We start from the raw sequence: 57,671 nt of genomic DNA, 5'->3' as shown, positions 1-57,671 counted from the left end.
AGACCAGGGTCGAACAGACCGAGTTGGCCGGCACGCCCGCAGGCGAGTCCGAGCGCTTCAATGTCTATGCCTGCCTGCCCGGTGTGACGCCGGAGATTGTCTTCTCAACGCATATGGACACCGTTCCGCCCTTCTTCCCCTCCACGGAGGATGAGGAGAATGTCTACGGTCGCGGAGCGTGCGATGCCAAAGGCATTATTGCCTGCCAGGTTGCGGCGGCGGAGCTGCTGCGTGCCGAGGGGGTAAACGTGGGTCTGCTGTTCGTCGTTGGCGAAGAGCGTGACTCGGCCGGCGCGAAGCTGGCAAACAAGAGCCCCAAGGGATCGCGCTTCCTGATCAACGGCGAGCCGACGGACAACTATCTGGCTACGGCCACCAAGGGTGCCCTGCGCATTGAGCTGCGTGCGAAGGGGAAGATGGCGCACTCGGCGTATCCGGAGCTGGGTGATTCGGCCATTGAAAAACTTCTCGATGTGCTGGCTGACGTTCGCGCACTAGAGCTGCCGGTAGAGCCGGAGATTGGTCCTGCTACCTTGAACATCGGTCTGATCACCGGCGGCCGTGCGCCGAATGTGATTCCGGACGCAGCGGAAGCGCATATTCTTGTCCGTCTTGTCGGTCCGGCGGAAGAGGTTGAGAGCCTGGTCAACGCAGCCGTTGGCGATCGCTGCGACGTGAAGTACACGCTGCACCTTCCCTTTGTGAAGATGCGCAAGCTGGAATGCGATCTGCCGATGAAGGTGGTCAAGTACGCGACCGATATTCCGCAGCTCACTCACTGGGGCGAGCCCTTCCTGCTGGGGCCGGGATCGATTCACGTGGCCCATACGCCGAACGAGAAGATCAACAAGAAGGAGCTGCTGGAGTGCGTGCAGCTTTATGTGAAGCTGACGAAGCAGTTGCTGGCTTAGCGCTCCGCTGCCATCAGGACATTCATCGCAATGGTCGTATCGACCTCTACAGGCTCTCCATTGAGAAGGTAGGGGCGATACTGCCATTGCTGTACGGCCTCCAGGTAGGACGGACGCAGGACCTCCGGGCCTGAGATAACGTCGGCCTCGATCACGGAGCCATCCTTTCCGATCACAACATGCAGGACGACGGTTCCGTTCACGTTCTGCCGGGTCGCATCTGGTGGCCACACCGGCATCACCTTCTTCTCAAGCAGTGCTGCCATGACACCGGCGGAGACGCGCACGCGTGCTGGAGGCGGGGGCGGTGAGGTGGCTTCCATCTTGTAATTAACTGCGATGACCGTGTTCACTTCGACGGGTTCCCCGTTCAGCAGGTAGGGCTGGTACGTCCACTGACGCACGGCTTCGACGGCTGAGTCGCGCAGCATCTCCGGCCCGCTCTCTACCGTCAGGTTTCGAATTGTGCCGTCTTTGCCAATGATGGCGTGCATCACGACGGTGCCTTCCACATGCGCTGCACGGGCCTCGGGCGGATAGACAGGATTGGCTTTCTGAACGATGTGACCCGCCATCATGCCGGCAGCGATGCGTACCGGGCTACCCGTCACGGAAGGCGGAGCCTCTTTGGCGATCTCGTAATGTACGGTGACGGTGGTCTGCACCACCATCGGCTTTCCATTTTTCAGGAAGGGTTGATACGTCCATTGCAACACGGCATCGACAGCGGAACGGCGCAGCATCGCAGGGCCGCTGATAGCCTCTGCATCGACGACGCTGCCATCGGTCCCGATAAGAGCCCTGACGACAACGTCGCCCTGCACATGCGCAGCGCGTGCAATGGGAGGATAGAGTGGCGGGGTTTTGCTGATGGACTGAGCTGCCATCACCTCCGGAGCAACCTGCAGCGCGTCCGACGGCTGTTGAGCCTCGCAGGACAATGTGAACGCCAGGACGGCTATGGCTATGGTGCGCATGCGGCTCCTTCTTGCAGCACCATGTTACAAGCAGCTTTCGCGGCAGACAGCAGAAATTCTTGTACACGCTTCATGCCCCTGTAACGGCGCTCCCGGATGCTTTCTGCATGCGTATGCGATTTGCTCTCCTGCTTCTTGCGGCAGCTTTGCCTGCCACTGCCCAGACGGTTCTTGTACACGCCCATCGCGGAGGCCGCTCCGCGCGGCCGGAGAATACGATCCCGGCCTTCCAGTACGCCATCGATACAGGTGCGGATGTTCTGGAACTTGATCTTGCCGTGACGAAGGATAACGTCCTGGTCGTCTCGCACTCGCCTTACCTGGTACAGCCCGAAGGGACGGATGCTTTTATGAAGGCCGTGCTCGCGAATGAACGTCACTGTAAAGGACCCGAGCGGCCGGCGGGAACCCTGATTCATTCGCTGACGCTGGCCGAGGTGAAGGCGTATGACTGTGGCGCGACCACGCTTGCCGCTTTTCCGCAGCAGAAGGCTGTGCCGGGAACGCCTATTCCCACCTTTGACGAAGTGCTGGCGCTGGCACCGCAGGGAAAGTTCGAGTTCAACGTGGAGACGAAGATCTCGGCCGCTCACCCGGAGCTGACACCTTCGCCCGAAATCTTTGTGCAGATGATTGATGACGCCGTGCGGAAACATCATCTTGAGTCGCGCGTTATCCTGCAGAGCTTTGACTTCCGCACCCTGCTCGCCATGAAGAAGATTGATCCGAAGATCCGTCTGTCGGCCCTGTTTGGGCAGGCGAAATACGACATCTTTATGGGGATTACGGACAAGGACAAGAGCTTTGCGCATATCGCAGAGGTTTCGGGTGCGACGATCCTGAGCCCGGATGAAAGCCTTGTCACTTTGGAAGAAGTTGCCGCGGCGCACAAGGCAGGACTGCAGGTGGTTCCCTACACTTCGAATACAGCGGAAGGCTGGAAGAAGCTGACTGAGGCGAAAGTCGACGGCATCATTACCGACGATCCTGCGGGGCTGCTCACATGGCTCCGCTCGCAGAAGCCTGCGCTGCATAAATAAAAAGAATGGGCACGGTGTAAGCCGTGCCCATTCTTACATCTGTTGTCGGACTACGGCTGGATCACGATTTTCATCGAGTCCGGCTGCGGATTCGATGCCAGGTGAATTCCCTGCACGGCTTCTTCCAGCGTGAAGCGATGCGAGATAAGCTGTGTCAGGTCAAAGCCATCGTTGTAGCCATTGAGAACAAGCTGAGCGCCTTCATCCTGAATGGCGACCGAGGCGGAGTAGCTGCCCATCAGTGTTTTCTCATCCATGCAGACCGCGGCGGGATCAAAGACGGCCTCGCCATGCTGCGTGGACGCGAAGAGCATGACGCGGCCACCGGGGCGTGTTGCATCCATAGCCAGCGGAATCAGCTTGTCGCTGCCAACGGCAACCAGGGTTACATCCGCACCCCGGCCTTCGGTGGCGGAACGCGCGGCGGCTACGACATCTCCTTTTGCATCGATGGGATGCTTCAGGCCAAACTTTGCTGCAACGGCATGGCGCTCCGCAAACATATCGCTTGTGAGAACGGTGGCCCCGGTGCGCGCGGCGAGAGCCGCCAGAAGAACGCCAATGGAGCCCTGGCCTATGACAAGCACTGTCTCATCAGGCTTCAGATCAAGCATCTTGATGGCCTTGAAGCAGGTGTTCACTGGCTCAATGAATGCAGCCTGTTCAAATGGAACGCCGTCGGGGATCTTCACCAGACCGCGCTTCACGATCCAGTCCATCACGCGGATGTACTCGGCGAAGCCTCCACCTGAAGGCGCAAAGCCAGCTGTGGTGCCAACCTTCTTATATGTCTCGCACTGGGCGAAGGTGTGCTTGCGGCAGTAGTAGCACTCGCCGCAGGGAATGTGATGGAAGGCCATCACGCGATCGCCTACGGAGAAGTCTTCAATACCCTCTCCGACCTTGACGACCGTACCACTCATTTCGTGACCGAAGACGCGCGGAGCCGAGTGCGAACCGGTGTGGATCTTCTTCAGGTCTGTACCGCAGATGCCGCAGGTGTGAATCTTGACCAGGACCTCTCCCGCGCCGATCTCCGGTACAGGTACGGTTTCAATACGCACATCTTCCACGCCGCGATACACGGCTGCCCGCATCGTCGCGGGGACTTCCAATTGACTCATAGATTCAGGTCCTTCTTTACAGCGACAGCGAGGTTCTCCGCAGCGATCTTTGCATTCTTGCCGAAGCGTGCGAGCGCGGCCCAGTACCAGGGACGTACCATCACGCTGGCAACGAACGGAGCTGTTGCGAACTTGCCGTCCTTGGTGATGTAGGGGTTCATGTCCGGCAGCTCTTCATTGGCGCCGTCAGAGACCGCCTTGATGCAACGGAACTTGCAGCCTCGCGCAAAGGAGAGACCGGCAACCGTTGCGGCTTCCATGTCGACAAGCGCAGCGTTCGAATATGCCAGGGCGAGGCGATACTTCTCGCCACGATCAGCCACCTTATCGGCGGAGATCAGCAGCATGCTGCTGTCCAGATGCAGCGGGTAATGTTCTTCCGCTTCACTGTCGACGATCTGCGAGGGATAGTGCACCGAGCCTACAGGCAGACGCGGATCGATCGACCCTGCCCAGCCGATAGAGAGCACTGTTGTGGGTTCGCAGAGGTTGGTCAGCTGTGCGAAGGCCTGCCTGGCACGCTCAGCACCCATGCCTGCGCATACGGCGTAGACCGGGCGCGATGGATGCTTCCAGGCATTCACCCCGTTGACTGTTTCCAACTGCTGCCAACCACTGACAAGAGGCTTCAGCTCTCCAGGAAGAGCTGCAATGATTCCGAAGCATTCCTCCATCAGGCGCGCTTCCCTTCGTACGACGGTGCATAGCTGTTGTCAACGAACCAGTCGATGGCTGAACGAAGCGCCTTGTAAACCGGGAGCACCTTGAAGCCCAGTTCCCGCTCCGCCTTTGCTGAAGATGCAAACATCTTCTTCCTGCCCATGCGCACAGCCTCCACGGTTGCACGCGGTTCTTTGCCGCGCAGCTTGCCTGTAAACGTTTCGTCGAAAAACGCAAAGACCATGGCTACCGAATGAGGAACTTTCATGGTGGGGGACGGCAGCCCGGTAATTGCAGACATGCGGTCGAGAATCTGCTTCAGTGTCAGGTTTTCACCTCCGAGGATATACCGTTCGCCCGGCCTTCCCGCATCAAGTGCTGCAAGGTGCATGCGTGCGACCTCGACGACGTCCACCAGGTTCAGACCGGTATCGACATACGCCGGAAACTTGCGATTCAGGAAGTCCACCACAATGCGGCCGGTGGGTGTCGGCTTCACATCACGTGAGCCGATGGGCGTGGTCGGATTAAGAATCATCACACGCTGGCCGAGCTGGGCTGCGCTGATGGCTTCCTGCTCGGCAAGAAACTTGGAGCGCTTGTAATGGCCCATCATGTCGGCAATCGACACAGGCGTGGTCTCATCCACAATGGTGCCATCGGTCTTAAAGCCCATGGTCGCGACGCTGGAGGTATAGATGAAGTGCGGCACCTTCTCTTCACGTGCGATACGCAGAAGCTCACGAGTGCCGGTCACATTGGACGCATACATTTCGTCCGGATTGCGGACCCAGAGGCGGTAGTCAGCGGCAACGTGGACGACAGCATCGCAACCGCGGATCGCGGTGCGCAGGTCTTCCGGGCGCAGCAGATCGCCGGTGATGATCTCCGCCGGAATGCCTTCCAGTTGTACATTGTTGGTGCCGCGCGTCAGCAGGCGCAGATTTGCGCCCTGGCCCGCATAACAGCGCGCGACATGGTTCCCGACGAACCCGGTCGCTCCGGTGAGAAAGACGTTCATGCCCTCACACTAAAAATGACGATGCCGGCGAATCGTGCCGGCATCCGGTAGAAAGTTTAGTCCAGCTTTTCGGCTTCGATGCCAATATTCTTTTCGCCCGCTGCCTTCTTCTCCCAGTACTTCTTTACCCAGGCTTCAAAGGTCTTTCCAGCTGCGGTGTCGCGGCCCGTAAAGGCCAGAGCGGCGATGTCGCCATAAGCGACATTCACCTTGCCGCGGTCGCCCTTGGAAGGAAGAATGCGGATAAAGGAATCGGTGAGCGAGGTGCCGGAACGGCGGTCGAAGACATAGCCTTCCACCACAGTTCCGTCCTTCAGGGTGACGGTTACATCACCACGGTAGTCAAAAGCTTTTTCCAGAGCTTCGCGAACTTCGTCTGCGGTGGCGAGCTCCGGGATCCAGCCCTCAAGGTTTTCGCGTTCGCGACCAGCCACGTGCTCCAGTTCGTCAAACGACTGGTGCTTCAACTGCTCGATCTTTGCGGATTCCTGCTGCAGTGTCGACATGGATTAGTCTCCTGAGACCAGCTCGGTCTGCTGTGCCGCGGGGGCGGCAATCTGTACCAGCTGGCCACGGTGCTCCGGCTGCCACTCGTTGAGAATCTTCTGTGCGCCAGCGTCCTGGTAGGAACCGGAGAGGAATGCCTTGGCCGTATCGATGAAACCCTTCAGGGAGCCGAAGCCGTAGTCAACGGCGGAGGCCTCGTGGCCGGAGTGGACCATGCAGTTAGCGCAGCGCGGGTTGCCGCTCTTGGCGCCGTAGTTGGCCCACTCGGTGGCTTCCATCAGCTCCTGGAAGGTGTCGGCGTAGCCGTCCTGCAGCAGGTAGCAGGGTTTCTGCCAGCCGAAGATGTTGTAGGTCGGCATGCCCCAGGGCGTGCACTCGAAGTTGCGCTTGCCCATCAGGAACTCGGCGAAGAGCGGATGCGTGTTGAACTGCCAGTTCTTCTTGCGGTTCGACAGGATGGCGCGGAACAGGCGGCGCGACTTGGCCTTGCCAAGGAAGTGGTTCTGGTCCGGCGCCTTGTCATAGGTGTAACCCGGAGACACCATCATGCTCTCAACACCGGCAGCCATCAGCTCATCAAAGTGCGCACGCACAGAGTTCGGATCGGCACCATCGAAGAGCGTGGTGTTGGTCGTGACGCGGAAGCCGCGCTTCACGGCCTCGCGGACACCCTCCATCGCCTGGTCGTGGCCACCCTCGCGGCATACGGAGAAGTCATGGTGTTCCTTCTGGCCGTCGACGTGGACGGAGAAGGAGAGGTACTTGCTCGGCGTAAACAGGTGCAGCTTCTCCTTCAGCAGGAGAGCGTTGGTGCACATGTAGACGTACTTCTTGCGAGCCACCAGGCCGGCGACGATCTCCGGCATCTGCGGATGCAGCAGGGGCTCTCCGCCGGGGATGGAGACCATCGGCGTGCCGCACTCTTCCACCGCGGCAAAGCACTGCTCGGGCGTCAGATCGGTCTTCAGAATATGAGCCGGGTACTGGATCTTGCCGCAGCCGGCACACGCCAGGTTGCAGCGGAACAACGGCTCCAGCATCAGCACCAGCGGATACCGCTTGCGGCCCTTGATCTTCTGCTTCAGAACATAGCTCGCAACAGTGAACATCTGTGAGATTGGCACTGCCATCGACTCACGCTCCTTGGGGTAAAAACTTGGTTATTGCAATGCGCCGGAGACTTCTGTCTCGCGCGCCTTGATATAAGTCGTCAATGCCAGCAGCGGGAAATACTGCTTGTACAGGTGGTAGCCAAGGTAAAAGACGCGCGGGAAGCCCGTTCCGGTGTAATAGCTTTCCCCATTACGTCCCGGCACCAGCTCATCCCAACTGCCGTCTTCATGCTGATGGTCAATCAGCCAGCGAACGCCCTTCGCTACGGAATCCGAACGGACATCTCCACCGGCCAGTAGCGCCAGCAATGCCCAGGCTGTCTGGGACGGTGTGCTGGGGCCAATGCCCTTCTTCAGCGGATCGTCGTATGTGCCACAGCTTTCGCCCCATCCGCCATCGGAGTTCTGCACCATGCGCACCCATTCGGTTGCCTGTAGAACGCATGGCTCGTGGCTCCACATGCCCATGGACTGCAGACCACGCAGAACCAGGAAGGTGCCGTAGAGATAGTTCACGCCCCAGCGGCCAAACCAGCTGCCATCGCTCTCCTGTTCGGAGAGGATGAACTGCACCGCCTTCTCGACACGCTTGTCGGAGCGGTCATAGCCATAAAGCGCGAGCATCTCCAGCATGCGGCCGGTAATGTCGACCGTCGGCGGGTCCAGCATGGCATTGTGATCGGCAAACGGAATCTGCTCGAAGATGGTCTTCGTGTTGTCTTTGTCGAAGGCCGCCCATCCGCCGTTCTTGCACTGCATGGCCCAGATCCAGTTCAGGGCACGCTGGCAAACCTCGTCCTGGTAGCGCTCGCGGGGATTCTCCACACTCTTCAGTGCAAGCAGAACCTGTCCGGTATCATCGACATCCGGGTAAAATTCATTGTTGAACTCGAAGTACCATCCACCTGGTTCGACATTTTTGACCTTTTCGGCCCAGTCGCCCTTGAAGCGGACTTCCTTGCTCAGAATCCAGTCTGCGGCCTTCAGCAGGCGCGGATCTTCCTTGGAGACTCCGGCTTCGCCCAGCGCATAGATGGCCTGTGCCGTATCCCATACCGGGGGCAGGCAGGGCTGCATACGGAAGGTCGGCGTCGGGTAGTCCGGTGTGCCTTCCGGGCAATCGATGCCCAGCTTTTCAAACTCGTCCATGGCGCGAATCAGGACGGGGTCGTCCATGGAGAAGCCGAGGCAGCGCAGAGCGACGATGGCGTTCAGCATGGCCGGATAAATTGCGCCCAGGCCGTCGGACTTCTCAAAGCGCTCCAGCATCCACTTCTCGGCCTTCTTCAAAGCCATGGAGCGAAGCGGGCGGATATGCACGCGCTCCGCCCAATGGGCCACGCGGTCACACAGAAGAAAGAAGTTGCGCCAGCTGACGGGGCGCTTCTTGTCCCAGCGGAGATGAAGGTTCGCGTTGGCGCGGCCACCCACGAAGAGCTCGTCGATCTCCTCTTCCGGAGCCAGCTTCTTGAAAGGCTTCTTCGCGTAGATGATCGACAGTGGCACCAGAATGCCGCGCGACCACGAAGAAATCTCGTAGATGTTGAAGTAGAACCAGTTGGGAAAGAGGATGATCTCCGGCGGAATAGCCGGTACGGCATCGTAATCGTAGGCACCCAGAGCGCAGAGATAGAGCTTGGTGAAGGTATTGCACTCCACCACGCCGCCCAGCGAAAGCACGTTCTCACGCGCCTTGACCATCAACGGATGATCAGCCTTCCAACCCATCAGCTTCAGCGCCAGGTAGGCTTTCACGCCGTAGTTCACATTCGAGGGGCCACCGGGATAGAGGCTCCATCCGCCGTCCTCATTCTGGTGGCGGAGAATCTCGTTGACCGCGCGCTCCATCCGGCCGCGCTCGCCCGTCCCCAGCAGAGTATGAACGAAGACGTAATCCGCTTCGAGCATGACATCTGCTTCCAGTTCGCCACACCAGTAACCGTCCTCATGCTGCTGACCGAAAAGCCACTCGGTCGCACGCCTGATTCCGGAAGAGACCTTCTCCAGTTCGAGGTCCATGCGTCCAAAGCGAGGCTGTGAGCCTGCCTGAGACGATGCCGTCGATTTACCTGCGTCCATTGCCATGCGTTCGAAAACCCTCTGTTGAAACGCGACGACTAAGCGCCAACGGTCGCGGCGCCAGGAGCCGGCTTGATGGCCTGCACAATCTCCGGCGGAAGACCGAAACGAACATTCTCCGGCATTACTTCCACTTCATCCACCGAACCGTAGCCCTTGGTCTGCAGGTAGCCAACAACTTCCTGCACCAGCACTTCAGGTGCGGAGGCGCCGGCGGTGATGGCAACATTCGAGACGCCGTCCAGCCACTCGGGCTGGATGTCGTCGGCCTTGTCGATCAGGTAGCTCTTCGTGCCCAGATTCTGCGACACCTCGACCAGGCGGTTGGAGTTCGAACTGTTCTTCGACCCAACAACCAGCACAAGATCGGCACCGCTGGCCACGTTCTTTACGGCCGTCTGGCGGTTCTCGGTCGCATAGCAGATGTCCTGCGCATGCGGTCCGACGATGTTCGGGAACTTGATCTTCAGCGCCTGGATCATGTCACGCGCTTCGTCCAGCGAGAGCGTGGTCTGCGTCAGGTACGCGACCTTATCGGGATCAGGAACCACCAGGTTCTGCACTTCCTCGACGGTCGAGACAACCTGCGTCACATCCGGGGCCTCGCCCTGCGTGCCTTCCACTTCCTCGTGCTCACGGTGACCGACGAGAACGAGCGAGTAGCCCTGCTTGGCGAACTTGATGGCCTCAACGTGAACCTTGGTGACCAGCGGGCAGGTCGCGTCAATCACCTTCAGGCCGCGGGCCTTGGCATCGGCGCGGACCGCCGGCGAAACGCCGTGGGCCGAGTAAATCACGCGAGCGCCCTCGGGCACTTCATCCAGTTCATTGACGAAGATGGCGCCCTTCTTGGCCAGGTCATTGACGACATAGCTGTTGTGGACGATCTCTTTGCGGACGTAGATGGGAGCGCCGAAGGTGTCCAGCGCGATCTTCACAATGTCAACGGCACGGACAACGCCGGCACAGAAGCCGCGGGGCTTGAGCAACAGGACACGCTTGGTGGCCTCATCCGTGGTGGAGAGGTCGTTCACTCGGGGTTCAAATGCGGTGGTGGTCACAGTAGTAAGTATACCGTTAACACCCTTCAAGTCATGCACAAATGAACCCTGAAGAGTGCATACCAAGACACCGCCCGGGCAAGAGGTGGAACCATGATTTGAAATGGGTTACGCTCCAAGAAGGCCCAGCAGAGACTCCACCAGCGGCATAGCGGAAGACTCCGGGCCGGCCGGCACCAGCGCAGAGATCATGGCAATGGAGTCCGCGCCCGCGTCCAGCACTTCCCTGGCCCTCTGCGGCGTGATGCCGCCAATCGCGACAATGGGCTTGCTGGTCAGCCTTCGAGTCTGCCGCAGCAGCTCCAGCCCGGTTACGGGGTCAGGGTTCTGCTTGGTGGTGGTGGCATATATCGGGCCAATCGCAAGGTAGTCGGCCTCCGTCTCCATCGCTGCTTCAAACTGCGACAGATTGTGCGTGGAGACACCGATGATCTTCCCGGGCCCAAGGATGGTGCGGGCGTCGTTGGGGTGCAGGTCTGTCTGCCCGACGTGTACGCCGTCGCATCCACCCAACCGCGCCAGGTCGGGGCGGTCATTGAGCAGGAGCGTTACGCCGGGGGCGACCTCGCGGATGAGTTTCAGGTTGGCGAGGATGGTTTGTGGGGGTGCAGACTTGTCGCGGTACTGCAGCAGTGTGACTCCGGCAGCGGCAAGATCGCGCACAAACTGTTCGATCGGAATATGACGCGCGGACAGCAGTCCAGCGTCGAGAATGGGGTAGAGGCGAGGAATCAGCATCATCATCCCTTACTGTACGGAAGCCAGAATCTGCCGTGCGTCATTCAGTCCGGCAGGACCGCCCGTAAGGCCAACCTGCCAATCTGTTCCTGGAGCCACGCATTCATAGAGTGCCCAGGGCTCCCGTGATTCTTCGCGAACGCAGAGAAAGCTGATGCCGTGTGCGCGGATATTTTCTGTGACGAAGCGGCTCTCTTCCACGCCCTGGCGGTAGGTGGCAAGCATCTGCTTCTGGAAGGCCTCAGCCTGTTGCTGGTTGCGCACACCGCCGATGGCGTGGTCGAGGTTCAATTGCACGCGGCTGGAGAGCCGAAGGATCTCGCCGCGATTTGGGTCAATGCTGCGCCACAGCAGTGGAACGCGGAAGCTGTGCCCCGCAAACCGGACATGGTTGCCATGCCGCGCATGCCATAACAGAGCTTTGACAGGGTCGCCGATGGTTCCCCAGCCCAGGATGCCGAAGTAGATGAGGGGAAAAGGAATCAGCCAGACCGCGGTAGAACTCATCAGGCCGCGCAGGGTCCACTTGCGGTGGTCTGCGGGCCTGAGAGCGTCTTCCATGGCGGTTACTCTGCCTTTGCCTTTTCGCGTTCGAAGAAGCGTTCCATGAACTTGGTGTCGAAGTTGCCGGAGCGGAACTCCTCATCCGCGAAGATCTTCTTGTGCAGCGGAATTGTGGTGTGAATGCCCTGCACGATGAACTGATCCAGAGCGCGCTGCATCTTGTTCATGGCCTCTTCGCGGTTCTTGCCGTGAACGATGAGCTTGCCGATCAGTGAGTCGTAGTAGGGCGGTACAACGCCTTCAGCGTACTGCGCCGTATCGACACGGACACCGTTGCCTCCGGGCAGGTTGAAGGCCGTGATCTTGCCGGCGGAGGGCGTGAACTTTTCAGGATGCTCGGCGTTGATGCGGCACTCGATGGCATGGCCGTTGATGACGATAGGACCGGGTACGATCTCGGACAGCTTCTCGCCCGCTGCGATGCGCAGCTGCGCCTTCACCAGGTCGACTCCAGTGATCATCTCGGTGACCGGATGCTCCACCTGGATGCGCGTGTTCATCTCGATGAAGTAGATCTTGCCGTCCTCGTCCATCAGGAACTCGATGGTGCCGGCGTTCCAGTAGCCGATGTCCTTAAGCGAGTTGCGGATGACCTTCCCCAGGTCTTCACGCTGCTTCTGCGTGACCTGCAGTGACGGAGCTTCTTCAATCAGCTTCTGATGACGGCGCTGGATGGAGCACTCGCGTTCGTTGAGCGACATGACGTTGCCGTGCTCGTCGGCCAGCACCTGGAACTCGATGTGGCGCGGGCGCTCAATGAACTTCTCCATGTACAGATCGCCGTTACCGAAGGCGTTCAGGGCTTCGGTGGATGCCTGGTTGTAGAGGTCGGGCAGTTCCTGCGGGCTGCGGCAGATACGCATACCGCGTCCGCCGCCACCGGCAACAGCCTTCAGAATGACTGGATAGCCAACGGACTTTGCCCACTCAAGCGCCTCGTCGACAGAGCCGATCACGCCGTCCGAGCCGGGAAGAATCGGCACCTTGGCTTTTTTCATGGTCTGGCGCGCGGTGGACTTCTCGCCCATCATGCGCGTGACCTCGGGCGGAGGCCCAATAAACTTGATGTTGCTGGCACGACAGACTTCGGCGAAGTTGGCGTTTTCCGAGAGCAGGCCATAGCCGGGATGGATCGCGTCGACGTCAGCGATCTCTGCGGCGGAGATGACGGCCGGCACGTTCAGATAGCTCTCAGCTGAGCGGGGTGGCCCGATGCAGATGGCTTCGTCGGCAAAGCGGACATGCAGAGAGTTACGGTCTGCCGTGGAATAGACCGCGACGGTGCGAATGCCCATTTCCTTGCAGGCATTGATGACGCGGAGCGCGATTTCGCCACGGTTGGCGATGAGGACTTTACGAAACATCCTTGAAAACCTCAGGGGCTGAAGCCCCTTACTTCTTATGGTGAAACGGCAGGGCTAAAGCCCTGCCCCTTCGGATTCGACTGTTGCCTTTCTTCGTAGAGGCTGCAAAATGACCTGAACGAGAACTGGCAACTCGCAACTGCTTTTAGCGTGGCTTGATGGCAAACAGCGGCTGGCCGTACTCTACCGGCTGTCCGTTGGCAGCGATGCGGCGAACGACTTCGCCGGCAACGTCGGACTCGATTTCGTTCATCAGCTTCATCGCTTCCACGATGCAGATCACCTGGCCGACCTCAACCTGGTCGCCGGGCTTGACGAACGGCGCGGCGCCGGGAGCCGAGGACTCATAGAACGTCCCGACGATCGGCGACTTGACCTCGTGCACGTTCTCTGCCGGAGCTTCCGCTGCAGGCGCGGCCGCTGCGGAAGGAGCCGAGGCAACAGGTGTTGTGGCGGCAGCCTGCTGCGGAAGCAGCGAGGCAAGCTGGCTGTAGTCAATGGCTGCGGGTGCGGGAGCGCCAGTAAATTTAATGCGGACCTTGAGGTCGCCGCGCTCCAGATCGAACTCGGCAATCTTGTTGTCTTTCAGAAACTCAACGAGTTCGCGAAGGTCCTTCAGTTCATTTGCTTCCATAGTTATCTCTTCTTCCGGAGTTCGCTGGGATGCGATCGCTGACCGCAAGCCCAGTCCTTGTTATAACTCGATCCAGGCTTTGGGCGACGTCGTTATGATCTCGCACCCGCTGCGGTTAATGACGACAGTGTCTTCAATGCGGATTCCGAAGCGGCCAGGAAGGTAGATGCCGGGCTCAATGGTAACGACCATGCCTGCGGCGAGCGGCTGCTTCTGATTGGCGGCAATTCGTGGTCCCTCATGGATCTCCAGGCCAACACCGTGGCCGGTGGAGTGCGTGAAATACTTTGCCAGCCCTGCGCGCTTCAGCACGCTACGGGCTGCTTCATCCACTTCGCCGCAGGTAACGCCATGCTTTGCGGCTGCCACGGCCGACTCCTGCGCTTCCAGGACTGCGGCATAGGCCTGTTCTTCGCCGGCGGAGGCGCGTCCCATGTGCACGGTACGCGTCATGTCCGAGCAATACCCGTTGAGGATAACACCGAAGTCCAACGTGATGAACCCTTTGCGGGGAATCCTGGAGCCGCTGGCGCGGCCATGCGGAAGTGCCGAGCGGGAGCCGGAGGCGACGATGGTCTCAAAGGACATGCCCTCCGCGCCCAGCAGCCGGGCCCGGTGCTCGAGTTCAGCGGCAACGGAGGATTCCGTGATTCCGGGTTCCAGGAAACCGAGGATGTGATCAAACAGCTTCGAGCCAAGTTCTGCGGCCTGTCGCATGCGGCGGATCTCGGCGGCATCTTTTATTTCTCTTTGCGCGGAAGCAATTGGAGTTTCGATGGGCTGAAAAAATCCACGCCGCAGTTTGCCGCTGACAGCTTTGCGAAGATGCTCAAGCAGGGAGATCGTCGTGTGTGCTCCGTCAATGCCGCAGCGTTTGATTCCCTGCTGCTCCAGCCACTCGGCGGCTCCGGTCTGTGCCGACTTCTTCTTCGGAATGACGACGCGGGCGCCGTCGACCTCATCTTTGGCCTGCACCGTGTAGCGGCCATCGGTAAACAGCACCGCGCTGCGCCCTGTGATGGAAAGCGCGGCGTTTGAGCCGGTGAAGCCGGTAAGGTAGCGGACATCCGGCAGATTGGTCACGAGCAGAGCTTCCAGCTTCTGTTCCGCCATGATCTCGCGTGTCTTTTTGATTCTTGACTGCATCCCTTCTATTTTATGTTCCCTGCACGGATCAAGGCCATAGCGCCGGGTATCATCAGGAAATATGGCGGATGGCTCGTGGCTCACACGGCGTAATTTTCTCAAGATGGGATTGGCCACGACGGCTGGATTGGCTCTGTATTCCGGTGAAATCGCACGGCACGAGTTGGAGGTGCTCAATGTGACCATCAAGCTGCAGAACCTTCCTGAAGCATTCCACGGTTTCCGCATCGTGCAGATCAGCGATCTGCATTTTCATGAGTTCACGGAAGAGTTTTTCCTGCGCCGCGTGCTTCGCCGTGTGAACAAGCTGCGCCCGGATGCGGTTCTGATGACCGGCGACTATATCAGCACCAGTCACACGAATCATGTTTATCCCATTGAACAGGCCTATATCTGCGGCGACATCCTGCGCATGGTTGAATGCCCTCTGAAATACGGAGTTTTGGGAAACCACGACAGCAACGCCGGCGAAGAGCAGGTGACGCGAGCAATGTCTTCGCAGGGACTGCCTATTCTGCTGAATGAAAATGTGCCCATCGAGCGTGGGAACAGCCGCATCTGGATAGCGGGACTACGTGATATGGCCGATGGTAGAACCGATCCGGAAGCTGCCATTCCGCAGAAGATTCGCAGCGCGAAAGAGCCGGTCATCCTGATGATGCATCAGCCGGATTATGCGGACAGGCTCTTGAGAACACCGGCCAGCCAGTATGTCAGCCTGATGCTTTCCGGGCATTCGCACGGAGGGCAGGTGAGGATGCCGTTCGTACCACCGATCAAGTCACTTCTGCCGCCGGAAGGTCGAAAATACGTGGAGGGGCTGTTCCAGCTGAACAACCTGCAACTCTATGTCAATCGAGGGATCGGAACGACGGGAGTCCCCTTCCGTCTGAACTGTCCGCCGGAGATCACGTTGCTGAAGCTGGAACGGGCTTAGCGAGCGCGGCGAACGGGTTTCTTCTGGGTGGCTTTGACCTTGACGGTCGTTGCTGCGGGCTTCCGTACACCGGACTGTTCATCCATCCAGGCATCCAGCAAAGAGCGCTTGAAGCGCCAGCGGTTGCCGAGCTTGAATGCGGGCACAAAACCTTCGGAAGCGTAACGGTAGAGGGTATCTCCGCTGATGCCGAGATAGTCGGCGGCCTGGCGGATATCCATGACCTCTCGAAGCGCGATCTGGGCAGCGGACGGCATAAGCAGGTTTGCAGGTGGAGTTCCCCGGCTCTCTGTTTTTACCCCGATTTCTCCTGAAGTACAAGAAGATTCTGGGGTTTACGGAGGGGTTATCAACCGTCTGGTCAACCTCCTGCTGTCAGTAGTTCCGTCACCGTGCGTTGTGCCGCAGCCGATGGTTGGCGCCACCAGTCGCTCTGCATCGGCATGCCCTGGAACTCTGTCGGGGAGCCAGGCCTCGGCATCCACAGCTCAATCCCCATCTGGGGCGCGAGCTGAAGTAGCCTCTCGGAGGGCTCACGCCACTCATGCAACGCGAGGTCGAATAGCCCCCAGTGGATGGGAAACAAAACTTTGCCTCGCAGCGCCCGGTGCGCTTCCGCGGCGCGATCCGGCCCAAGATGAATGGACTCCCACATCGGATTCGAGGCACCAATCTCCAGCATGGTCAGGTCAAACGGGCCGTACTCGGCGCCAATCTCGGCAAATCCGGGCCAATAGCCGGAGTCGGCACCGAAATAGAGGTTTCGCTGGGCATTCCGCAGTACAAACGACGCCCACAGTGTTCCAAAGCGATTGAACAGGCTGCGTCCTGAAAAGTGCCGCGATGGGAGCGAGATGAGTTCCAGCTCCGCCCCGGTGCGCGTGCTGGTCAACTTCAGGCGATCACACCAGTCCATCTCCTGGATGCGTTCTGCCGGGACGCCGAAACGGCGAAGATACTTCCCTACGCCCAGTGATGTTACCCAGCGGACGTTCCGGTCAGCGAGGCCGCGTACGGCGGTTTCATCCAGGTGGTCATAGTGGTCATGGGAGACAAGAACGGCATCCAGCGGAGGCAGATCACTCAGCGCAATGGTTGGCGGAAAAAATCGCTCAGGGCCGGCGAACTGAATCGGAGAAGCACGGTGCGACCAGACCGGGTCGAGCAGCAGACGGAAGCCATCAATCTCCATCAGCAGTGAAGAATGGCCGAACCAGGTGATGCGCATGCCAGATTCGGGAGGCTGGTTATACCAATGCTTCTCCGTGCGGAAGTGAGGCAGCGGCGGCTGCGGTTCTCGCTTGCGGCGGCCAAAGAGGAACTCCGGGAGAAGACGGAGCATGTCGCGTCCGCTGGTAAAGTGGGTCGGGACGGGGTTAAGAAATTTGCCGTTCTGGCGTTGGGCCGCTTTCAGGTAACTCACACAGAATACGATGCCTGGCAATCGAACCCCGGCGCAGAAAAAAGGAGAGACAGGTCATGAAGAAGGCATATTGGGTAGTTACCTACCGCGCAATTCATCATCCGGAGGCCCTGGCGGCCTATGGTCAGCTGGCCGTGGCGGCGATTGCGGCAGGCGGTGGTACAGCCCTGGTTCGCGGTATTCCCGTTGAGGTCAAAGACCTGGGAATCAAGGAGCGGACGGTAGTTTGCGAGTTTCCCAGCCTGCAGGCGGCTCTGGACACGTACAACAGCGACGCGTACAAGAAGGCTCTGGAAGCTCTTGGCAATGCGGTTGACCGCGACTTCCGCGTTCTGGAAGGCGTGTAACTAATTCCAGCCTTCGTCCAGAAGGTTGGAGACGTGAGCGACGGCCTTGGTGAGCTTGGCCTGGCGAGGCTGCCGGGCCATCTCCGGGTTGTCCTCGGTGGCAAAGATGTACTCGATGCGTTCCACGCGGTAGGGGCCGGCCCCGGCCTCCAGCCCATCGCCCGGCAGCAGGACAACATCTCCTGGCTTGGGCACGGTGTGAAGCTGCTCCAGCAGAACCAGGTTGACGAAGTCGCCGGTGTCGGAGACAAACTCCAGGCAATCCTGGCTGAAGATCAGGTCGCGGCGCGTTGCCTCAGCGATGCGCCGGGCCTTCACCGCCTGCAGGTAGGTGGCCACGATGGTGGGCAGGCCAAGAAAGAAGCCAAGAATACACAGCAAATCGGACAAAGAGCTCATTGAGATGGGAAACAACGCCACTGCTCCTGTGAAGCTGACGGAAGACTCGCCTTTCCCATAGCTTACTGCGATATCATCGCCTCTAACTATGGCCTCGTCCGAGACAACGCGCGCTGCGGAACACACCCACGAGTTCGAGGGTGACTACCGTCCGTCCGATAGCGCGTCTGCCCCCCCTCCACGGGTGCATATCGAGCCGCTGCAGATCGACTTTCTGACCCAGTTGGCCGACGCGCTGAACAATACTTTGGATCTGCAGACGACCATGCAGCGCGTGGCGGACCTGGTCCGGGCCGTCATCGACTACAAAATTTTCGCCATTCTGCTGATCAACGACCGTACGCAGGATTTCTGGATGCGATTCCAGATCGGTCACACGCCGGAGTCAGAGCGTATGCGGGTCAAGAGCGGCAAAGGTGTGATCGGCCGCGCGGCAGAACTGCGGCGTCCCGTCCTGGTGGAGGATGTGACCAAGAAGGAGTACTACATCCCGGCAAACCCGGATGTACAGTCCGAACTAGCCATCCCGCTGATCACTAAGAATAAGGTGATTGGCGTACTCGATATTGAATCCACGCAGATTGGCTACTTCACGCAGGAGCACCAACGGCTGCTGGAGTTGGTCGCCTCCCGTATTGCAATCGCCATTGAGAACGCACGCCTCTACACGCGTGTTTCGCGCCAGGCGCAGACGCTGACCGTTCTGAGTGAAATCTCGAAGGAATTGACCAGCATTCTGGATCTGGACGACCTGCTGGAGCGTGTGGGACAACTCCTCAAACGGGTCGTCGATTTTCAGATGTTCAGCATCCTGCTCTGGAACCCGAAGTCCAAGCAGTTTGAGCATCGCTTTTCTACAAAGTTCGGGGAGCGTGTACAGCGCCAGCATGTTGTGGAGCCTGGCCAGGGCATTATTGGAACCGCTGCGCAGGAACGTATGCCCATCCTGGTGCCGGATGTCCGCAAGGATCCGCGCTACATCGCCTACCATCCGGAAACCCGTTCGGAACTGGCCGTGCCGCTGGTTTACAAGGACCAGATCATCGGAGTTCTTGACGTGGAGCACACGCGCTCCAACTACTACAACGAGGACCACCAGCGCACCTTCACCACGCTGGCCGGCCAGGTGGCCATTGCCATTGAAAACGCGCGGTTGTACGAGCGCATTCTTGAAGAAGAACAGCGCATGGAGCGCGATCTGGCCATGGCGCGCCAGGTGCAGCTTCGCCTGCTGCCCTCCACGCCGCCCTCGCACCCGCATGCGGATTTCTTTGCGAAATTTCTGCCGGCGCGCTCGATCGGTGGAGATGTCTACGACTTTTTGGACTATGGACAGGGACGCACGCTGATCGTGATGGGCGATGTCTCCGGTAAGGCCGCGCCGGCTGCGCTGTATGCCGCCCTGGTCTCCGGTATTCTGCGTTCGCTGGGAGCCCAGCAACTCTCCCCTGCGCAGATGCTGGCGGCCCTGAATGACCAGCTACAGGAACGTAAGCTGGACGCGCAGTACGTCACCATGCTGATTGCTCTGTGGGATGACACCGAGCAGACGCTCCGCATCGCGAATGCGGGGTCTGTGCAGCCGTTGTTTGTCACCGGCGGCGAAGTGCGCACCATCCAGGCGGAGGGCTTCCCGCTGGGTCTCTTTCCTCATGCGGTCTATGAAGAGTTAACGCTGGCGACGCAGCCAGGAGACCAGATCGTCTTCTTTTCTGATGGCATTACCGATGCGGAGAATGCCGCGCAGGAGATGTTTGGCAACGAGCGGCTGGTCGAGGTATTGCGCAAGTTGAAAGACCCGACTGCGCAGATTACGGGCGATGCGATTCTGAAGTCGGTCGGCCGCTTCCAGTCCCAGACAGAACACTTTGACGACGAGACGGTCGTGATTCTGCACGTTCGCTGAAACTTTCCACTATCGCCGTCACGGTACAATCAGGAGAAAGTTCAACGGAAGTAGAAGCTCATTCCAGGTGCCGTTTGTGTGTACGCCTGTCTATGAGCATCTCCCTCCAGGATTCCCCTCTACGGCACACCGCTGCCGCATGGCTACCCGGAAGAAGCAAAGATGCAGACCATCAGTACGACGCAGATTATCCGTCCCGCGAAGAACCTTAGCGGTTCTTTCCGCGTCCCAGGCGACAAGTCCATTTCGCACCGTTATGCCATGTTGGCCGGCCTGGCCAAGGGCACCTCGAAGCTCTACAACTTTTCGACCGGCGCTGACCCGCACTCCACCCTTGGCTGCATGGCCACGCTTGGCGCCAAGGTCAACAAGCTGGAGGACGGCACCATTGAGGTAACCGGCGTTGGCGGCGCATTTGAGCGCCCGGTCGGCAACCTGGACTGCGGCAACTCCGGTTCGACGATGCGCATGCTCTCCGGTCTGATCGCGTCGCATCCGCATGTGTTTACGCTGATCGGCGACGACTCGCTGACCAAGCGTCCGATGGAGCGCATTCGCAAGCCGCTGACCCAGATGGGCGCACGCATTGACCTGACCGAAGGCCATGCGCCAGTCACCATCTTCGGCACGCCGCTGAAAGCCATTGATTTTGCCACACCGATTCCCAGTGCCCAGGTTAAGACAGCCATCCTTTTTGCGGGCCTGCAGGCAGAGGGTGTGACCTCCATCTCCGAGACGGTGCGCACACGCGACCACTCTGAGCACGCTCTGCGCGCCTTTGGTGCTGAACTCACGCGGACCGCTGACAGCATTTCGATCGCCGGTGGCCAAAAGCTGACCGCGATTGATGTTGCCGTCCCCGGCGATATCTCTTCGGCCGCCTTCTTCCTCTGCGCCGCGCTGCTCTTCCCGGATTCGAATCTCATCTTCGACGGCCTGGGCATGAATCCCACGCGCGCTGCGCTGCTGGATGTGCTCTCGGGTATCGGCCTGAAGGTGAAGGTCCTGAATCTGGAAGAGAAGCATGGCGAGATGGTCGGTACCATCCAGGTCAACCGCGCTCCTGGCGGACTGAAAGGCGCAGACATCAGCGGCGCTCTGACGGCGCAGTTGATTGACGAGCTGCCGGTCATTGCAGCTATCGCTCCGTATACCAGCGAAGGCATCCGCATCCGCGATGCGCAGGAGCTGCGTGTGAAGGAGAGCGACCGCATTGCGCTGGTCGCCAAGAACCTGAAGGCGATGGGCGCCGAGTTTGAGGAGTTCGAAGACGGTCTCCACATCCCCGGCAACCAGAAGCTGCACGGTGCCCGCATTGAGACCGGCCACGATCACCGGATCGCCATGGCCTTCTCCATCGCTGCCCTGCGAGCCGAGGGTGAAACGACGATTCAGAACGCCGAAGTTGCCAGCATCAGCTTCCCGGAGTTCTACACGCTGCTGGACAGCCTGTCCGAGCGCTAAAAGGAAAGGGCGCCGAACGAACGCATGCGAGTTATCCAGACGGTCTTCGGCGTCTTCCATCATTTTGATTTAGCCACGGAGCTGCAAAAACGCGGTCACCTGGAGCGCGTGTATTCCACGTGGCCATGGGCCCGCCTGAAGCGCGAAGGCCTGCCTAAAGAGCGCGTCGAGAGCTTTCCCTGGGTGCATACCCCGGCTTATTTTTACGGTCGCTCCAAGCTGTATCGCGTACCAGTGGCGCAGCAGCTTCAACTGATCAACACTGCCCTGTTCGACAGCTGGACCAGCGGCCGCCTGCGCGCCCTGGAGCGTAAAGGCACGAAGGTGGATGCGCTGATCGCCATCTCCGGATCGGGGACAAACACCGGCCGGCTTCTGCAACAGCAGGGCGGTGTCTTCATCTGCGATCGCGGTTCGTCGCATCATCGCTACCAGCGCAACATCATTGCGGAGGAAGACCGCATCTGGGGCGTGGAACGGGAGCCTACCTCCGACCCTCGCGTCACGGCAATTGAAGAAAAGCAGTACGAACTCGCGGATGCCATCAGCGTGCCCTCGAGCTTTGCCGTGCGCTCCTTTGTGGAGATGGGCGTTCCGCGCGAGAAGCTCCGGCTGATTCCCTACGGCGTGCGCCTGGAACGCTTCCATCCTGTAGCCGAACCGTCAAAGGACTCCTTTGATGTTCTGTTCGCAGGGCAGGTCAGCCTGCGCAAAGGAATCCCCTATCTGCTGCAGGCCTTCGACAAACTGAAGCATCCCAATAAGCGTCTTCGCATCGCCGGTTCAATCGATCGAGCGGTCAAACACGTCTTTGATCGGCTGCCAAATGCATCCGTCGAATGGCTGGGCTCCGTACCCCAGAGCGAACTGGTCAACCTGATGTCGAAGAGCCATGTCCTGGTGCTTCCCAGTATCGAGGAAGGCCTGGCGCTGGTACAGGCACAGGCAATGGCCTGCGGATGCCCTGTCATCGCATCGCTCAATACGGGTAGCGAAGACCTCTATACGGATGGTGTCGAAGGTTTCATCGTCCCCATTCGTGACGCTGACGCTCTTGCCACACGCATGCAGCAGGTAGCTGATGACCCTGCACTACAGGAGCGCATGCGCGAAGCATCGCTGAACCGTGTACGTCATCTTGGCGGATGGTCAGAGTATGGAGCGAAGTGGGAAAAGGTTCTTGAAGAGCTGATCGCCGGGAAGCGATAGCCATCTACATCTTGTAGCGACCCATCTCGTCGTCGTTCAGACCTTCCAGCCACTGGCGCATCTGGTCAGCAGAGATGTTCTGCGCGTCCGCGGTTGTCAGCCGCGCATTTTTCAGGACATCGCGATGAACAAAGATGGGGGCATCGGCCCGCAGAGCCAGCGCCAACGCGTCTGACGGACGAGCATCGATGGTAACCGTCTCGCCTTCCTGCTGCATCCAGATCACGGCGTAGAAGGTATCTTCCTTCAGTTCATGTACGACGATCTTGTCCACCTGCGCATTGAGACCGCGCACGAGATCACGCAGCAGGTCATGGGTCATCGGACGTGGAGTCGCGGTCTTCTCAATCTCGAGCGCAATGGCGTTCGCTTCGAAGATGCCAACCCAGATCGGCAGTACCGTGTCGCTGGCAACGTCCTTCAGGACGACGATGGGCATGTTCGTAACAGGGTCCATCATCAGGCCGCGGATCTTCATTTCTACTTCCTGCGGTGTTTCATCGTCGTGCTGAAGTCCGGGAAAGTTCATTGCAACACCACTAAACCTACGGGCTGAGCCTGCTTCAGAACGGCCGCGGGCACTTCTGCCACGCCGGCCTGCTCCCCTACAAGGCTGTTTGGAAGCGACTTGGTGACAAGCACCGGCACATAGCTGCCAATCTGCGGCAACACGGGTTCGGGTGTTGTGAAGTTCAGGGTCTTGTTCTGTGAGGTCCGGCCAATCACCTGGGCGCGCTGCTGGTTGTAGCCCTCGACCATCACCTCAATCACCGTGCCCTCGTGGCGTTGGTAACTGTTGCGCTGAATCTCGCGCTGACGGTCGAGCAGGATACGCAGACGTTCGCTCTTCACCTCTTCGGAAACCGTCTCATCCATCGAGATCGCAGGTGTGTTCGGACGCGGCGAGTACTTGAAGGCGAAGACGCCGTCGTATTGCACCTCGGCGCACATCGTCACCGTGTCTTCAAAGTCCGCATCGGTCTCGCCCGGAAAGCCAACGATGATGTCGGTCGTCATCGAGATGTCACGCCTGGCGGCCTTAATCCAGGAAATCCGCTCCAGGTACCAATCGCGCGTGTACTCGCGTTGCATTGCTTTCAGCACGGCGCTCGATCCACTCTGTACAGGCAGATGGATGTGGTCGCAGAGCGTGGGGATGGCGTCGATTGCTTCGACAATCTGTTTGGTAAAGTGGCGCGGATGCGAGGTGGTAAAGCGCACGCGGCGGATACCCGGAACCTCTCCAACCGCAGCGAGAACCTCGGCAAAGTTCATCTTGCCGACCGGGTCAATGTAGGAGTTCACGTTCTGCCCGAGCAGCTGGATGTCAGTAAATCCGGCGTCCGCCATGCGGCGGGCTTCGGTCAGCACAGATTCCGAAGTGCGGCTGCGCTCCTTGCCGCGCGTGTACGGAACGACGCAGTAGCTGCAGAACTTGTCGCAGCCTTCCGTAATCGTGATGTAGCCGCGGTGCGGGTTAGAGCGCGCGGTGAATTCGGTGTCGAAGGTCTCGTCGGTCTGACGGTCATCCAACCCGGTGATGCGAGTCTCCCCCGCCTCAAGGCGGCGGATCATCTGCGGCAGGTTGCGGTATGAGGCTGAACCGCTGACCATGGAAACAAACGGAGCCTTCTCGAAGATCTTCTCGCCTTCCTGTTGAGCGACGCAGCCCAGCACGCCAAAGCGCTTGCCTTCACCCTGCATGCGCTTGTACTCGTTCAGGCGATGAAAGACCTTTTGTTCCGCCTTATCGCGGATCGAACAGGTGTTGTACAGAATCAGGTCGGCGGACTCCTCGTCTGTCACCTGGGTGTAGCCCTCGTGCTGCAGCGTGCCAATGACCTTTTCCGAGTCATGGGCATTCATCTGGCAGCCGAAGGTTTCGATATAGAACGTCTTAGCCACGTTCATCAAGTATACCGCCGGACCTGCGCCGTCCGACGGTACCATTCCCCCCTGCTTTACCGCGGAGCGCTCACCGTCACCGGCCCAATCAATCCATGCGGTTGCACGGAATTTCGTTTCTTGACGTCTGGAGCGAGTGCAGAGACCTGGTTGTTCAGACCCGGATTTTCAGGTCGTTGCTGCCCGCGTGCGTACTGAAGCTGATCTCTGCCACACCGCTTATCTGGTTGACTGGAATCTCGTGCCCGTTTACCCGCGCGGTAAAAGAGTCCCTCACTTCGCCCAGACTACTGCCCCGGCTTCCACCATCCCACACCTCGCAAGGACGCGCATTCAAAAGTGGGAGAAGTGAAGACGAGAGGAGGAAGCCCAGTCAATCCATAAGAGAACCTATTCCAGAATAGAAACATTCGGTGAACGAACTCGATTAAGAGCAGGGTTCTTAAAGCAAACAACCCGCCGGAAGCGGGTCAGAATCACTGGATTTGCTTTGGTAGCGCCAACGGGGATCGAACCCGTACTCTTCGCCTTGAGAGGGCGACGTGTTAACCAATTACACCATGGCGCCGAAGCGTAGGAGTGGATGGAAAGAACTCTCAACCACTTTTGTAAGTATAACAGCGATGAAGGGTTTTGGGCGGGCTAGATGCCGAGTTTCTTCACTTCATCGTTGTAGTACTTGCGGTACAGAATGTCCCATTCCTGAGTGCCTTCGAGGATGATCTTCCGCTGCGAGGTGATCTTGTGACGGGCCGCCAGGTCGATCTTGGTTTCCTCCAGCAGGAGCTTCTCCAGGATCTTGCGTGCCTCCTGGCGAATCGTATTGCGATCCTCCAGGAACTCCGCCTCGTCGATATCCGCCAGGGTGTCAGCGACGACGTGGGCAAGCTTGTTGAGTTTGTCGCGCGAGATTCTCACAGCACCGCCTTGTATTTGCGCACAAGCTCGTTCTTCACCTTCTTGAACATCTCGGGGTAGCTTGCGCCGGTCTTTCGCATGTCATCCTGGAAGGCCTCCAGAATGACGCGGACCTCGTCATTGATCCGGTCCTCGAGCGAAAGCTCGTCGAGCAGGCCGTTATTGACACGCTCATTCAGAGCCGCCGGCTTGTCCGAGCGAATCATCTTCGCGTCGATCAGCTGCTGCACGGTCTGCTTCGCCAGATAGGTGACGTAGTCCTTGGAAAAAATCATGTCTCTTCGAAGTCATTTATATCACGCAGTTAGCACCACTCTTGCTGACTAAAGGAAGAGATCCAGTAAAGGAACCGCCGAGCCTGAGTTATGACCGCCAACGATCAGCACTTCTCCACTCTCCAGCTTCACTGCCAGGGCTCCGGAACGGAACTCACGCATCTCTGGCCCTGTTTTCACCGTCTTTGTCTGAGGATCGAGGATTTCTGTCGTGTACATGGGTTGTCCACTGTTCTTATATCCGCCGGCTATCAGCAACCGGCCGTCATGCAGCTCCGCCAGTGCGTGGAAGCCGCGTCCTTCCTGTAGATGCGCGAAGGTGGAGAAGTTCCCTGTCGCGGGATCATAGATCTCGACCTCGCGAACCTGGTCGGTTTCACCAAGGTCTTCGGTGGATTCCCCTCCGATGATCAGCACCCGGCCGTCCTGCAGCAAGTGTGCGGAATGGCCGTAGCGGCTGATGTGCATCGAGCCGGTAGCGCTCCATGTGCCTGTCGCCGGATTGTAGATCTCAGCCGTGCGCAGGCCATCCTGCGGGCAGCCTACCTGGCAGTTGTTTGGCCGGCCTCCTGTCACCAGCACGCGGCCGTCCTTAAGGCGTGTCGCACTGTGCAGCCAGCGCGGGTCGTTCATCCTTCCTGTCGTCACAAACCGGTTGTCGGCAGGAGAATAGATCTCCGTCTGCGGATTGGCGGAAAAGCCATGCCCATGCAAGGAGATACCACCCACCACCAGGACGCGGCCATCCGCCAGCGGCGTCATGGTGTGCTTTCGCCGTGCGAAGTTCATTTGTGGGCCTGCAAGAAAGGTGTTCGTCGCAGGATCGTAAATCTCCGTACTCGCGAAGACAGGATCAAAGAAGTTCGTCGGGGTCAGGGACGCAAATCCTCCCGAAAGCAGGACGCGTCCGTTCGGCAAAACCACCGAGGCGTGCTGCTGCCGCGGGAGAATCAACCGGGCCGCCGTTCGTACTCCACTCTGCCCCGGAATATATCGATCTGCATACGTATGCAACCCCGAGCTACCATAGCCACCCGCAATCAGTACGCTGCCATCCGTCAGCAGGTTGGCAGTGTGCTCGTAGTATCCGTCCACCGTCCTGCCAGCGTCGCTTACCCTTTCCTGGTAGCCATTCACCCGGATCAGGGCGGTCGCGTATTTCGAGGGATCGGCTACGCTCCAGGCGCGGATCCAGTAGTCTCCGCTGCGTTGCGGCGCGGTATATACGCCATCCGTGGTGGTACTGCCGCCGCCGGTGACTTCGAACTCAACCCGCGTATCGGTCGTCCCCGTGACCGTTGCCCTAAAGCTCTGCTTGCCCAGCAAAAACAGCGTCGCGGAGAGCGGCGCTATGGCCACAGAGACTTGCGGTTTCGAAGGAGCGGAAGAACCGCCCCCACCGCATCCAATTGAGATAAAGGAAAATGCCGCGGCAAATGCGGCGGAAAAAAGACGTACAGACGAACGCATCGAACAAGCTCCCTCGCCTTCTTACGGGAAGAAGTTTGGAAAAGTTCGGTGTAAATCTCGAAATTATGTCCTGTGAGGGCACTGCGCGGTGTTCAGGCAGCTATCGGCCAGTCGCAGACGCTCCACCGGGCGACCGTTCACCAGGTGCTCGGTGACGATCTCCTGGACGTCCTCCAGATTCACAAAGCCGTACCAGACGGCCTCCGGGTAGACCACCATCACCGGGCCGTGCTCGCACTGGTCCAGGCAGCCGGCGTCATTCACGCGCACAGAGTTCTTCAGACCCGCGGCCCGGGCGGCCTCCTTCATGGCGTCTTTTAGCTGCTTTCCGCCGCGGGGGCGGCAGCTGGGACGTGCAGCGCTCTCCAGGCGCTCATTGCTGCATACAAATACGTGACGATCAAACTTTGCCATGCTTCCAGAGTATTACCGTGCGTCCGCTACTGCTTTTTTGAGACAATACGTTTCGTTGCAATGCAGACAGATAACCTGATTTCGCTTAAAGACGACATGATTGCCTTCATCGCGGGCCACGGTATGCACCGGATGAACGCTTACGTGCACGAAGACATCCCGACCGTCGTCTTCGAAGAAGAAAACTCCGACTCCTGGAAAGACTTTGTCGAACACGGAAAGGCCGCCGGCGCTTCGTTTCTGACGATGAGCGAGGTCACGCTGGAGAAGCGTGACATTGAGATCCTCATCGAACAGTTGCGCGCGCACGCTTTTCCCGATTCCGACGACACGCCGGACATCGACGAAGCCCAATACCTGGTGAACTATGTCGGAAAGACCGGCTATTTGCAGCTTGGCTTTGCCTACAACGGCATCATGTTCATCTACGAGACCTCGACCGAGTGGTATGAGCGCTTCCAGCAGTTGATGGAAAGCGTCTCGGACTTCGACTCAATCATCGTGGACGACTCCGACAACGACGACTAGTGCCCGCTGACCCGCTTTATCGCTGGACGCATCCGGAAGTCTCCTTTGAGGAGGCCGAGGCCTTTGCGCGCGAACTGCGCCTGCCGCAGGTCATCGCGGAGTTGCTGCTGAGCCGCGGTTTTGATACCCCGGAGACGGTCGACCTGTTTCTGAACCCGGCGATTGAGCAACTGCACTCCCCTTTCGAGATGCTGGGCATGGCAACGGCGGTTGAGCGCATCCAGCAGGCCATCGCACGGCGCGAACCCATCCTGATCTACGGCGATTACGACGTGGATGGAACTGTTGCCACGGTACTGCTCAAGACGGCCATCGACCGCATTGCAGGGGGCGAATCGATCGTCCGCTACCATATTCCGCATCGCATCCGCGAAGGCTACGGCATGCAGGCAGGGGTACTGGCGGACGCTGCCGGGCTTGGCGTCAAGCTGGTGATTTCGGTCGATACGGGGATTCGAGCCTTCGCCGCCGCAGAAGAGGCCGAAAAGCTGGGGCTTGATCTTGTGGTCACCGATCATCACCTGCCGGACGAGATCGGCGGTCTGCCACCGGCGCAGGCAGTCATCAACCCCAACCAGACGGGTTGTCCTTACCCGAACAAAGACCTCTGCGGAGCGGGGGTCGCCTTCAAGCTGGCACAGGCGCTGCTCGAAGGCTCGACCATCGCCCCGGAGACCGTCCAGACCAAGCTGCTGCCCAGCTTTCTGAAGCTGCTGGCCGTGGCCACCGTGGCCGACGCTGTCGCTCTAACGGGCGAGAACCGCGTCATCGTCTCCATTGGCCTGCGGGAGCTGGCAAAGCCCGTACAGCCCGGCCTGCGCTGCCTGATGGAACTGGCCAAACTGACCGGCGACCAGCCATTGACGGCCACCTCGGTCGCTTTCCGGCTTGCACCGCGCATCAATGCCGCTGGGCGTATGGATATCGCCTCCGACGTGGTGGAGATGTTTCTCACGCGTTCGCCCGAACGCGGCCGGGAGATCGCCGAGAAGCTGCACCGGCTGAACGATGAACGCCGAGCCACCGAACAGGCGGCCCTGGACGAGATTGAAGCTCTTCTGGCTGCTGACCCATCGCGGTCCGAGGAAGGCGCCATCGTGATGGACGGCCATGGCTGGCATCGGGGCGTCATCGGCATCCTGGCATCCCGGGTCGTGGACCGTACACACCGTCCGGCGCTGGTTCTGGCGCATGAAGATGGCGAAGCCTACGGCTCCGGCCGCTCGATCCCCGGTTTCCACCTGCTGGACGCTCTTACCGCCATCCACTCGATTGCCCCACTCTTCACGCGTTTCGGCGGACACGCCCACGCAGTAGGGTTCTCGCTTCCCTCGGACCGTGTGCCGGAACTGCGCCAGAGTCTCGGTATCTATGCCCGTTCGGCCATGCCGGCCGAGGCCATGCTCCCTGCCCTGCATTGCGATGCTTCCCTGCCGCTGGAACGCATTACGCCCGCCCTGCTGGACCAGCTTCGCCGCTTTGAGCCCTTCGGTCATTCCAATCCGGAGCCGGTCTTCTGTACTGGTCCGGTGCGCATCCTCGACATCCGTGTCCTCAAGGACAAACACCTGCGTCTGAGGCTGGAACAAGGCAACGCCTCCATTGCCTGCCTTGCCTGGTCGCGCCGCATGCACTGGCCTACCCGCCTTCAGGAACTGGGTCTGGCCGTTGATTCCCTGGTGGAGCTGGCGTTCCGCATCCGGGAAAACTCGAACCCTAATTTCGGCACGGCAATTGAGCTGGAGCTGTGCGATCTACGGCCTTTTGACCCGGCACAATAACTTTTTGTGCCGCAACTCGTTCCATCTGCGTCAGATATACTGACGCTTCGTTTGCCCTATGGCCCAGAAAGAATCTAGTTCCACTCGCACACTCGTCGTCGCTCTGCTTGTCCTGGCGGTTTTGGTTGCCGTTGGGTTCGGTCTGCGCTCCGTTTTGCGCAGCAAGGTCAGCATTCATGCCGCGCAGGTTGGCTTTGAAAATCTGACCAGCACGGTTTCCACCAACGGCAAGGTACAGCCGGTGGAGCCGTTTGACGCCCATGCTCCCATGGCCGGAACCGTCGAGGAGATTTATGTCAATGCCGGCGACAAGGTGAAGGCCGGTCAGTTGCTGATCCACCTGAATGATTCCGAGGCCCGAAGCCGTCTTGCGACGGCGCAATCCGCGCTGGCTGGAGCACAGGCTTCTATGCATGACCTGGAGGCAGGCGGCACCACCGACGAACGCATCGGCATGAGCTCAGACCTGTCCAAGGCACGGCTTCAGGAGCAGCAGGCCCAGCGCGACGTGACCGCCCTGCAGCTTTTACAGCAGAAGGGTGCCGCTTCCGGCAGCGAAGTACTGGCCGCGCAGCAGCGGCTTGAGAACGCCCGCTCCTCCCGTATCGCCATCGAGCAGCGCTTCTCTTCCGCGACGCGTTACAGCACGCAGGATCGAACCCGCGTCAAGGCGCAGGAGAGTGACGCTTCGGCCGCTGTCGCTTCCGCCCGCAAGCTGTATGGCGAGCTGAATGTCCGTGCTCCCTTCGAGGGAACGGTCTATTCGATTCCGGTCCAGGAGTCTGACTTTGTTCCCGCAGGAGAGACCCTGTTCTCCCTGGCCAACCTTGATCGTATCCAGGTTACGGCGTACTTTGACGAGCCCGAGGTCGGCAAGCTGGCCGTCAACCAGGCTGTCACGATTGTGTGGGATGCCAAGCCCGGCAAGGTATGGCACGGGCACGTTGTACAGGTGCCTACCACCATCATCAACTACGGCACGCGAAACGTCGGCGAGTGCATCATCAGCGTGGATGACGCCCATGGCGACCTGTTGCCGAATACCAACGTCACGGTGACCGTGACCACCCTGCAGCATCCGCACGCCATGTCTATTCCGCGTGAGGCGCTGCACACGCAGGGTGCTGACAGCTATGTTCTGCGCATTGTGGATGGCAAACTGGTGCGCACTCCCGTGAAGGTAGGCGCTGCTTTGACGCCGACCCGGATTGAGATCGCCAGCGGCCTGTCTATTACCGACAAAGTCGCGGTTAACTCGACGGACAACAGCGAACTGACTGACGGTTTGCTGGTGAATGTTGTCGAATAAGGCGTCGATGATGCATCGCCTGAACCCGGTTTTCCTGCTGTTGCTGCTGACGATCCCGCTCTCACTGCGGGCTATGGACGTCTCCGAGGCGCGTGCTGCCCTGATGGCTGGCCGCGTCGACGAGCTTTCCTCTGCTCTGGAGCCGGCGGTTAAGGCAAATCCGCACGACGCGGTTTCGCACCATCTGCTTTGCCGCGCCTACTACGCCCAGGAGCTTCCGGATCGCGCCGTTCCCCACTGCGAGGCAGCTGTCGCCAATGATTCCGACAACGCGGTCTACCTGCTCTGGCTGGGCCGAGCCTACGGCCAGAAGGCTGATAAATCCGGACCGTTTACCGGCTTCAGCATGGCCAAGCGCAGTGTGGCTTCGTTTGAGCGCGCCTACCAGCTTGCTCCGAAAGACCTGGAAGCGATCAACGACCTCGGTGAGTTCTATGCCCGCGCCCCTTCCATCGTGGGTGGCGGGACGGACAAGGCTCGCCAGCTGGCGGAGAAGATTCAGCCCCTCTCTGCCGTCAAGTACCACCGCATCCTCTCCATCGTTGCCGAGAAGGAAAAGAACTACGTCGCCGCAGAGAGCGAACTGAAACGCGAGCTTGAAAGCAGGCGTAACGCAGAGAACCTGATGGACCTGGTTGCGTTTTACGATCGCCGGAAGCGTGTCGACGACGCGGTTGGAGTGGTGAAAGAAGTATTTGCCACGGACCGCCAGCGTACCAGCGCCAGTTTTGATGCAGCGACCTTTCTGGTCGAGCAGAACCGTGAATCTGCGCTGGCCGAGAAGGTCCTGAAGGAGTATCTCGCCTCGCCCGCGAAATCTGATTCCGGCCCTGCCTTCCGTGCTCACCTGATGCTTGGCAAGATTCTGGAGCGCCAGGGAGACAAGGATGGTGCTCAGGCGGAATACCGCACATCGCTTTCCCTTGCCAAAGATTACGCGCCGACCCGCAAAGCGCTTGGCATGTGATGCCGCTCACTGCATAATGCTGTCGCGCCGGAGCTAGAATAGAGCCGTGGCTACAGCAGCGGTACAGTTCGCTCCCTCGCAAGCCCTCACCCCAAACGTGCGGCGTCTGGCATGGTTGACGCTTGGATGGAACATCCTCGTGGTGCTGTGGGGCGCGGTCGTCCGCGCAACCGGCTCCGGTGCGGGCTGCGGCAACCACTGGCCTTTGTGCAACGGCCAGGTCATTCCCCATTCCCCCCGTGTCGACACGATTGTCGAGTTCACCCATCGCATGATGACGGGCGGCGCAACACTGTTGACCGTTGCCTTGCTTATCGCAGTCTTCGCTGCAACGGCAAAGTACCATCCGGCGCGCAAAGCGATTGTCGCAGCAACCATTTTGCTGGTAAATGAGGCAATTCTCGGAGCGGTACTGGTCAAGCTCGGCTATGTGACCGGCAACCGGTCAGTGGGCCGCGTGATCCTGCTCTCGATCCATCTGTCGAATACGCTCCTGTTGCTGGGTGCGTACACCTTGTCGGTGTACTTCCTGGAGCGGCCGTGGCGGTTCACCGTTTCGCGACGCAATCTCTGGTTCAGCATTGTTGGAATAGTCAGCACGCTTGTTGTTGGCGTGAGCGGCTCGCTGGCGGCGCTCGGCGATACGCTCTTCCCCTCGACTTCTCTGCGTGCGGCCTTCGTCCAGGATTTCTCCAGCTCCGCCCCCATGATCCTTCGCCTGCGCAGCGTGCATCCGCTGAGCGCCATTCTTGCAACCATCTTTGTCGTATGGCTGCTGAAGCGCGCCTGGGGATCGCCGCTCGCGAACCTGGTGCTCGCTCTGCTTGCATTTCAGATTGCGCTGGGCCTGGCGGACCTGCTGCTGCTGGCTCCAACGTGGATGCAGGTCGTTCATCTGCTGGGCGCTGACCTATACTGGTCTGCGTTGCTCTGGCTTTCCGCCAGGCAGACATTCCCACTTGCGAAGGAACTGAATGCGTAAGCTGCTGTTCGCCCTGCTGATCAGTGCCACCACGGCGCTCTCCGCCCAGTCTGTCCCCATGGACGGCTTTGCCCACGTTGCGATCCGCGTCAAGGATGTGCCTGCGGCGCGCGCTTTCTACGAGAAGATTGGTTACATCCAGGCCTTCACGCTGGAAAATAAAGGTGTTCTGGATCGTTCGTTCATGAAGATCAACGATGACCAGTTCATTGAGCTTTACCCGGTAACGGAGAAGCAGCCCGAAGTTGGCTTCCTCCACCTGTGCTTTTATGGCAGCGATCTCGATTCCCTGCACAAGCAGTATGTGAAGGATGAACTGAAGCCGAACGAACTACGCAAGGCCGGCGCCGGCAACCTGTTGTTCACCATGGAAGGGCCGGAGAAGCAGAACATTGAGTACACGCAGTACATGCCCGGCTCGCTGCACTCCAACGATCATGGCAAGCACCTTGGAACGCCGGTCTCCGGCAAGCTGGTCAGTGTCTCGCTGGCCATGAAGGATGTGCCCGCGGCGCGCGCTTTCTACACGGAGAAGCTCCGCTTCCCGGTAACGAAGACGCAAAGCTTTGCCATCCCCGGTACATCGGGCGAAACCGTCATGATCGAGGATGACCAGATCGGCGCACGCATGCACGTCGCCTTCCAGGTGAAGAGCCTGAAACAGGCGGCTGCCAGCCTGAAGAAGCGTGGTGTCGCGTTCAAGTCCGCAAAGGGCTCGCTCTCCACGACAGACCCGGATGGGAATATCGTGGAGTTCCGCGAGCGGGCAATGTAGTTCGCAACCAGCTACTTCGTCTTCGGATCGCCGTCAACTTTGTTGACGGCTTTCTTCGTTCCGGCCTTGGTCTTGTCGTAAGCCTTCACGGTGCCCTTCTTGGTCGCGTCCCAGCCGTCTTCGGTCTTATCAGCTACTTCGCTTCCGGCTTTCTTGGTTCCTTTTTGGGTGGCATTCCAGCCCTCCTCGGTCTTGTCGGCGACCTCGCTGCCGGCCTTCTTGGTTCCGGCCTTGGTTTTGTCGTAGGCCTTCACGGTGCCCTTCTTCACGCCGCTGCCGGTGCTCTTGGCAGCCTGCTTGGTTTCGTGGCCGGCATCCTTCATGTCCTGCGAGGCGGTTTGGGCGGTAAGCATGACTGGCAGCCCCGCGAGTACACAGGTTGCCAGAAAACGAGTCGTACGGTTCATGGGAAAATCTCCTGTATAGAAACAGATGTTCCAACGGTTGCTTTGGTTAGCCAATATCTTTTCAGGTCGTCTACTCAAGATTCATCATCGCGCATCTAACCTGCTGGTAGGCTGATAATTCGTATGCCTCGTAGATCGTCCCCCGCGCGGGTTCCTCACCGTTTTTTCAATCGCGACGAAAGCTGGCTGCGCTTCAACTGGCGAGTGCTGGAAGAGGCCCAGGATGCTCGCAACCCCCTGCTCGAACGCGTCAAGTTCCTGGCCATCACCGCCAGCAATCTGGACGAGTTTGTCGAGATTCGCGTCGCTGGCATTCTGCAGCGTCTGGAAGACGGTTACGTAACGCCCGCCACCGAAGCCGACGACGGCATGAGCGAACAGAACCGCCTGGAAGAGCTGAACCGCCTGATGCACGCCTTCGTGCATGACCAATACCGGTGCTGGAACGAGCAGCTTCTGCCGGCTCTTGAAAAGGCGGGCATCCGCGTTCTGGAATGGTCACAACTGGACGATACCGCACGCGAGCACGCCGAGCAGTACTACAACGACGAAGTTGACCCCCTGCTGACACCGGTCACCATCGACCCCGCGCATCCCTTTCCTCGCGTTCTGAACAAGGCGCTATGCATTGCCCTGCTGCTCCGCCGCAAGCGGAAGGGCTCCGCTCCGGCGCAGCCTGTCCTTGGCGTCATCACCGTGCCCCGCTCCTTGCCCCGGCTGGTCAAACTGCCCTGCAGCAGCGGATGCACCGAGTTCATCTTCCTGCATGACCTGATCGAAGCACAGGCGGAGCGCCTGTACCGCGGCTACGAGGTACTGGCCAAGACCGCCTTCCGCGTGACGCGCAACTCGAACCTCTACCTGCAGGAAGAAGAGACCCGCTCCCTGCTGGAGAGCGTGCGAAGCGAACTCCACAATCGCCGGAAGGGGGATGCTGTCCGCCTGGAGGTCAGCGAAGATGCAGATCCGGAGATCGTCGAACGGCTGCGCGCCAACTTTGAACTGGACGAGCGCCAGGTCTTCATGACAGACGGCCCCGTGAACCTCTCGCGCCTGATGAACCTGTACTCCGGCGTCGATAACGATGGACTGAAGTTCCCGCCCTTCCACGGCCGCGAGTACCGCCTTGACCGCAAGTCCGCCGACCTGTGGGAAGAGCTGCGCTCGAACGACATTCTGCTGCATCACCCCTTTGACACCTACAGCCTGGTGGAAGAGTTCATTGAAGCCGCTGCCGAAGACCCGGCCGTGGTCAGCATGAAGCAGACGCTGTACCGCACCAGCGCCGACTCGCCCATGTTTGCTGCCCTCGTCGACGCCGCGCAGTTGAAGGATGTTACGGTCGTTGTTGAGCTGATGGCCCGCTTTGACGAGGCCTCGAATATCCGCTGGGCGCGCACGCTGGAGGACGCCGGCGTGCAGGTCTTTCACGGAATCTTCGGCCTGAAGACACACTGCAAATTGGCGCTCATGGTTCGCCGCGATCCAGATGGTGTCGTGCGCCGTTACGCGCACCTTGGCACTGGCAATTACAACCCCGTTACAGCGCGTTTCTACTCTGACATCAGCCTTCTTACGGCAAATCCTGAGATCACGCACGGTGTTCAGGCCGTCTTCAACTACCTGACAGCCGAGGCCGAGGGCGAACTCTACCGTCCGTTGATGGTTGCCCCGCTGACGCTGGCGGACGACATGGAACGGCTGATCGAGCGTGAGATTGAGCACGCAAAGGCAGGCAGACCCGCACACATGATCGCCAAGATGAACGGCCTGCTGGACCGCCGGCTGATCGAGGCCATGTATCGTGCCAGCCAGGCCGGTGTGGAGATTGATCTCATTATTCGCGGCATGTGCGCCCTGCGTCCCGGAGTTCCCGGCCTCAGCGATCGGATCCGCGTGCGCTCCATCGTCGGCCGTTTTCTCGAGCACAGCCGCATCTTCTGGTTCCTGAACGATGGGAAGGACGAGGTCTACTGTGGCAGTGCCGACTGGATGCCACGCAACCTGTACGAACGTTGCGAGGCCGTTTTCCCGATCTACGCTCCGGAGATGCTGCGCCGTCTGCGCGACGATATTCTCGGCAGCTATCTACGTGACGATGCCAAGGCCCGCCTGCTGACGCCTGACGGCCACTACGTGCGCCCGTCGCAGGTCAGCAAACCCTTCAGCGCCCAGGATTACCTGATGCAGCTCTCAGAAGGTGCGAGCCCCCAGATACCGCAGGCTGAGGCGCCTGCGCCCCAGCCTGCAAGGCCGGTCCGCAGTATGAAGAAGAGCTAGTTCACTGTGAGCGAGAGCGTTGCTGTCTGCGTAATGGCTCCGCTGGTGCCCGTTATGGTCACGGTGTAGGTGCCCACAGGCGTCCCGGGAGTTCCGGTTGAAGCCGTACCGCCACCACCGCAGCCGTTCATGGCTCCGGCCGCGCCAAGTAGCAGCAACAAGCCCAGCAGAGGCATCATCCGACGGCGGCGAGGCCGCAGAAGGAATAACAGCCCGGCAAAGGCTACGCCTCCGAAAGCTGCGGGCTTCCAGTGTGCAAAGCTGCCCGTGCGGGATGAGCCACGAACCGTAGTGATATTCAACACGGAGACGACTCCCGGTGTCACGGTGGACGGAGACAAGCCGCAGACCGCTCCCGTAGGAGATCCGGAAATGCTGCAAGCCAGGGCCACGGAAGAGCTGAAACCGTTCACCGCAGTGACTGAGATATTCGCTGTGCCAGGAACTCCACGCGTTACCGTGAGCGACGCAGGAGAGGCACCTAACGTAAAGGTCGGTGCAGGAGTTACGGTCAGCGTTGCGGGTGCTGAGACCGAATTCTGATACGAACTATTGGAGGACGTGAAGACGGCATAGACCGTATGCGCGGCCGCGCTCAGCGAAGAGGTTGGTAAGGCATACGTTCCGCTCAGGGTTGTCGTGCTTCCAGCATTTACCCCATCCACGGTGAAGTTCACCGTGCCCGCTATGGTTCCCGGCGTCGTGCTGGTTACACCGTAGGTGGCGGTAACGTTGGTTGTGCCGATTGCAATCGACGACGGAGAAAGGCTCAGCGTGGTGGTGCTTACAGCAGGCAGGTAGATCGTCGTTGCCCCGGATGTTGATCCCAGATAGTTATTGTCGCCGCTGTACTGCACCGTGATGCTGTTCGGCCCGGTCGTCAACTGGCTGGCATTCAACGTGTAGGTTGCAGTCGCGTAGTTCAGTCCAGTTGCTGTGGAATAAGTTCCGGTGACAGCCACTGTGCCCAGCACGGTACTTCCATTCAGGATCGATACCGTGCCTGTCTGCAGAATATTTCCATAACTGGAACTTGGCACGGTGATATTAAGAACTGCCGTTTGCCCCGCTGACAGCGTGCTGGCGCCAGCCGTAAAGCTGGTATTTGTGGGGGACTTGGAGACGGTAAATCCGCCGCTGTTCGAGGTGCTTGCGTTGAAGCTGGCATCGCCGCTGTACGCTCCGGCAAAGCTGTAGCTTCCTGGCGTCAGGTCGATGGTCTGGATCTCTGCAACACCTTCGCTATTCAGTTTGTAGTTGCCCGTGCCATACGCAGCGCCATTGTTCTGCACTGCAATCGTTCCGGTCGGCGTGCCGTTGCACGGTGTGATCCCTGAACAGCTTGCAGCGGCAACGGTGAATTTAATCAGTGCGAGATACTGCCCATAGGACATGCTGCTCGCCGTACTGACGGCACCTGTAGTGACGTTATAAAACAGCGGTTGCAGTGCTGTTTTGCTGTTTTCCGGAGTTACGGTGAGGCTGACAGCATTTGAGTCCGAGGCGCCACGCGTCTGATCGCCTCCATAGTGCGCCGTTACCAGGTACGTGCCACCGGGGAAGTTATTGAAGTTGTGCGAATAGTTCCCTGCCGTCAGCGTCCCCTGGCCGACAGAACCATTGGTTGTATTGCCATTGATCGACACATCGCCGGTTGGCGTGCCGGAGCCGGAGGTGACCGTCACCGTTGCTGCCACCGGTGTTCCATGGGTGATCGTAGTCGGCGAAAGCGACAGCGTCGTGGCCGTGGCTGCGTATGTGACCGTTGACCAGTTATTCGCCAGGTTTGCGGCGTTTACTGTGCCAAGTCCCGTGGTCAGATCGAAGCCGGAGGTTGAACTGAAGCCGGAGAGAATGCCATAGGTATCCGCGCTATTTGTTAGCGAGCAGTTCGCCGATCCCTTGACGCAGGGAACGCTGTTGGTACCTGTCGTCACATCGTTAAAGTTACAGGCCGCATTTGGTGTCAAGCTGGAGTTACAGCCCGTACCCGCCGTGACCTGCCTGTTGAACAACGCATACAGGTTGTAGTTCGCGTTGCCCAGTCGTCCTCCACCATTCTTCTGCGCCACCAAGGCCATAATGCCTGCCATGGCCGGTGATCCCACGGAGGTTCCGCCTACGCCTAGCAGGTCGCTGTAGGGCGCCGCGATATTGCATCCGGCGCCGCTGGAAATCGCGTCCGCCTGGCAGATGATGTAGAACGCTCCTGAAAACCCGTTCGAGGCAAAGAGAGAGACATCCGGGAGATCCCGGACGTTGTCCGAAGGAACGCCACTGCCGGTCTGCCACGATGGCTTGGCATAACCACCCGTGCAGGTGGAAAGCGTATTGCCGGTCAGGCTAATGCAGTTGCTGCGTCCACCACCGCCACCGGTTGTGGTCAACAGTCCGTATCGTGTCTGCGCCAGAGAGTTGTTGCAGATGGTCTCCGCCGAACTTCCGGGAAACAGGCTGCTCAGCCCAAGTTGCTCATTCGTGCAGGTATTGTTCCAGGTCGTCTCCGGGATGTAGGCGGAGATGGACTGCTTGGTTGTAGTGTTGTTCCCCGAACCGAACTGGCCGTTGTCATCGAAGAAGGTCTGGAAGTCCGTACCGCCCACGGCTGTGCTGTAGGGGGTGGATGCAATCGCATTGACGGTCAGGCCGTAGCTGGCATAGCTCTTGTTCTGGTCGCAGGTGCCGGAGCCTGCGTCGCCTGCGGCCACCATGATGGTAATCCCCTGTGCCGCCGCCTGCTGCCACAGGCTGCTGTAAAAGCTATTGCCGTCTGTACCGGCAAAGAACTCGCAGATACCCCAGCTTTCGCTGATGATCGGCGCAAGGTTATTGTCGATGATGTAGAGCGCCGAGAGATCGATGCCCGCCGTTGTTTCTGTGCCCAGCGAAGAAACATAATCGATGGTTGCACCAGGAGCTGCCGCGCCCGACCATTGCACATCGATGTCGCCCTCAATTTCGTCGTCCAGGAAGCCTGGATTCGGGCCGTTGTGAAGGATATTCAGATATTGCGTTCCTGTTGGCCCGGAGGTATTGCCCAGCGGCAGACCAAACAGGGTGCGGAAGTTCACAAAATCCTGCGGATCAAGGTCAGATTGCCCCACGATGGCGATCGTCTGCCCGGTTCCGTCCACCGAGGTATTCCATAGTGGCTTCAGGTTGTAAAGCGTTGCGAAATCATACGGAGTCAGTCCCAGATACCGGGACCCACCCGAGGTAAACACATACTGCGAGGAAGGCCCGTTCCCGGTAGGCTGCAGTTTCCCGGTCTTCGCATCGCGGCGATACGCTCCGTAGTTCTGGCTGAAGGTGTGTCTCGGAAAGTTATTCAACGAGCTGAAGCCAGCCACCAGTGGAGCCAGCGCCGCTGGAATCAGCGGATCGGTCACGTTTGCCGTGCGCTGCTTGCCCAGGTACGAGAAGCGGTGCATGGAGAGACCAAAAGCCTGCCGTGCTGTTCCGGCAGATCCGGAAAACTCCACCGTCGTACGTCCCTTGCTGACGGAAACATTGCTGAAGCCGTGTGAGGTAAGCCAGCTTGTCAGCGTTGAGATGTCGGAATCTGATGCCCCGAAGCGCGCTCCAAACTCGTCTGGCGTCAGCCAGCGGTGGTAGTTGGCCGAGGTCTTGTCCTGCTGCTGATCGATCAACTGCTTCAGTTCGGTTTCCTGGTCTTCGCTGCGGCGCAGCGTCATCAGCATCCTGTCCAGGGACACAGCATCCCCTACGGAACCCTGGTCACTGGCGGAGTGCACCAGCGGATGAATGGTGCCACGCAGCGCAACACGGCGCGCATCGTTGACCGGCTGGGTGATCAGAGGCTTGGCACGGTTGGGGATCTGTGCGGATGCGGAGATGGAAACAAGGGCCAGAAAAGAAGCTGCAAAGCAGCGAAAGTTCAACATAAAAAGGCCTTTAGAGACGGATACAGCGACGGACGCGCACCGGGGGGATAACTGCGAATGCCATGATTTTCCGGCTACCCAAAGACTCTGTCAATCGCCGCAAATCGCCAGTGCCCAATTGCAGTCTTGAAATGGAACAAGGGCAGCCGAAGCCACCCTCGTCGCCAGCACGCGTCTTGCCTGCTTGCCTAATTCACAACAAACGTGACCTGCGAACTGTGGGAAGTCACCGTGGAGCTGGTTGAACTGCTGGTTGCCGTCACTGTAATGGTGTAGGTGCCCTTGGTGGTATTCGTCGTTCCAGAGGAGCCGGAACTGGAGCTTGAGCTGGCGGTATTGTTCGTGCATCCCGACATCCCCATCGTCAGCACAGCGCTGAAGCCGATCATCAGCAGTACAGGCAGACGGCGCTTGCGCGGCAGCAGGAAGCAAAGCAGACCCGCCACCATCACAGCACCTCCGGCGGCCAGTTCCCCACCCCGTGTCAACTTCGCCTGCTGGCTTGCGATGCGCGTCAGACCGTTGGTAGATCTGGCGCTCGACGAATAGGCGTAAAGAGTCAGCGAGGTTGTCGCGCTTCCCCCGCTGGTCAGAGTAACCGGAGAGGCGGAGAAGGTGTACTGTGCCGCCAGGTTGCTGGAAGTAGTTGAAGCACTAAAGCTGATAGAACCCGCAAACCCATTCACGGACGCTACCGTAAAGGTCACCGGGCTGGCCGTGCTGCCGGAGGCGACCGTGACCGTTGTGCTGGCAGGCGTCAGAGTAAAGTCTGCCGTGCTCGTGGAAACCACATCGATTGTGGCCGAACCGAGCGATCCGGTATACGTCGTGTCTCCGGTGTAGGAAGCCGTGATCGTGTGATTGCCAGAGGACAAGGAAGCAGTCGCGACAGTTGTCGAAGCCGTTCCTGAGCTAAGTGTCAGCGCCGAGCCGGTCGCCGTGCCATCCACCAGGATCTGCACCGTGCCGGTGGGAGTTGTTGTAACGCCCGACGTGCCAGAGGCAACCGAAACCGTGACCGTCACCGTGTTTCCGGCCGTCACATTGGTGGGCGTGGTACTCACCGTCGTTGTGGAGGTGCTGGAACCGCCCGAGGAGAGTGGGGATACCGCACTCCAGTTTGTGACAAGGCTTGAGACATCCACCGATCCCCAGCCTGTTGCCAGATCGTAGCCCGTGGTTGCGCTGTAGCCGATGCTGGTCGTACCGGCTGGGCAATCCGTCGTACCGCTCTGGCACGGCATTTTGTTATCGCCGGTCGTAATGTCGTGGAAGGTCGCGCTGGAATAAGCGCTATTGGCCAGCGCATAGATCGTCGGGTTGGCATTACCGATTCGTGAACCTGTCTTCTGCTCGATGAGAGCAAGAATGCCGGCAAAGATCGGTGTGGAAACCGAGGTTCCTCCATATGAGGCCAGGTTGCTGTTCGCATCCCGATATCCGTTGACGCAGTAGGTTGTGAGGCACACCAGATATCCGTCATGGCTGGCGGCTGCATTCAACGAGAGATCCGGAATGTCGCGTACGTAATCTGCGGGCACGCCCGTGCCGGTTTGCCATGTTGGTTTGGCAAAGTAGTCGCTCTTGCCTCCGCCTCCGCCTGACAGGCCATACGTCGTGGTGTATTCGTTCCACACCGCCTCAGGAATGTAGCTCAGGGCGGAACCCTGGTTGGTGCCGTTCGATGCGCTCCAGTAGGTGGTGGCGCCGGTCGTGCTGCCTTCGTTGAACATCGTTCCGCCCATCGCAGTCACGTAGGGCGACGAGGCCGGAAAGTCCACTGCAAGGCCGTATTGCGCCTGGGTCACAACGGTTGAACCGCCGTTGTAATCGCAGTCCGTTGCACCGGAATCCCCTGTCGGTCCAACGATGGTCTGACCCTGCGCATTCGCCTGGCGGAAGAGTGCGTTGTAGGTGTTCAGTGCGCTCTGGCCCCATCCCGACTCGCACAGGCCGTAACTGATGCTGATGATCGGAGCCAGGTTGTTATTGATGGTCTGCGTCAGCGAAGTGCCCACGACATCCTGCGAGTAGACATACAGGATGCTCGCCGAAGGCGCCGCTGCTCCGGACCACTCCACGTCGAGCATGGCTTCTCCCAGATCGTCGGTCACGGTGCCGGGGGAGGTGCCGTATAACCGCAGTGTGGGCGCGTTGGTCGACAGCCCAGCAAGGCTGCGGAAGGTCGCTACCTGAGTGGTATCAATCGCGGTCTGGCCCATCACGGCCACGGTGACACCGGAGCCATTCGTCCCGCCCGTCACCAGTGAATTCATGTTGTAGATGGTGTACAGGTCACCGGGAGCGATGAAGTGGCTCCCGGAAATAGACGAGGTATAGCGGGGCCGTGCATGTGGCTTCAACCGAAAGTTATCCAAACCGGTAATCCCCGAAACGACCGCCTGCAGGCTGGCCGGAAGCGCGGGCTCGGTCACATTCGCAAACCGGGTCTCGGTACCAACCTTCATCGTATGAATGGAGGTCTGAAAGGCGCTCTCCATGGCAGTTACGGAGCCGCTGACCGTAATGAAGTTTTTCCCTCGCGCAACCTCGGTGACGGTCAACCCCTTCGACGTGAGCCAGGTTGTTGCCTGGTCAAGGTCGCTCTGCGACATGCCAAACTGTGCACCATACTGCTCCGGCGTAAGCCACTGGTGATATCGCGGCGAGTTCGGGTTCTGCTGGTCCTGCAGAAGCTGCGTCAGCGCAGTCTCCTGCGCCGCGGTCATGCTGAACCGCAGTGTCACCTGCTCAAGCTGCTGATTGCCGGCCATCTCGCCAAGGTCGGCCGCGCTGCGTACCCGCGGCGAGACGTTTCCCGACAGAGAAACGCGCTGACCATCGTTGATGGAGGCGATGCGGCGCGTTGGCTGGGCTGCAAATAACGCCGCGCTTTGTGCAAGAAACAGGGCCGCTAACGAAAGAGCGATGGAACGTACCGAAGGCAATTGGGGTGATCGCATACACCAGTCCATTTCACCCCGCGCACGGCAACGACGGACATGCAGGAGCGCACATTTGCGTGCGGCCAGTGAACAACGGGTCGCCTCGTACAGACGGGAAATCTCAAAAAAGGTTTCGGTTGGTCTGGTAAATCCTTTTCAGCTACTGAACTGTCACCTGGTAGGTCGAGTTATGCCGGGTCTGGCTAACTCCATCCGTGCCAGAGAGTGTGATCGTCAGTAACTGGGAGCCATACGGTGTTCCGTTGTTAGAGGATCCACCCCCGTCGACGCCATCCGAAGACACCGTGGCGCATCCACTGGCAGTGATGGTCATCAGTACCGCGCACATCACCAGCAACAGGCTGATTCTGCGGCGGCGGCCCGGCATGGCAAACCACAGAACTGCCGCCAGCACGGAACCTCCCGCTGGAACACGCCACGGCATGCCGTGGTTCATGGCTGTTGCCGTGTTCGCCGTCGTTGTTACAGTCAGCGTGCTGGTGCCGCTCCCGCTCAACGTGGCCGGGGCGAAGGAACAGGTCATCAATGCGCCTGGGGGCGGAGTGCAACCCAGGGTCACTGTTCCACTGAAGCCACCTGTGCTGGTGACCGTGGCAATTGCCTGGCCGGATTTCCCCTGCGTTACCGTCAGCGTCGCAGGATTGAAGGTGACCGCGAAGTCGCCGACCGTCACCGTCAGAGTGTTCGATGTAGAGGTCTTATAGTTCGTGTCTCCGGCGTAGATGGCATAAAGACTATTTGTCCCAGCCTTCAGCCCTGTCGTCGAAATGGTTGCAATCGACTGCGTGGTTCCATTTGCAGTCAACGTCGCCGTGCCCAGCGTCACCACTGTTGTTCCCACCGTGCTGTAGAAGGTCACCGTTCCGGTTGGTGGCGCCAGGGTCGAGGAGGCATTCGTTCCGCTCGCCGTTGCCGTGAAGATCACATTGGTTCCGTTGACCACCGTCGTGCTGGATGCGGAAAGCACAAGCTGAGAGTCGACCTTTGTGGTCACAATCGCCGTCGATGCCGAGGTGCTGCCAAACCAGTTGGTGTCACCGGAATAGACCGCAGTGATGGCATGCGTGCCGGAGCCCGTTAGTGATACCGTCGCTGTCGCTCCGTTTGAGGCTACCGGAGCCGTGGCCAGGGTCTTCGTGCCATCGAGGAAGGTCACCGTGCCTGTGAAGCTATAGGTTCCCGTCGCATTGCCCTGGTTGGCGATGGCGGCCGTCAGCGTAATGCTGTCGCCGGCCATCGCCGAACTTGTGCTCGCGGTTACTGTGGTCGTGGTCGATCCCTTGGTTGCGGTAAACGACAGCGTCACGGTATTGCTGCAGGTAAAGGAGTTTGTCGCGGGGCAGGAAACCACGATGGAGTACCGGCCTGGCTTCGGCACATTCACCGTGATGGTGCCGGTGCCGGTGGTGACGGTGCCTGTATAGGTTGTGCCGTCCAGGACCGCCTGCACCGTACCATTCGCAGCCCCCGAGGTCACAGCAACGGTTGCCGTGATGGTCGCCGTGTAGCCATAGGCTCCGGTCGTCGGAGAAATGGAAGCGGTCAGCGTGCCGGTCTGAGGAGAGATCGTGACCACAATCGCCGAACTGCTGGACGCAGCGAAGTTCGTATCGCCGCTATAGGTGGCGGTGATGTTATGGGTGCCAGAGGTCAGCGTCGCGCTGGAAATGTTGACCGTTCCATCCGTACCGATAGTGCCTGTACCAATAACGCCGTCCTTCGACGAGGTCAGCGTAACCGTTCCGGTCGGCGTGCTGGTGGATGTGGTGGACGACTTCACCGTCGAGGTGAAGGTGATGTTGGTTCCACCGGTGACCGCATAGCTCGATGCCACCAGGGCTGTTGTTGTCGCGGTTGTGCCAGTGGTCGCCTGTACGGTGATCGCAGAAGAGGTTGCAGAGGCATAGGTTCCGTTGCCGGAGTAAACCGCCGATACGCTATGTGCCGTTCCGGCTGCCAGGATCGTCGTATACGTCGCTACACCGTTGGTCAGCGTACCTGTACCGATCGCTGTGCCGTTATCCAGGAACTGGACCGTTCCGGTGGGTGTGACCGTTGCCTGCGGTTGAGCTCCACGGGCAGAACTCGTCACCGAGCTGACCGTCGCGGTAAAGGTTACGGACTGGCCGGCTACCGGCGGGTTGGGGGTGGCAGAAAGCGTGATCGTGCTGGTCGTTGTGCCTGCAGATGTCGATAGGGAGCCCGACGTGCTGTTGTTGTAGACGGTATCACCGGAATAGGACGCCGTAATGACATGCACGCTGCCGCTTGCCAGCGTGGTCGAGAACGTAGCCTTTCCGCCGGATAGTGTCCCCGTTCCGATGATCGTTCCGTTATCCAGAAAGTCTACGGAGCCAGTGGGCGTTGTCGTCACGGAAGCACTGCCTGAGGCGACCGTTGCGGTAAAGGTCGTAACGGAGCCTGTGACCGGAGGATTTGGCGAAGAGGTCAGCACGGTTGCGCTGGCGGTCTTGGTTGCTCCGGGAGTAATCGAGAGCGTGTATGGGTTCGGGCAGGTAAAACTGCTATCTCCGCTGATGCAGGAGACCAGCACCGTAAAGGTGTTCTTCTCGCTCACCGGATATGTGACCGAAGCCGTGGATCTGGTCGTCGTGCTTCCAGCGGCCGTCAGCGCTGCCGAATATGCCTTCTGATCGGTTGTTCCCTGCCCCTGTACGGTCACGGTTCCCGTAGGATTCCCGACACCCGAGGTACCCGCAACCGTGACGGTAATCGTGGCATTGGAACCATACGCAGCAGTCCCGTTCAGAACCGCAGTCACACTCGCTGACTCTGGCTGAACAGAGACGGTCGCCGGTGCCGGGGTGGTGGAGGTCGCGAAATTGATGTCACCGGCATAGGTTGCGTTGAAGCTGTACTGCCCGCCGGCCAACTGCTTGGTGGTGTAGGTCGCCTTACCGGAAGAATCCAGCGTCGCGGTGCCAATTGTGCCCGTTGAGGAACTTGAGAAGGTCACCGTTCCGGTCGGAGTCAGCGTACTGGCTCCGGAGGTCACCGTTGCCGTCAGCGTGAAGCTCTGACCATGCGTCGGAACGAAGGTGGACGATGTGATCGATGTATTGGAGGTAACGTTGCCGTTTGAAGGCGTCATCGTCATCGAGGCGGGCGAAGTGCAGGAATAATTGCTGCTGGCCGGCGTGCAGGAGACAAGGATCGTAAACGGAGAGGTCTCGTCCCTTCGCATGGGAAAGCTGATGGTCGCGGTCGATTGCCCGTTCGTGCTGGAAGCCGTCAGCGTGCCGGTATAGGTGTTGGTATCGGAAACACCCTGCGCCTGGGCGCTGACAGTTCCCAAGGCATGCCCCGTGCCGCTGGTCGTAGTTACGGTGACATTGATGGTCGCATTGCTTCCGATCACCGCAGATCCGCTCTGGCTTGCGGTTACGATCAGCCCCTGCGGAACCACCGTATTGCCCGATGTCCCCGACGAGGCTGCGTACGTGGAATCCCCGGCATAGCTTGCTGTGAACGTGTGGTATGCAGCATCCAGCGTGCTGATGGTGTACACCGCTTTGCCGGTTGTATCCAGGCTTGCATTGCCCAGAGTCCCTGCCTTGTCACTGATGAAGGTTACGGCGCCGGTCGGTGTACCGCCCGTGCCTGTCACGGTCGCGGTCAGGGTCAGTGTGGAGCCATAGGTCACTGGGATGGGGGATGTGATCAGGGTCGTCGAAGAGGTGGAGACGCCCAGTGGCCACACCTTCAGAAGCTCGTCTGTATTGACCGTGCCCAGGCCCGCAAGCGCCGTCCATGTCCCGGTCGCAACACCCTCCGGCTCGGTAAAGACCTTCGGAAGTACCGACAACTGGTAGAGCGTCGCATTGATATTCCCCAGCCGTCCGCCGCTGCGGCTGACCAGTTGCTGGACCGTGGTGCTGAAGTCCGTAGTAGCGATAAAGTCCGGCACGGCGCGCAGGCCGTCCCCCGGTAGCCCAGGGGCTACCTGCCAATCCGGCCTGGTCTGCGATGCCGTCAGAGCATCGCTCAACTGGGCGGACGCAATCACGGTCACCTCTGCGTAATCAGCCGAGGTATCCGACAGCACGGTGATGCCCTGCGCATTCGCCTGCTGCAACAGCAGTTTCCAGTCCTGCTGGCCTGCCTGAATACTTTGTACCGCGAGCACAGCCGAAGCATTGCTGTCGACCTTAGCCTCTGCCGTTGCCAAAGGCGAGCTATCCAGATCATCCAGCCCCGAAACAGCGCCAATCACCTGCGGCGCGGTTTCCGGCAGAGAAAGATCGCCGACGGTGACAACATGCAAACTGCCCGCAACCTGCGCCTGGCGAAGGTCTGCGGCAAAGAGATTCCTCGCGATGGCCACGGTAGAAGTGGCCTGCAGCAACGTGTGTGCGGCGTTCGTGCCGGTTATATGCACACCCTGGGACTCAAGCCATGCAGTCGCCTGGCTCACCTCGGCATCGGTCGCACCAAAGCGCGTGGCAAATTCGGCGGGCGTAAGCCAGTGGTGATAACTGTCGGAACCGGTTCGGGTCAGGTCCGTCAAATACTGCGCAAGCGCGCTTTGCCGTGCGTCGTCCGTGGTCAGCGCAATCGAAATATGACCAAGCGGCGCTGAAGCGGCAGCAGAGCCCAGCGTCGCCGTCCCAGTGGGCAGCAGCGTCGTGGCGGAAGGCAGGGTGCGACGCACTTGCTGCGCCTGCAAACCTGCGGAAAGAACACACACCAACGCACAAACCTTCGCGCACTGGCGGACAAGAGCCTGAATTTTCACTGCCATAGGGACCGCCTTGATTCTCGCCGGTTGAAACGGGAAAGGCAATAACACTTCCCGGGTTACCTGGAGGTGACTAAAGTGGGAGCCGTGGTACGCTTTCCGCGTGTCGACTTATCTGGAAGAGTCCTTCGCGCAACTGAAAGTTTTTGAGAATGTCGTCCGCTGGATGTACCAGGACACGGTGGGCAAGGTCACCGTCGGCGCAGGCCTGATGCTGCCGGATGCCCAGACAGCCGCGCACCTGCCCTTCCAGTACGACAATCGCCCCGCGACAACACAGGAGATTGCCGTCGACTTCCGCCGCGTCGCCTCCATGGTGAAGGGCAAGGCCTCCGGATACTACCGCAGCGCCATGTCGGTCCTGCTGACGCTGGAGGAGATCGACGCCCAGCTCCGCGCAGCCGTCATGACCCTGGACCAGCAGCTGCGCAAGAATATTTCCACATGGGATGCCCTGCCCCAACCCGCCAAGCTGGCCCTGCTTGATATGGCCTATAACCTGGGTCTGACAGGGCTGCTGAAGGGCTACCCGAAGATGCTGAAAGCCGTAGTCAGTGGCGACTGGCAGACAGCTGCGGCCGAAAGCCATCGTAATGGCCCCCCTGCTGCCCGCAATGACTGGACCAGCAAACAATTCCTGGCCAGCATCACCGTTCCTTCCATCACCGCGGAAGCCGCCCTTCCAGCCTCAGCCAAGTCTGCTCCGGTCATCCTGCCGATCGAACCGGTTATGGAGACCAGTCATGCTGCCGGAAAGACAGCGAAGAAGGCTGTGGCCAGGAAAGCGGCTAAAAAAGCTGCCAGCAAGACACCCAGCAAGGCCGCAAAGAAAGCAGCCGCCAAACCGGCAAAGAAAGCTGCACGCAAATCTGCAAAAAAGCGGGTCTAACCTTCGACCCTGGCTAACCGTCCCACGCCCATATCCACTATCGTTGCAGTATTGAAGAGGTTGGAGGTTCCATGTTGCATCGCATGAAAGCCGCGCTTGCGGCCGTTGTCCTTTTTGCCGGAGTTGCCGCGGCGCAGGATCTGGCGAGCTTTGAGAAGCGCACCACGGTCAAAGTGCTGCCCAACGGCATGACCCTGATTGTTTGTGAGCGCCCTGAAGCGCCGGTCTTCAGCTTCTACACGCTGGTAGACGCCGGCTCGGCGGATGATCCCCAGGGAGCCTCCGGTCTGGCGCACATGTTTGAGCACATGGCTTTCAAGGGTACCAGCGAGATTGGCACCACCAACATCACTGCCGAGAAGGCCGCGCTGGCCAGGGTGGAGGCCGCCTACTCCGCCTACAACCTGGAACAGCGCAAGCTGGTCGGCCAGGATCCGAAGAAGCTTGCGCAACTGAAGGATGCCTTCGACGCAGCCACGAAAGACGCGCAGCAGTACGTCATTCCGAACCAGTTCTCTGAGATCGCAGAGCAGAGCGGAGCCGTTGGCCTGAACGCCTCTACTGGCGAGGACAAGACCGACTACTTCTGGTCGATGCCCTCCAACCGCCTGGAGCTCTGGGCCTACCTCGAAAGCAGCCGCATCGCCGACCCCGTCCTGCGCGAGTTCTACAAGGAGCGCGACGTCGTGCAGGAAGAACGCCGCATGCGTATTGACTCCGCTCCCATTGGCCGCATGGTGGAGCAGTTCCTCGCCGCCGCTTATACCGCGCATCCCTACGGCCGCAGCGGCGTCGGCTGGCCCAGCGAGATAAGCCAGGTGACCGCGACCGAGGCCGAGGAGTTCCACAAGAAGTATTACGTGCCTGCCAACATGGTTGTGGCTGTCGTAGGTGACGTGAAGAGCGCCGAAGCCATGCCGATCCTCGAGAAGTATTTCGGACGCATTCCCGCCGGCCCCAAACCGCCGGAGATGACTACGGTCGAACCGAAGCAATTCGCCGAACGCACCGTCACCATCCGCGAGGCCACGCAGCCTTTCTACCTTGAGGGCTACCACCGTCCTGACTACCGCGACAAAGATGATGCCGTGTACGACGCCATCACCGACCTTTTCTCGAACGGCCGCACGGCGCGACTCTATCGCTCGCTGGTTCGCGACCAGAAGATTGCTGCCGCAGCAGCCGGATTCAGTGGCTTCCCCGGCGAAAAGTATCCCGGCCTGTTCGCGGTGTACGCTGTTCCCGTCCCGGGCAAGACACCCGCACAGCTTCGCGACGCCATCCACAAAGAACTTGACCGTCTGAAGACGGAAGATGTTTCCGACGCCGAGCTGGCTATGTTCAAGACACGCGCCCGTGCCGATCTGCTGCGCGGCCTTGCCAGCAACCAGGGGCTCGCGTCGCAGCTGGCCGAGTACCAGACCCGCTATGGTGACTGGCGCGAGCTCTTCCGCCAGTTGGATGCTTATGACAAGGTAACCAAGGCGGACATTCGCCGTGTCGCCAACCAGTTGTTTGTCGAATCCAACCGTACCAGCACCACCATTGAGTTCACACGGCCCAGCAAGCCCACACCCGCCGCTGCTGCTCAGGGAGGTGCGCAGTGAAAACCATCCTCCGCGTAGCTCTTACTCTTTCTCTTGCTGTACCAGCTCTTCCTGCGCAGACCGCCCAGCCATGGGCCAAAATCCCCACGCCGCCGCTGCATGAGTTCAAACCCGTACAGCCAAAACGGATCGACCTGAAGAACGGCGTCATCATCTTTCTGCAGGAAGACCATGAACTTCCCTTCATCGACGGCAGCATCAACGTCCGCGGCGGATCGCGTGAAGAGCCTGCCGCCAAGACCGGCATGCTGGATATGTACGGTGATGTATGGCGTACCAGCGGCACCGCCACACTCGACGGTGACGCCATGGACGACATGCTGGAAGCAAAGGCCGCCAAGATCGAGACCAGCTCTGACCTGGACTCCACTGGTCTTTCCTGGAGCAGTCTGAAGACCGATTTCGACACCGTCTTCCCACAGGCAGTCGACCTGTTACTGCACCCTGCCTTCAAGGCCGACAAACTGGAGCTTGCCCAGCAGCAGATGGCTACCGGCATCGCCCGCCGCAATGACGATGCCAGCGGCATCCTTGCACGCGAGGTGGCCAAGGTGGTCTACGGCGGCAGCAGCCCCTACGCCCGTCAGGCCGAGTTCTCCACGGTACTGGCCGTCACCGTCGATGACATGAAGCAGTGGCACGACAGGACCGTTGTCGGCAGTAACTTGATGGTCTCGGTCATTGGCGACTTCGACTCCGCCACCATTGAGAAGAAGCTGCGCGATGTCTTCGAGAAGCTGCCCAAGGGCGAGCCCACGAAGTCCTACAAGGGCGATTTCCCAGGCCCCAAGCCCGGCGTCTACTTCATCAACAAGGACGATGTGAACCAGTCCAACATCTCCATCGCCGGCCTTGGCACCCTGCGCAACAACCCGGACGTTTACGCGCTCAGTGTCATGAACGAGATCTTCTCCGGTGGTTTCGGATCGCGGATCGTGCAGTCCGTCCGAACGAAGCTTGGCCTGGCCTACTCGGTTGGAGGAGGTTACGGAGCCAGCTACGACCACCCGGGAACCTTTCGTGTGCAGGCCGGTACCAAGAGTGCCAGCACGGTTGCGGCCACCAAGGCGATGCTCGATGAGATCAACCAGCTCAAGAGCGTTCCTCCCACGGAGACCGAGCTGAAGAATGCCAAGGAGCAGCTGCTGAACTCCTTCATCTTCCGCTACGACTCGCGTTCGAAGGTGCTGAGCGAGCAGGTCATGCTGGCCTTCTACGGCTACCCTGCCGACTACCTGGAGAAGTACAAGTCAGCGATCGAGAAGGTCTCGGCCGCGGATGTCTCCCGTGTCGCGGCAAAGTATATCGACACCTCAAAGCTGGCCATCGTTGTCGTTGGCAACGGCGGCGACCTGGGCGACTCGCTCAAGCAGCTCGGTCCGGTCAACAACGTCGATATCACCATCCCGCCGCCCCCGGCAGGCATGGGAAACTAACACTCCACGGCAAAAACGGGTCCTTGGCACGAGGAAGGACCCGTTTTTGCATCTCCCGCGTACTCCCCTCTCCATCTATCATTCCCAACATGAGCACTCCCACGTTCGCCGTTGCCATTATGGCTGCCGGCAAAGGCACACGCCTGAAGTCCAAGCGCCCCAAGGTGCTGCATGAAATCGGTGGCAAAGCGCTTCTGCTGCACGTCATCGCCGCCGCGAAACAGGTTGTCCGGCCCGGCGACATCTACGTCATTGTTGGCCACGAGGCCGACAAGGTAAAGTCAGCTGTCTCCGCCGAAGGAACACACTTCGTGCTGCAGGCCGAGCAGCGCGGAACCGGCCATGCCATCCAGCAGGTCAAGGCCTTCTTCGCCGCCTCCGACATTACGCCGCCCGATCATCTGCTGGTGCTCTCCGGCGACGTACCGCTCATCCGTCCGGAGACCATTACAGCCATCCGCGACTTTCACCTTGCACAGGATGCCTCCATGACAATCCTCACGGCCGTGCCGGAAGACCCCACAGGCTATGGACGCGTCATCCGCCGTGAGCCTGGCTCTTCCGAGGCGCTTGCCATCGTGGAGCAGAAAGACCTGAAGCCTGAACAGCGCGATACACCCGAGATCAACTCCGGCATTTACGCCTTCCGTACAGCTTCCCTCTTCACGCAGCTCGACAAGCTGAACGCCAACAACGCACAGGGCGAGCTTTATTTGACCGACGTAGCCAGCCTTCTGGTCGGCTCAGGAGAAAAGGTTGTAGCCCTTGAGGCGACCGGGGGGGTGGACGAGGTGCTCGGAGCCAACACCATCGCCGAGATGATGTACCTGGACGAGGCGATGCGCATGGCCACCGCGCGCCGCCTGATGGCTCAGGGTGTCACCATCTTCCGACCGGAGACCTGCGTCATCGACTCCTCGGTACAGGTTGCGGCAGACACCGTTCTCGAGCCCTTTGTGCAGTTGCTCGGCAACACTGTTGTCGGCGGCGACTGCCGCATCCGCTCCTACTCGGTCGTGCAGAACTCAACCATCGGCGAGCGTGTCATCCTTCGGAATGGCTGCATTCTCGATCAGGCGACCGTGGCTAACGGAGCCATCCTCGGCCCTTACGCGCACTTGCGCCCTGAAAGCCATATCGGCGAAGGTGCACACGTCGGCAATTTTGTTGAGACCAAGAAGGTAACGCTCGGCAAGGGCTCGAAGGCGAACCACCTGACCTACCTGGGCGATGCGGTCATCGGCTCCGGAACCAACATTGGCGCGGGCGTGATTACCTGCAACTACGACGGCGTCAACAAGCACCAGACAACCATCGGCGATAACGTCTTTATCGGTTCTGACAACGCCCTGGTGGCACCGGTGACCATCGGTGACGGCGCCATTACCGCCGCCGGCTCCATCATCACGGACAACGTCCCGGCCGGCTCGCTGGCTATCGCACGTTCCCGCCAGGAGACAAAGCCGGGCTGGGCTGACGAACGGCGCTCCCGTCTGAAAAAAAACTAGTCTTCCCGCTCAAGTCCTGGTCTCCTCTGCCGATGCAGGCAACTGTACGGCAAGGAGACCAGCATGGCTGCCCGACGTATCCTGATTGTCGACGATAACCCTTCTGTGCGGGAGATGCTCCGCGATGTTCTGAACGGTGGAGGTCTGCTGACCGTAGAAGCCTCCAGCTGCCAGGAAGCCCTCCGCTTTATGGAAGATGGGGCCTCCACTATCGACCTCGTCATTGACGACCTGGATATGCCGGCCCTTTCCGGAATCGACCTGCTTCGCACACTGCGCCGCAATTACCCGTCGCTTCCGGTCATCATGCTTTCGGGGGTGACGGACACGCGGCTGATGATGGATATCATCCACATGGGTGCGGCCGACCTGGTTGCCAAACCACTGCGCTCCAACGGACTGCTGACCGCTATCCGTTGCGCCATCAGCGCGCGGCTCTGTCCGCCCGCATGGCGCGAATCGATGGCCTGAGCTATTTGCCGCCGTACACAGCCCGGTACATCTCACGGTTGCGAAGAATCGCCTGCACATACTCGCGCGTCTCGGTGTACGGAATTGCTTCCACAAACTCCGCCATGTCGCGGTAGTCATTCGCGGACATCCACAGGCGCACGGGAGTATCGCCAGCGTTGTAGGCGGCCAGCGCATACTCCACCTGCCCGCCGAAACGATCAATCGTCTGCCGCAGGTACATGGTGCCCAGCCGCAGGCTTGTTGGCGGCTGCAGAAGGTCATTCGTCGCAAACTTCTTGATCCCGTCTTTCTTCGCCAGCGACTTGCCGACGGAGGGCAGCATCTGCATCAGCCCATATGCATTCGCATGCGAGACCGCGCCGGGGTTGAACTCCGACTCCTGCCGGATCAGCGAAGCCACCAGGTACGGATCAAGTCCATTGCGCGAGGCGTTTGCTGTCAGATCATTCCAGTACGGCGTCGGGAACAGCAGCTTCCAGTAGCGCTCCGGAACATCTTCCACGCGATACGCGAAGTAGGACGCTCCGCTGCGCTTCATCGCCTGCAGGGCACGCACATACTCGCCAAACGAGGTGTAGATGTCAGCCTGCGCCAGTGTGCCCCATTGCGAACTCGTCGGGCTGGCCTGGATCTCCGGAGCGATGTACTCATTCAGCGCCGCATTTGCCAGCAGACGGGCCTTGATCAGATGCGTATCGTTCTCCGGCAACGTATCAATCAGGTCCGGCACCTGCGGTCCACGGACAGAAGCCAGTGGAGCCGCTGCTGCCACGACAGGCTGCTGTCCCAGTACGCTGAGCCGCTGGCGCGACAGCATGGCGTAGTAGTAGTTCGGGAAGCTTGCGGCCAGAGTGCGGTAGTAGTTCGCCGCCTGCGGCAGATTGTGCTCCTGCTCCTCGTACATGCGTCCCCGCCAGTACAGGGCGGTGGGCGTCTCAATGCCTGTGGGATAGCGAGTGATCTGCTCATCCATCAGACGCGCGGCTTCAGGATAGTTCCGCGTGCGATAACTCAGCCAGCCGGCCCGCCAGTGTGCGGAAGGTCCGTAGGTGCTGCGTGGAAACAGGCTCACAAGCTGGCTGTAGTAGCTGGCTGCCGTACCATACTCATGCTTGATCAGGTACATATTGCCTGCCGAGTACAAGGCCTCTTCCGTCCACCGGCTGCGCGGATAACGTTGGGTTAGTTGCCCGACAAGGTTGCCATGCTGGTTCGTGTCATTGGCACTGCGGGCCAGTTCCGCCAGCAGGTAGAGCTTCAGCGCTGCGGAGTCATCATCGGTCTGCGGCAGGCCTTCAGCCTCTCGCTTGGAGAGACGTTTCAGCTTGAGATCGCACACGGCAGCATAGATATCGAGCGCGTCGCGGTCCGAGGGGCTTAACGACGGGTTGTTCTGGATGCTGTGATACTCGTCCGCCGCATCGGCATACCGCTTCGCGTTATAAAGCTGGTCGGCGTGAATCTTATGCTCGGTCGCGGTCAACGGGGTGCCCATCTGCTGCAACTGCACTCGTGCCTGCGTGGCCTCATAGCTCAGAGGCAGCAGCGTGTAGAGACTGCGATACATTGCCGCAGCCTGGTTGGTGCTCCCAGCAAGCTGCCAGGCACGCGCCTGGGCGTAGCGGAAGTCCGCATGCGATGCCAGGGGGGTGTTGGCCTGCTGCCCCAGCACCCTCAAAGCACCTTCCGGGTCATTCTGCTGCAGGTATGCATTAGCCAGCAGCACCGGCGCATTGCTTGCAAAGATCGATCCCGGGTGACGCTTGGCAAAGCCATCCAGCAGGGCGTAAGCATCACTGCCGCGGCCTCCCTGCAAAGCTGCCTGCGCCCCAAGGTAATCGGCATAGTCATCCAGGGCCTCCCCGCGCTGAGCCGCCTGTCGGAAGGCGTTATAGGCATCGCCAAACCGCTTATCCAGCATGTAGGCGTGGCCAATGGCCAGCCATGCGGTTGCGGAGGCTTCGCCGGTATGGCTGTTGGCATAACCCAGAACTCCGCTGTAGGCTGCCGCGGAACGGCCCGCATTGAGCTGCTGCGCCATGGACCGCAGCTGAGACGACGCCACAAAGGCGCTGGTCAGTTTGCGTGACTGTGCGGTGGGCGGCGGGCTTACGACCTTCTTCCGGCCCTTCACTGCCGGCCTGGCAGATGTTTTCCCGCTCGTGCTTTTGGCCGCAGCGGGTTTTGCCGCCGACTTGGCGGCAGGCTTCTTCGCTGCCGGTTTCTTCGTCTGGGCATAGCTCAGACCGGCGGACAGCGACAACAGGAAAAACGGCAGAACAACAGCAAAACGGCGCAAAATCATCGGCTTCTATCGAAAGTATGATGCGATCCGGGGCGAAAATTTCTGCCCGTCGAGTCTTCCGCATCTACGGCGATACCCCTACCCCATAGGACAACCCGGATATCGTGTTGGTTTAGTATGGGATTATCAAATTCTTCCCCGGTAATGGCCATGGGCCACCGGTCCGGAATCTGCTTAAGAAAGCTTGCACCAAAATGCCGACAACAGCCATCCAATCCCCAGCAGTAGAAGAAGAACATCCGGATGTCGCACTTGTTGCGCGCGCCCGGAAAGGAGATGCGGCAGCTTTTGAACAGCTTGTCCGGCAATATGACCGGCAGATCTTCCGGGTAGCGCAGCACATCACCCAGAACCGCGAGGATGCGGAGGACATTGCGCAGGACGTCTTCCTCAAGGCCTACGAAAAGCTCGAACAGTTCCAGGGAAACTCGAAGTTTTCCACGTGGCTGGTTCGAATCGCGGTCAATGAGAGCCTGATGCGGCTCCGCAAGCGGAAGACAAGCAGAACAGTTTCCATGGACGAGGATGTCCAGACCGAAGAAGGCGCAATCCCCCGCGATTTCGCTGACTGGAGCCCGAACCCCGAACAGATTTACGGGCAGTCCGAGCTGGGAGACATTCTGAAGAAGACGATTCAGGGCCTGCCGCCCGGGTTTAGAACAGTGTTTACGTTGCGCGATATCGAAAATCTTTCGACGGAAGAGACGGCCGAGGCGCTGGGGCTGAGTGTTCCCGCGGTGAAAAGCCGCCTGCTCCGCGCTCGCCTGCAGCTTCGCGAGCGTCTAAGCCGGTATATGAAGCAGCCGGAAGGAGCAAAGCTGTGACCTGCACAGAGTTTCTGGCCAAAATGACCGATTACTTCGATGGCACCATCGCCCGCGAGCTGGAAGCGGAAGTACGCCAGCATATGTGCGAGTGCAGTCACTGCGAGGTGGTCGTCAACACCACCCGGCAGACGATTTCGATCTATCGCGATACGGACGTCTATGAACTGCCTACCGATCTTCGCGAACGTATGATTGCGAACATTATGAGCAAGTGCCGCGGCAAAGACTGCGCGTGACGCAGACTCCCACTTTTTTGTCATTTACTTCCAGTTTTCTGCGGCCTATTCTCGACGGGTACAACAGCTCCTTACCTTTCCCGCCGGGATACGTCGTTCATGGGTATATCCAATCGCAGGGTCAA

The 57,671-nt window shown here is 59.6% G+C and carries 49 protein-coding genes and 1 tRNA gene (2 of these 50 only partly in view); 22 read left to right on the top strand and 28 right to left on the bottom strand.

All coding sequences use genetic code 11. The features are described 5' to 3' along the window. Nucleotides 1–911: the 3' portion of a M20/M25/M40 family metallo-hydrolase gene (locus tag OHL13_RS06360; RefSeq protein WP_263409295.1), read on the top strand. 124 nt of this gene lie to the left of the window's left edge; 911 of the gene's 1,035 nt are visible here — the last part of the coding sequence; the start codon falls outside the window, past its left edge; the stop codon is at nt 909–911. Here the strand turns inward: OHL13_RS06360 and OHL13_RS06355 are convergent. Continuing rightward, a complete protein-coding gene (locus tag OHL13_RS06355) occupies nt 908–1,888 on the bottom strand; it encodes an energy transducer TonB (protein WP_263409294.1) in 981 nt (326 codons plus the stop codon). The two genes, OHL13_RS06360 and OHL13_RS06355, sit on opposite strands and share 4 nt — an antisense overlap. A gap of 107 nt (nt 1,889–1,995) precedes the next feature. On the opposite strand from OHL13_RS06355, the gene OHL13_RS06350 reads away from it, so the two are divergent. Continuing rightward, complete coding sequence (locus OHL13_RS06350) at nt 1,996–2,928, top strand: glycerophosphodiester phosphodiesterase family protein (RefSeq protein WP_263409293.1); 933 nt, start codon at nt 1,996–1,998, stop codon at nt 2,926–2,928. Between the two features lie 50 nt (nt 2,929–2,978). Here the strand turns inward: OHL13_RS06350 and OHL13_RS06345 are convergent, their stop codons facing one another. From OHL13_RS06345 to OHL13_RS06290, 12 genes are all read right to left on the bottom strand, one after another. After that, the gene (locus tag OHL13_RS06345; protein ID WP_263409292.1) at nt 2,979–4,052 is read right to left on the bottom strand and encodes a zinc-dependent dehydrogenase; all 1,074 of its coding nucleotides are present in this window, start codon (nt 4,050–4,052) and stop codon (nt 2,979–2,981) included. After that, nucleotides 4,049–4,726: a phosphorylase family protein gene (locus tag OHL13_RS06340; RefSeq protein WP_263409291.1), complete on the bottom strand. Its 678-nt coding sequence runs from the start codon at nt 4,724–4,726 to the stop codon at nt 4,049–4,051. Before OHL13_RS06340 ends, OHL13_RS06345 begins: the two co-directional genes overlap by 4 nt. Further along, complete coding sequence (gene hpnA, locus OHL13_RS06335) at nt 4,726–5,733, bottom strand: hopanoid-associated sugar epimerase (RefSeq protein ID WP_263409290.1); 1,008 nt, start codon at nt 5,731–5,733, stop codon at nt 4,726–4,728. Before hpnA ends, OHL13_RS06340 begins: the two co-directional genes overlap by 1 nt. A 56-nt stretch (nt 5,734–5,789) precedes the next feature. Beyond that, nucleotides 5,790–6,239, bottom strand: a complete 450-nt coding sequence (locus OHL13_RS06330; protein WP_263409289.1) for a hypothetical protein — start codon at nt 6,237–6,239, stop codon at nt 5,790–5,792. A 3-nt stretch (nt 6,240–6,242) separates the two neighbouring features. Next, nucleotides 6,243–7,370 carry an adenosyl-hopene transferase HpnH gene (hpnH, locus tag OHL13_RS06325; protein WP_263409288.1) on the bottom strand — a complete coding sequence of 376 codons (1,128 nt, stop codon included), beginning with the start codon at nt 7,368–7,370 and terminating at the stop codon, nt 6,243–6,245. Nucleotides 7,371–7,400: 30 nt separating this feature from the next. Beyond that, on the bottom strand, nt 7,401–9,437 hold the full coding sequence (shc, locus tag OHL13_RS06320; RefSeq protein ID WP_263409287.1) for a squalene--hopene cyclase: 2,037 nt from the start codon (nt 9,435–9,437) through the stop codon (nt 7,401–7,403). Nucleotides 9,438–9,469: 32 nt separating this feature from the next. Continuing rightward, nucleotides 9,470–10,492, bottom strand: a complete 1,023-nt coding sequence (locus tag OHL13_RS06315; protein WP_263409286.1) for a 4-hydroxy-3-methylbut-2-enyl diphosphate reductase — start codon at nt 10,490–10,492, stop codon at nt 9,470–9,472. A gap of 108 nt (nt 10,493–10,600) precedes the next feature. After that, nucleotides 10,601–11,236, bottom strand: coding sequence for a thiamine phosphate synthase (thiE, locus tag OHL13_RS06310; RefSeq protein ID WP_263409285.1), 636 nt, complete (start codon nt 11,234–11,236; stop codon nt 10,601–10,603). 3 nt (nt 11,237–11,239) lie between these two features. After that, nucleotides 11,240–11,791 (bottom strand): hypothetical protein, encoded by a 552-nt coding sequence (locus OHL13_RS06305; RefSeq protein ID WP_263409284.1) that lies wholly within the window; start codon nt 11,789–11,791, stop codon nt 11,240–11,242. Between the two features lie 5 nt (nt 11,792–11,796). Further along, complete coding sequence (gene accC, locus OHL13_RS06300) at nt 11,797–13,158, bottom strand: acetyl-CoA carboxylase biotin carboxylase subunit (protein ID WP_263409283.1); 1,362 nt, start codon at nt 13,156–13,158, stop codon at nt 11,797–11,799. 145 nt (nt 13,159–13,303) lie between these two features. Beyond that, a complete protein-coding gene (gene accB / locus OHL13_RS06295) occupies nt 13,304–13,792 on the bottom strand; it encodes an acetyl-CoA carboxylase biotin carboxyl carrier protein (RefSeq protein ID WP_263409282.1) in 489 nt (162 codons plus the stop codon). A 60-nt stretch (nt 13,793–13,852) separates the two neighbouring features. Further along, entirely contained in the window at nt 13,853–14,938 is a 1,086-nt protein-coding gene (locus tag OHL13_RS06290; RefSeq protein WP_263409281.1) for a M24 family metallopeptidase, read from the bottom strand. Nucleotides 14,939–14,999: 61 nt separating this feature from the next. Between OHL13_RS06290 and OHL13_RS06285 the strand changes: the two genes are divergently transcribed. Next, a complete protein-coding gene (locus tag OHL13_RS06285; protein WP_263409280.1) occupies nt 15,000–15,875 on the top strand; it encodes a metallophosphoesterase in 876 nt (291 codons plus the stop codon). On the opposite strand, the gene OHL13_RS06280 is transcribed toward OHL13_RS06285, so the two are convergent. Next, nucleotides 15,872–16,132: a helix-turn-helix domain-containing protein gene (locus OHL13_RS06280; RefSeq protein WP_263409279.1), complete on the bottom strand. Its 261-nt coding sequence runs from the start codon at nt 16,130–16,132 to the stop codon at nt 15,872–15,874. The genes OHL13_RS06285 and OHL13_RS06280 overlap by 4 nt on opposite strands. Nucleotides 16,133–16,236: 104 nt before the next feature. Further along, nucleotides 16,237–17,298: an MBL fold metallo-hydrolase gene (locus OHL13_RS06275; RefSeq protein WP_263409278.1), complete on the bottom strand. Its 1,062-nt coding sequence runs from the start codon at nt 17,296–17,298 to the stop codon at nt 16,237–16,239. A 56-nt stretch (nt 17,299–17,354) separates the two neighbouring features. On the opposite strand from OHL13_RS06275, the gene OHL13_RS06270 reads away from it, so the two are divergent. Beyond that, nucleotides 17,355–17,645, top strand: a complete 291-nt coding sequence (locus tag OHL13_RS06270) for a DUF1330 domain-containing protein (protein ID WP_263409277.1) — start codon at nt 17,355–17,357, stop codon at nt 17,643–17,645. On the opposite strand, the gene OHL13_RS06265 is transcribed toward OHL13_RS06270, so the two are convergent. After that, on the bottom strand, nt 17,646–18,026 hold the full coding sequence (locus OHL13_RS06265; RefSeq protein WP_263409276.1) for a hypothetical protein: 381 nt from the start codon (nt 18,024–18,026) through the stop codon (nt 17,646–17,648). A gap of 106 nt (nt 18,027–18,132) precedes the next feature. Between OHL13_RS06265 and OHL13_RS06260 the strand changes: the two genes are divergently transcribed. The 3 genes from OHL13_RS06260 (at nt 18,133) to OHL13_RS06250 (ending at nt 22,623) form a co-directional block, all read left to right on the top strand. Continuing rightward, entirely contained in the window at nt 18,133–19,950 is a 1,818-nt protein-coding gene (locus OHL13_RS06260; RefSeq protein ID WP_263409275.1) for a SpoIIE family protein phosphatase, read from the top strand. A gap of 162 nt (nt 19,951–20,112) precedes the next feature. Beyond that, entirely contained in the window at nt 20,113–21,414 is a 1,302-nt protein-coding gene (aroA, locus tag OHL13_RS06255; RefSeq protein WP_263409274.1) for a 3-phosphoshikimate 1-carboxyvinyltransferase, read from the top strand. 24 nt (nt 21,415–21,438) lie between these two features. Then, entirely contained in the window at nt 21,439–22,623 is a 1,185-nt protein-coding gene (locus tag OHL13_RS06250; protein ID WP_263409273.1) for a glycosyltransferase, read from the top strand. 4 nt (nt 22,624–22,627) lie between these two features. Here OHL13_RS06250 and OHL13_RS06245 read toward each other — a convergent pair whose 3' ends face one another. The 7 genes from OHL13_RS06245 to OHL13_RS06215 all read right to left on the bottom strand — a co-directional run bounded on the left by OHL13_RS06245 (nt 22,628) and on the right by OHL13_RS06215 (nt 27,605). Beyond that, nucleotides 22,628–23,101, bottom strand: coding sequence for a bifunctional nuclease family protein (locus tag OHL13_RS06245; RefSeq protein WP_263409272.1), 474 nt, complete (start codon nt 23,099–23,101; stop codon nt 22,628–22,630). A 47-nt stretch (nt 23,102–23,148) separates the two neighbouring features. After that, nucleotides 23,149–24,534, bottom strand: a complete 1,386-nt coding sequence (gene miaB, locus OHL13_RS06240) for a tRNA (N6-isopentenyl adenosine(37)-C2)-methylthiotransferase MiaB (protein WP_263409271.1) — start codon at nt 24,532–24,534, stop codon at nt 23,149–23,151. A 485-nt stretch (nt 24,535–25,019) separates the two neighbouring features. Beyond that, nucleotides 25,020–25,096, bottom strand: a tRNA-Glu gene (locus OHL13_RS06235). A 74-nt stretch (nt 25,097–25,170) separates the two neighbouring features. After that, nucleotides 25,171–25,446, bottom strand: coding sequence for a DUF507 family protein (locus tag OHL13_RS06230; protein WP_263409270.1), 276 nt, complete (start codon nt 25,444–25,446; stop codon nt 25,171–25,173). Then, entirely contained in the window at nt 25,443–25,721 is a 279-nt protein-coding gene (locus OHL13_RS06225) for a DUF507 family protein (RefSeq protein ID WP_263409269.1), read from the bottom strand. The genes OHL13_RS06230 and OHL13_RS06225 overlap by 4 nt, the downstream gene beginning before the upstream one ends. Nucleotides 25,722–25,769: 48 nt before the next feature. Beyond that, complete coding sequence (locus OHL13_RS06220; RefSeq protein ID WP_263409268.1) at nt 25,770–27,080, bottom strand: Kelch repeat-containing protein; 1,311 nt, start codon at nt 27,078–27,080, stop codon at nt 25,770–25,772. Nucleotides 27,081–27,254: 174 nt separating this feature from the next. Further along, complete coding sequence (locus OHL13_RS06215; RefSeq protein WP_263409267.1) at nt 27,255–27,605, bottom strand: (2Fe-2S) ferredoxin domain-containing protein; 351 nt, start codon at nt 27,603–27,605, stop codon at nt 27,255–27,257. Between the two features lie 60 nt (nt 27,606–27,665). Here OHL13_RS06215 and OHL13_RS06210 point away from each other — a divergent pair, with 60 nt between their 5' ends. Genes OHL13_RS06210 through OHL13_RS06185 form a run of 6 tightly spaced genes read left to right on the top strand, consistent with a single transcriptional unit; the run spans nt 27,666 to nt 33,947 of the window. Next, nucleotides 27,666–28,133 (top strand): hypothetical protein, encoded by a 468-nt coding sequence (locus tag OHL13_RS06210; RefSeq protein ID WP_263409266.1) that lies wholly within the window; start codon nt 27,666–27,668, stop codon nt 28,131–28,133. Further along, a complete protein-coding gene (gene recJ / locus OHL13_RS06205; protein WP_263409265.1) occupies nt 28,133–29,914 on the top strand; it encodes a single-stranded-DNA-specific exonuclease RecJ in 1,782 nt (593 codons plus the stop codon). Before OHL13_RS06210 ends, recJ begins: the two co-directional genes overlap by 1 nt. Nucleotides 29,915–29,972: 58 nt before the next feature. Then, complete coding sequence (locus tag OHL13_RS06200; protein ID WP_263409264.1) at nt 29,973–31,223, top strand: efflux RND transporter periplasmic adaptor subunit; 1,251 nt, start codon at nt 29,973–29,975, stop codon at nt 31,221–31,223. Beyond that, the gene (locus tag OHL13_RS06195) at nt 31,210–32,190 is read left to right on the top strand and encodes a tetratricopeptide repeat protein (protein WP_263409263.1); all 981 of its coding nucleotides are present in this window, start codon (nt 31,210–31,212) and stop codon (nt 32,188–32,190) included. Before OHL13_RS06200 ends, OHL13_RS06195 begins: the two co-directional genes overlap by 14 nt. A gap of 46 nt (nt 32,191–32,236) precedes the next feature. Then, nucleotides 32,237–33,172: a COX15/CtaA family protein gene (locus tag OHL13_RS06190; protein WP_263409262.1), complete on the top strand. Its 936-nt coding sequence runs from the start codon at nt 32,237–32,239 to the stop codon at nt 33,170–33,172. After that, nucleotides 33,165–33,947, top strand: a complete 783-nt coding sequence (locus OHL13_RS06185) for a VOC family protein (RefSeq protein ID WP_263409261.1) — start codon at nt 33,165–33,167, stop codon at nt 33,945–33,947. Before OHL13_RS06190 ends, OHL13_RS06185 begins: the two co-directional genes overlap by 8 nt. A gap of 11 nt (nt 33,948–33,958) precedes the next feature. Here OHL13_RS06185 and OHL13_RS06180 read toward each other — a convergent pair whose 3' ends face one another. Continuing rightward, the gene (locus OHL13_RS06180) at nt 33,959–34,354 is read right to left on the bottom strand and encodes a hypothetical protein (RefSeq protein WP_263409260.1); all 396 of its coding nucleotides are present in this window, start codon (nt 34,352–34,354) and stop codon (nt 33,959–33,961) included. Between the two features lie 123 nt (nt 34,355–34,477). Here OHL13_RS06180 and ppk1 point away from each other — a divergent pair, with 123 nt between their 5' ends. After that, nucleotides 34,478–36,634 (top strand): polyphosphate kinase 1, encoded by a 2,157-nt coding sequence (gene ppk1, locus OHL13_RS06175; protein ID WP_263409259.1) that lies wholly within the window; start codon nt 34,478–34,480, stop codon nt 36,632–36,634. Here ppk1 and OHL13_RS06170 read toward each other — a convergent pair. From OHL13_RS06170 to OHL13_RS06160, 3 genes are all read right to left on the bottom strand, one after another. After that, the gene (locus OHL13_RS06170) at nt 36,631–40,539 is read right to left on the bottom strand and encodes an Ig-like domain repeat protein (RefSeq protein ID WP_263409258.1); all 3,909 of its coding nucleotides are present in this window, start codon (nt 40,537–40,539) and stop codon (nt 36,631–36,633) included. The two genes, ppk1 and OHL13_RS06170, sit on opposite strands and share 4 nt — an antisense overlap. Nucleotides 40,540–40,727: 188 nt before the next feature. After that, nucleotides 40,728–43,502, bottom strand: a complete 2,775-nt coding sequence (locus OHL13_RS06165; RefSeq protein WP_263409257.1) for a protease pro-enzyme activation domain-containing protein — start codon at nt 43,500–43,502, stop codon at nt 40,728–40,730. 142 nt (nt 43,503–43,644) lie between these two features. After that, entirely contained in the window at nt 43,645–48,267 is a 4,623-nt protein-coding gene (locus OHL13_RS06160; protein ID WP_263409256.1) for an Ig-like domain repeat protein, read from the bottom strand. 100 nt (nt 48,268–48,367) lie between these two features. Here OHL13_RS06160 and OHL13_RS06155 point away from each other — a divergent pair, with 100 nt between their 5' ends. The 5 genes from OHL13_RS06155 (at nt 48,368) to OHL13_RS06135 (ending at nt 54,175) form a co-directional block, all read left to right on the top strand. Next, nucleotides 48,368–49,153: a lysozyme family protein gene (locus tag OHL13_RS06155; protein ID WP_263409255.1), complete on the top strand. Its 786-nt coding sequence runs from the start codon at nt 48,368–48,370 to the stop codon at nt 49,151–49,153. A gap of 71 nt (nt 49,154–49,224) precedes the next feature. Continuing rightward, entirely contained in the window at nt 49,225–50,760 is a 1,536-nt protein-coding gene (locus OHL13_RS06150; protein ID WP_263409254.1) for a M16 family metallopeptidase, read from the top strand. After that, nucleotides 50,757–52,196 carry a M16 family metallopeptidase gene (locus tag OHL13_RS06145; protein ID WP_263409253.1) on the top strand — a complete coding sequence of 480 codons (1,440 nt, stop codon included), beginning with the start codon at nt 50,757–50,759 and terminating at the stop codon, nt 52,194–52,196. The genes OHL13_RS06150 and OHL13_RS06145 overlap by 4 nt, the downstream gene beginning before the upstream one ends. A gap of 89 nt (nt 52,197–52,285) precedes the next feature. Next, entirely contained in the window at nt 52,286–53,704 is a 1,419-nt protein-coding gene (glmU, locus tag OHL13_RS06140; RefSeq protein WP_263409252.1) for a bifunctional UDP-N-acetylglucosamine diphosphorylase/glucosamine-1-phosphate N-acetyltransferase GlmU, read from the top strand. 63 nt (nt 53,705–53,767) lie between these two features. Then, entirely contained in the window at nt 53,768–54,175 is a 408-nt protein-coding gene (locus tag OHL13_RS06135) for a response regulator (protein WP_263409251.1), read from the top strand. A gap of 1 nt (nt 54,176) precedes the next feature. Here the strand turns inward: OHL13_RS06135 and OHL13_RS06130 are convergent, their stop codons facing one another. Further along, nucleotides 54,177–56,477 (bottom strand): lytic transglycosylase domain-containing protein, encoded by a 2,301-nt coding sequence (locus OHL13_RS06130; protein ID WP_263409250.1) that lies wholly within the window; start codon nt 56,475–56,477, stop codon nt 54,177–54,179. Nucleotides 56,478–56,677: 200 nt separating this feature from the next. On the opposite strand from OHL13_RS06130, the gene OHL13_RS06125 reads away from it, so the two are divergent. The 3 genes from OHL13_RS06125 to OHL13_RS06115 all read left to right on the top strand — a co-directional run. After that, nucleotides 56,678–57,307: a sigma-70 family RNA polymerase sigma factor gene (locus OHL13_RS06125; RefSeq protein ID WP_263409249.1), complete on the top strand. Its 630-nt coding sequence runs from the start codon at nt 56,678–56,680 to the stop codon at nt 57,305–57,307. Further along, entirely contained in the window at nt 57,304–57,546 is a 243-nt protein-coding gene (locus OHL13_RS06120; RefSeq protein ID WP_263409248.1) for an anti-sigma factor family protein, read from the top strand. Before OHL13_RS06125 ends, OHL13_RS06120 begins: the two co-directional genes overlap by 4 nt. A gap of 99 nt (nt 57,547–57,645) precedes the next feature. Next, on the top strand, nt 57,646–57,671 hold the 5' end (the start) of the coding sequence (locus OHL13_RS06115) for a hypothetical protein (RefSeq protein ID WP_263409247.1). 868 nt of this gene lie beyond the right edge of the window; only the first 26 of its 894 coding nucleotides appear in the window; its start codon is at nt 57,646–57,648; its stop codon lies beyond the right edge, outside the window.

Origin of the sequence: Terriglobus tenax (assembly GCF_025685395.1) — a bacterium.
GTDB lineage: Bacteria > Acidobacteriota > Terriglobia > Terriglobales > Acidobacteriaceae > Terriglobus > Terriglobus tenax.
Note: the sequence above shows the minus strand (reverse complement) of the source record. Positions and strands in the feature narration are given on the sequence as shown.

Coding starts and splice junctions, on each gene's coding strand:
- aroA (WP_263409274.1), top strand. CDS start 20,113: ATGCAGACCATCAGTACGACGCAGATTATCCGTCCCGCGAAGAACCTT.
- OHL13_RS06160 (WP_263409256.1), bottom strand. CDS start 48,267: ATGGCAGTGAAAATTCAGGCTCTTGTCCGCCAGTGCGCGAAGGTTTGT.
- OHL13_RS06200 (WP_263409264.1), top strand. CDS start 29,973: ATGGCCCAGAAAGAATCTAGTTCCACTCGCACACTCGTCGTCGCTCTG.
- miaB (WP_263409271.1), bottom strand. CDS start 24,534: ATGAACGTGGCTAAGACGTTCTATATCGAAACCTTCGGCTGCCAGATG.
- OHL13_RS06195 (WP_263409263.1), top strand. CDS start 31,210: ATGTTGTCGAATAAGGCGTCGATGATGCATCGCCTGAACCCGGTTTTC.
- accC (WP_263409283.1), bottom strand. CDS start 13,158: ATGTTTCGTAAAGTCCTCATCGCCAACCGTGGCGAAATCGCGCTCCGC.
- OHL13_RS06245 (WP_263409272.1), bottom strand. CDS start 23,101: ATGAAGATCCGCGGCCTGATGATGGACCCTGTTACGAACATGCCCATC.
- OHL13_RS06215 (WP_263409267.1), bottom strand. CDS start 27,605: ATGGCAAAGTTTGATCGTCACGTATTTGTATGCAGCAATGAGCGCCTG.
- OHL13_RS06180 (WP_263409260.1), bottom strand. CDS start 34,354: ATGAACCGTACGACTCGTTTTCTGGCAACCTGTGTACTCGCGGGGCTG.
- OHL13_RS06170 (WP_263409258.1), bottom strand. CDS start 40,539: ATGTTGAACTTTCGCTGCTTTGCAGCTTCTTTTCTGGCCCTTGTTTCC.
- hpnA (WP_263409290.1), bottom strand. CDS start 5,733: ATGAACGTCTTTCTCACCGGAGCGACCGGGTTCGTCGGGAACCATGTC.
- shc (WP_263409287.1), bottom strand. CDS start 9,437: ATGGCAATGGACGCAGGTAAATCGACGGCATCGTCTCAGGCAGGCTCA.
- OHL13_RS06280 (WP_263409279.1), bottom strand. CDS start 16,132: ATGCCGTCCGCTGCCCAGATCGCGCTTCGAGAGGTCATGGATATCCGC.
- OHL13_RS06210 (WP_263409266.1), top strand. CDS start 27,666: ATGCAGACAGATAACCTGATTTCGCTTAAAGACGACATGATTGCCTTC.
- OHL13_RS06165 (WP_263409257.1), bottom strand. CDS start 43,502: ATGCGATCACCCCAATTGCCTTCGGTACGTTCCATCGCTCTTTCGTTA.
- OHL13_RS06305 (WP_263409284.1), bottom strand. CDS start 11,791: ATGGAAGACGCTCTCAGGCCCGCAGACCACCGCAAGTGGACCCTGCGC.
- OHL13_RS06260 (WP_263409275.1), top strand. CDS start 18,133: ATGGCCTCGTCCGAGACAACGCGCGCTGCGGAACACACCCACGAGTTC.
- OHL13_RS06290 (WP_263409281.1), bottom strand. CDS start 14,938: ATGCAGTCAAGAATCAAAAAGACACGCGAGATCATGGCGGAACAGAAG.
- OHL13_RS06285 (WP_263409280.1), top strand. CDS start 15,000: ATGGCGGATGGCTCGTGGCTCACACGGCGTAATTTTCTCAAGATGGGA.
- OHL13_RS06125 (WP_263409249.1), top strand. CDS start 56,678: ATGCCGACAACAGCCATCCAATCCCCAGCAGTAGAAGAAGAACATCCG.
- accB (WP_263409282.1), bottom strand. CDS start 13,792: ATGGAAGCAAATGAACTGAAGGACCTTCGCGAACTCGTTGAGTTTCTG.
- glmU (WP_263409252.1), top strand. CDS start 52,286: ATGAGCACTCCCACGTTCGCCGTTGCCATTATGGCTGCCGGCAAAGGC.
- OHL13_RS06270 (WP_263409277.1), top strand. CDS start 17,355: ATGAAGAAGGCATATTGGGTAGTTACCTACCGCGCAATTCATCATCCG.
- OHL13_RS06345 (WP_263409292.1), bottom strand. CDS start 4,052: ATGAGTCAATTGGAAGTCCCCGCGACGATGCGGGCAGCCGTGTATCGC.
- OHL13_RS06225 (WP_263409269.1), bottom strand. CDS start 25,721: ATGATTTTTTCCAAGGACTACGTCACCTATCTGGCGAAGCAGACCGTG.
- ppk1 (WP_263409259.1), top strand. CDS start 34,478: ATGCCTCGTAGATCGTCCCCCGCGCGGGTTCCTCACCGTTTTTTCAAT.
- hpnH (WP_263409288.1), bottom strand. CDS start 7,370: ATGGCAGTGCCAATCTCACAGATGTTCACTGTTGCGAGCTATGTTCTG.
- OHL13_RS06250 (WP_263409273.1), top strand. CDS start 21,439: ATGCGAGTTATCCAGACGGTCTTCGGCGTCTTCCATCATTTTGATTTA.
- OHL13_RS06355 (WP_263409294.1), bottom strand. CDS start 1,888: ATGCGCACCATAGCCATAGCCGTCCTGGCGTTCACATTGTCCTGCGAG.
- OHL13_RS06150 (WP_263409254.1), top strand. CDS start 49,225: ATGTTGCATCGCATGAAAGCCGCGCTTGCGGCCGTTGTCCTTTTTGCC.
- OHL13_RS06185 (WP_263409261.1), top strand. CDS start 33,165: ATGCGTAAGCTGCTGTTCGCCCTGCTGATCAGTGCCACCACGGCGCTC.
- OHL13_RS06350 (WP_263409293.1), top strand. CDS start 1,996: ATGCGTATGCGATTTGCTCTCCTGCTTCTTGCGGCAGCTTTGCCTGCC.
- OHL13_RS06330 (WP_263409289.1), bottom strand. CDS start 6,239: ATGTCGACACTGCAGCAGGAATCCGCAAAGATCGAGCAGTTGAAGCAC.
- OHL13_RS06135 (WP_263409251.1), top strand. CDS start 53,768: ATGGCTGCCCGACGTATCCTGATTGTCGACGATAACCCTTCTGTGCGG.
- OHL13_RS06340 (WP_263409291.1), bottom strand. CDS start 4,726: ATGGAGGAATGCTTCGGAATCATTGCAGCTCTTCCTGGAGAGCTGAAG.
- thiE (WP_263409285.1), bottom strand. CDS start 11,236: ATGATGATGCTGATTCCTCGCCTCTACCCCATTCTCGACGCTGGACTG.